Source organism: Streptomyces sp. NPDC005141, from assembly GCF_053599975.1.
This window is the reverse complement of record NZ_JBSFYW010000026.1, coordinates 1-57671: the sequence shown is the minus strand read 5'-3', so window position 1 is coordinate 57671 and position 57671 is coordinate 1. Positions and strand designations below refer to the sequence as shown.

The window sequence follows — 57671 nt, the reverse complement described above, 5'->3', positions numbered from 1 at the left end:
ACCAAGCTCGCTTGTGAACGCATGCACAAGAATTTCCGGGACTTTTCTGCTGTGCTTGGCCGTATGACGTCCAGATCCACTCCGGAGCCCGCCGCGACGCCACGGCCCGCGGACCGTCGACCGGTGCGCAGAATGACCGCACGCGGCCGCGACGAGGCGCACCGGGTCGCGTCGCCGCTGGAGCTCCTCTTCGACCTGTGTTTCGTGGTGGCCATCGCCCAGGCGGGCGCCCAGCTGGTGCACGCCGTGGCGGAGGGGCACGCGGGTGAGGGCATCCTCGACTACGCGATGATCTTCTTCGCCATCTGGTGGGCGTGGATGAACTTCAGCTGGTTCGCGTCGGCGTACGACAACGACGACGTGCTCTACCGGGTCGTCACCCTGGTGCAGATCGCGGGCGTCTTGGTGCTCGCGGCCGGGGTGTCGAAGGCCTTCGGGAGCCACGACTTCCTGGTCGTCTGGCTCGGTTACGTGATCATGCGGTTCGCGATGATCGCACAGTGGCTGCGGGTGGCGCGGTCCACCGAGGGGCCCGAGAGAACGATGGCGCTGCGGTACGCGGGCGGCGTGCTGCTGTGCCAGGTCGGCTGGCTCGGTCTGCTGTTCACGCCGGAGCCGGGCCGCCCGTGGGTGTTCCTGGTCGTGGCGATCGCCGAGCTGTGCGTCCCGATGTTCGCCGAGAAGGCCTTCACCACGTCCTGGCATCCGCACCACATCTCCGAGCGGTACGGACTGTTCACGATCATCGTGCTGGGCGAGACGATCGCCGCGGCCACCGTCGCGGTGAAGTCGGCCGTGGACGAGCACGACGCGCTGGGCGAGCTGCTGCCCATCGCAGCGGGAGGGCTGCTGATCGTGTTCTCCGCCTGGTGGATCTACTTCGTGGTGCCGATCCACGGGCATCTGCGGACCAGCGGACAGGCCTTCATGTGGGGATACGGCCACTACCTGATCTTCGCGTCGGCGGCCGCGATCGGCGCGGGTCTGGAGGTCGCGGTGGAGCAGACGGTCGGCAAGGCGCACATCTCGACGCTGTCGGCGTCCGCCGCGGTGACACTGCCGACCGCGCTGTACTTCCTCGCCGTCTGGGCGCTGCACTCCCGCTACTTCAAGATCGGCATCGCCCAGCAGCTCGTGCTGCCGACCACCGCGCTGCTCGTCATCCTGTGCACCTTCCTGGGCGACTGGGCGGTCCTCGCCTCGGGCATCGTCTCGGCACTGGCCGTGGCGGTCGGGGTGGTGCTGACGACGCGGATGGTGTCGCGGGAAGCGGCGGGGAGCGCGGCCAGGGGCGTATAGGGGGAGGGCTCAGAGAAGTGCCGCCCGCGAGCCGCGAAGCTGGCGCGAGCCGCAAGGGTGCCGCCGGTTGCAGGTCCGTGGCGGGCGTACGGCTGTCACGGTCGGTGGGCGGGGAACACTGGGCCCATGACAGTTGACGCTCTGACGGATGTCGCCGGTCTGCGGGTGGGACACGCGACGCGGACCGGCGACGGTTGGCTCACGGGCACGACGGTGGTGCTCGCCCCCGAGGGAGGTGCGATCGCCGCGGTGGATGTGCGCGGCGGCGGGCCCGGCACCAAGGAGACGGACGCGCTCGATCCGCGCAACCTCGTGCAGAAGGTCGAGGCGGTCGTACTGACCGGCGGCAGCGCGTACGGGCTGGACTCGGCGTCAGGCGTGATGGCGTGGCTGGAGGAGCGGGGACGCGGGGTGCGCGTGGGGCCCGACCCCACGCACGTCGTGCCCGTCGTGCCCGCCGCCTGTGTCTTCGATCTCGGACGGGGCGGTGACTTCCGGTCCCGGCCGGACGCTTCCACCGGACGCGCCGCGGTCGAGGCGGCCGATGCGAGTGCGCTGCTCGCGCCGGTGCGCGAGGGAGGCGTGGGCGCCGGCACCGGGGCGGTGGTCGGGCAGCTCAAGGGCGGGGTCGGGACGGCGAGCGCCGTGCTGGAGTCGGGCATCACGGTGGCCGCGCTGGTGGTGGCCAACGCGGCGGGCTCGGTGGTGGAACCGGAAACGGGGGCGCTGTACGGGGAATTGACGCGAGGGCGTACGGCGCATCCGTCCGCCCCGGTGCGTGAGGCCGCCCGGCGGAGGCTCGCGGAGGCCGCCGCGACGAACGCGCCGCCCCCGTTGAACACCACGCTCGCCGTCGTCGCCACCGACGCCGATCTGACGAGGGCGCAGGCGCAGAAGCTCGCGGGCACCGCGCACGACGGGATCGCGCGCGCCGTGCGGCCGGTGCATCTGCTGAACGACGGGGACACGGTGTTCGCGCTGGCCACGGGTGCGCTGCCGCTCGCCGCCGGGAACCCCCTCGCGCTCAACGAGATCCTCGCGGCGGGCGCGGACCTGGTGACTCGGGCGATCGTGCGCGCCGTGCGTGCCGCGGAGTCGGTGGACGGGCCGGGCGGGGTGTGGCCGTCGTACGGGGAGCTGTACCCGTAGTCCGGCGATTGTCCCGGTCCTGTCACGTGATGGTGCTCAGCTCGGGCCGGCGGGAACCCGTCGCGTCACCGCTCGCTCTCTCTCCACGTACTCGAGCGGATCACACATGACGAGACCTGGGAGCAGCCCGTGACAACGCCGGACAGGACAGCGCGTGCACTGGGGGCCTGTGCCGCCCTGATGGTCGGCGCCCTCACCCTCACCGCCTGCGGAGGCGCCGCCAGCGCCGACAGTACGAGCGGCAAGGACGGCAAGAACGCGAGCAGGACGTCCACGGCGAAGATCGCCATCTCGGCGAAGGACGGCTCGACGAGCGCGTCCATCAACGCGACCGGGGTGAAGGTCAGCGACGGCAGGCTGACCGGCGTGAAGATGACGGTGGCCGGGAGCGGGACGGCCGTGCCCGGGGCGATATCCGCGAACGGCCACTCCTGGAAGCCGGAGGAGCAGCTGGAGCGCGGGACGAAGTACCGGATCTCCGCCATGGCGAAGGATGCGGACGGTCGGACCGCGGCGGCCAATTCGATCTTCACCACGGTCTCTTCGAGCAACAGCTTCATCGGTACGTACACGCCGGACAACGGCTCCACCGTCGGCGTCGGTATGCCGGTGTCGTTCACCTTCGACAAGGCGATCGGCGACAAGAAGGCCGTCCAGTCGCACATCAGGGTCACCTCCAGCAGCGGGCAGCGGGTCGTGGGCCACTGGTTCGGGGCGCAGCGCCTCGACTTCCGGCCCGAGGCGTACTGGAAGGCCGGCTCCAAGGTCACGATGAGGATCGCCCTGGACGGTGTCGAGGGCGCGAACGGCGTGTACGGCGTGCAGAAGAAGACGGTCACGTTCACCGTCGGCCGCTCCCAGGTCTCCACGGTCGACGTCAGCACGCAGACCATGACGGTCGTGCGCGACGGCAAGCCCCTCAAGAGCGTCCCGATCTCGGCGGGCACCCCTGAGCACACCACGTACAACGGTCGGATGGTGATCTCGGAGAAGTTCGTCCAGACCCGGATGAACGGCTCCACGGTCGGATTCGGTGGCGAGTACGACATCCCCGACGTGCCGCACGCGATGCGTCTGACATCTTCGGGAACGTTCATCCACGGCAACTACTGGTACAACCGCGGGAATCCGCCGTTCGGCCGGCAGGGCACCAGCCACGGCTGCGTGGGTCTCGCCGACGCGCAGGGCGCGCAGGGAGACACGACCGCCAAGTGGTTCTACGACAACTCGCTCGTCGGGGACGTCGTGACCGTCAAGCACTCGCCCGACAAGACCGTCTCTCCGGACAACGGGCTCAACGGCTGGAACATGCCGTGGAGCGCGTGGACCGCGGGAAGTGCCGTCTGACGAGGGACTTTTGACGCCCGGGCGGGCCGCGTGGGAACTTGCCGCGCGGCCCGCCCGTTTTCCGTCCGTACGTTTTCTCGGTTCGCGGACATGATGTCCGACCGAGGGGCTACGGTATGCACCCACAAGGTGACATGCAGCAACGCCGGGAGAAACCTTGAGCGTTCCGTACGAGACAGCAGCGTACGAACCACCCGAGTCGCCCGAGTCTCCGGAGGAGCATCTCGCGCGACTCCTGGGCCGCGCCCTGAACTCGTTCGAGCTGCCCGACGAGACGATACGGCGACTCGACTGCGCGCTGGCGCACGACAGCTCGCTGCACTCCGCGCACCACAGCGCGGGGCTGCACCGGGAGACGTACCGGCACACGTGGCTGCTCGCCGACGGCTCCGCCGTCACACTGTGGGAGCTCGTGCACAACACGGCGCCGGGCCGCGAAGCGCAGCACGAGGTCTACGTCGACGAGGAGGAGTTGCGCGCCGCCACGGCCCGGCTCCCCCTGCCGCCGGACGCGCCGGACTTCGAACTGCCCGTGTTCGTGCAGTTGTCGTCGATCCCCGAGCCGCGTCACACCTACGTGCCCGACGACTCCGCCGATCACGCGCGCCGGCTCCTGCGGCGCGCGGAGAATCCGGACCGGCCGGGCGCCGACCTCACGACGCTCCTGCTCCGGGAGGCGTTCGCGCACCAGATCACCCAGGCCTTCGGGCGTCCTTGCCGGGCCGGCCAGGCGGGTCTGTGCTTCTCACTCTACGAACACGCCTTCCTGCTGCGCGACGGGCAGGAGATCTCCCTGTGGGAGGTCGAGCACACGGCGACGCCGGACCGGCGGCACATGTGCGAGGTGTACGCGACGGAGGACGCGGCGCGCGAAGCGATGGAACGGCGCGCGGCACGACTGGGCTGACGTCCGGCCGGGCGCGGAGCGATGGGGCCGAGGTCCGGCCCCGGCCGCGGCTCGACCGCGTTGCGCCCCCACCCGGGGCGGTCGCCTGCAGGACCCCGCGCGGCGCGTCCGGGCCGGCAGTCGGCACCGGCGCCCGCCGGACGCGCCGGCCTCCCGACGACGAGGCCGTGCCACATCCATGGAGCCGTGCAACACCCGTAGAGCCGTGCCGATCCCGTGAAGCCGAAGGGGCCCCGGCACCTGAGGTGCCGGGGCCCCTTCGAGCTCGGACTTCCACGTCGCACGGGTGGTGGCGGTCCTGGAGAGGACTCAGCCGACGAGTTCGGGCTTCCGGTCCTTGGTGACCGTCTCGTCCTCGGCCCCCTCCACATGCTGTGCCGGCCGCTTCGGCAGCGCGAACATCACCAGGAAGATGACGGTCATCACCGCGGCGACCCAACCCAGCGCGTGCTCGAAGGCGTTCACGAAGGCCGGGCCCACCTGGGCACGGGTCAGGTGGTCGCCGATCTCGCCGAAGAAGACGACCGAGACCAGGCCGAGGCCGAGCGCGTTGCCCATCTGCTGCACGGTGTTGATCAGGCCCGACGCCGAGCCCGCGTGCTCACGCGGGACCTCCGAGAGCACCGCGTCCGTCAGCGGGGCGACGATGAAGCCCATGCCCGCGCCCATGACCACCAGCGGAAGGGCCATCTGCCAGGAGGCGATGGACATGCCGTACCGGTCGGACTCCCAGATGTAGAGCAGGACTCCGAGCGCCATGATCAGGGCACCCGCCTGGAGCACCTTGCGCCCGAAGCGCGGGACCAGCAACTGCACCGACATGCCCGCCGCCGCCGAGACGGCGATCGAGAACGGCACTCCGGTGAGCCCCGCCCGCAGCGCGCTCCAGCCCAGCCCGATCTGCATGTACAGCGTCCAGACCAGGAAGAAGATGCCGAGCGCGATACCGAAGACCGTCTGCACGGCGATGCCCGCCGCGAAGCTCTTCACCTTGAACAGGGACAGCTCGACCAGCGGCGAACCGTCCCGCGCCGCCTTCCGCTTCTCGTACGCCACCAGCGCCGCGAAGACGACGAGGGAGCCGGCCATCGACGCGTACCCCCACAGCGGCCAGTCCAGCTCACGGCCACGGGTCAGCGGGTAGAGCAGCATCAGCAGGCCGAGCGTGACGAGGGCGACGCCCACGAGGTCGAGCTTGAGGGCCCGCGGGGCCTTGGACTCGGTGATGAAGCGGCGGCCCAGGATCAGCGCGACGACGCCGACCGGCAGGTTGATGAGGAAGATCGGCCGCCACTCCAGGCCGAAGAGGTTCCACTCGGTGAGCAGCGCGCCGAGGAGCGGACCCGAGACCGCGCCCAGGCCGACGATCGCGCCGAAGAGGCCGAAGACCTTGCCCCGCTCGTGCGCCGGGAAGGTGGCGTGCACGATCGACAGCACCTGCGGCACCATCATCGCGGCCATGGCGCCCTGCAGGATGCGCGAGGCGACCAGCATCTCCGGGTTCGCCGCGAAGCCGCACAGCGCCGACGCGATCGTGAAGCCGGTTATGCCGAGGAGGAAGAGCCGCTTGCGGCCGTGAATGTCGCCGAGCCGCCCACCGGTGATGAGTCCCGCGGCGAAGGCCAGCGCGTAGCCCGCGGTGATCCACTGGATCTGGCTGAAAGTGGCGCCCGCGTCCCGCTGGATCGACGGGATCGCGATGTTCACGATCGTGACGTCGACCAGGTCCATGAAGGCCGCGGTCATCACGATGGCGAGGGCGAACCAGCGCCGTCGGTCGGCCGCGGCGCCGGGTGCCGGGCTGCTGAGAGCAGTCTCAGAGGTCTCGGTGGAAGTCATGCGGTAAAGCTAAGCCCTGATTAGGTCAGATCATGTCCTAGTTGTGCGGCACCCTGGAAAACATGACGACCGACACACCGGCCAGGCTGCTCCAGCTCCTCTCCCTCCTCCAGACGCCCCGCGAATGGCCCGGCGGCGAGCTGTCCGAGCGCCTGGGGGTGTCCCGTCGCACGGTCCGCCGCGACATCGACCGGCTGCGCGAGCTGGGCTATCCGGTACAGGCGACCAAGGGCGCGGACGGCGGATACCGGCTGGTGGCGGGCAAGGCCATGCCGCCGCTCGTGCTCGACGACGAGGAGGCCGTGGCGATCGCGGTGGGCCTGCGGGCCGGCGCCGGGCACGCGGTCGCGGGCGTGGACGAGGCCTCCGTCAGGGCCCTGGCCAAGCTGGAGCAGGTGCTGCCGGCCCGGCTGCGGCACCGCGTGTCCACACTCCAGGCCGCGACCACCCCCCTGACCAGCGGAGACGGCGCGAGCATCGCGCCCGAGACGCTGACCGTGATGGCGTCCAGCGTCGCGGGACAAGAGCGGCTGCGGTTCGCGTACCGCTCGGGGGACGGGACACCGTCGCGACGGCTGACCGAGCCGTACCGGCTGGTCTCCACCGGCCTCCGCTGGTATCTCGTCGCGTACGACCTCGACCGCGAGGACTGGCGGACGTTCCGCGTCGACCGGGTGACCGAACCCTTCGCGACGGGGGCCCGGTTCGCACCCCGCGAGCTGCCGGCGGGGAACGCCGCCGAATACCTGCGGCAGTCGATGTACCGGCGTCAGGAGACGTACGCGTTCGAGGTCACCTTCGCCGCACCGGCCGACTTCGTCGCGGCGCGCGTGCCCGCGTGGATCGGATCGCCCGAGCCGATCGACGAGCACAGCTGCCGCCTGCGCGCCTCCGCCAGTGACTCGCTGGAATGGCTGGCGGCGCGGATCGCGATGGTCGACTGCGAGTTCACCGTACAAGAGCCGAGGGAACTGGCGGATCACATAAGGGAGTTGGGGGCGCGGCTGAGCCGGGCCGGGAGTGGTTCCGCGGTCTGACTGGCACGTCGCGGCCGGCGGGGCACCGGGGAGCCGGTGACGCCCCGAGGCCGGTCAGGTACGGCAGGTTATGTCACTGTGGCAGAATCTGCCGTCCGGGTCACCCCGGGGTTCAGGTTCGGGGTGGCCCGTTCCCGTCTGCCCAGAACCCCACCGCGCGCCCCGCTCTCTCCGCTGCGGACCCTCGACCCGAGCCGAGGGACAGAAGTGGAGCCGAGCTTCGGCGCCAGGGGGGGAGGCGCCGAAGCTCGGCTCTGGGAGAGTCCCGGCGCGGGGGGGGTGTGCGTCGGGACTCGGTTCCTGGGGCGGATCGTGTCCGCCTGGTCGGGACTCTGAAGCGTGGGCCCGGAAGTCTTGTTCCCAGAGCCCAGCAGGTTGAAGCGGCCTTACATGGCCATGTCTGGTCGACTTGTGGCCAACGTGGCGCGGGCGCCCGTGCGCCAACCGGGCAAGCCGGGTCTCGCGCTCTTTCGACGAGTGAACCCGAACGGCCCACCCATCTCGCTCACCCGGCTCGCCCCGTACGCGTGCCGCACCCCCGCACCCCTACGCCGCCGCGTCGAATCCGGTGTCGCGCGCCAGCTTCTTCAGCTCGAGCAGTGCGTGCTTCTCGATCTGGCGGATGCGCTCGCGCGTCAGACCGTGCTCCTTGCCGACCTCCGTCAGCGTCCGCTCCCGGCCGTCCTCGATGCCGTACCGCATCTTGATGATGGAGGCGGTGCGCTGGTCGAGGTGGCCTATCAGGCCGTCCAGCTCCTCGCTGCGCAGCAGCGTGAGCACCGACTGCTCGGGCGACACGGCCGAGGTGTCCTCCAGCAGGTCACCGAACTGGGTCTCGCCCTCGTCGTCCACCGCCATGTTCAGCGAGACCGGGTCGCGGGCCCAGTCCAGGACGTCGCCCACGCGCTCCGGCGTCGAACCGAGCTCGGCGGCGATCTCCGTGTGCTCGGGCTCGCGCCCGTTCTCACGGTTGAACTCGCGCTGCACGCGACGGATCCTGCCCAGTTCCTCGACCAGGTGGACGGGGAGGCGGATCGTGCGCGACTGGTCGGCGATGGAACGGGTGATGGCCTGTCGGATCCACCAGGTGGCGTACGTCGAGAACTTGAAGCCCTTGCGGTAGTCGAACTTCTCGACCGCGCGCACCAGGCCGGCGTTCCCCTCCTGGATCAGGTCGAGCAGGGGCAGGCCGCTGCGCGGGTAACGGCGCGCCACGGCCACGACCAGCCGGAGGTTCGAGCGGATGAATACGTCCTTCGCGCGCTCGCCGTCGGCGACCAGCGCCTCCAGCTCCTCGTGAGAGGCGTCCGCCTTGGCCTCCGCCTCGCCGTCGAGGATCTGCCGCGCGAACACACCCGCCTCGATGACCTGGGACAACTCGACTTCCTTGGCGGCGTCGAGCAGCGGTGTACGCGCGATCTCGTCGAGGTACATGCCGACCAGGTCGCGATCGGCGATTTCGCCGCCTCCGGCGCGAACACTGCGTGCCGCGTCGGCGGTCCCGCCGGTGGCGGACTTACGACGGGCGACGGCACGGGTTGCCATGCGTGCTCCCTTGCGATGGTGGGCTTGCGGGTGGACCTGGACATCGGGCTCACCCTCCCGGGTGCCCGGCATCTGATGGAAACAACGACTGGAATCAGGACAGAATTCCCAACCCGCACCTCGATTTTTCTGATCATGCAGTACCCTGTCGCACCACATGGGAGGGCGGATGTCGTCAGAACGTACAGATGTGCAGGTCAGGCCGGGGGTCGCGGCCGACCTCGGCGCCCTCACCGACATCTACAACCACTACGTGCGTGAGACGCCCGTCACCTTCGACACCGCCGCCTTCTCGCCGGAAGAGCGGCGCTCGTGGCTGCTCTCCCACCCTGAAGACGGACCGCACCGCCTGATGGTTGCCACGGACGCGGACTCACAGGCGATTCTCGGGTACGCCACATCCAGCGCCTTTCGCGTGAAACCCGCCTACGCGACCTCCGTCGAGGTCACCGTCTACGTCGCTCCGGACGCCGCGGGCCGCGGCGTCGGCACACTCCTCTACGAAGCTCTCTTCGCGGCGCTCGCCACCGAGGACCTGCACCGGGCCTACGCGGGCATCGTGCCGCCCAACGAAGCGTCCGTGCGGCTGCACGAACGCTTCGGGTTCCACCACGTCGGCACCTACCGGGAGGTCGGCCGCAAGTTCGGCCGCTACTGGGACGTCGCCTGGTACGAGAAGGAACTCACCCTCTAGGCAGTGCCGTTCGGCCGCCCCGACCAGGACCGCCGGGCTCTCAGCCGAACTGAACCGACCGCTTCGCCATTCCCAGCCAGAATCCGTCGATGACGGACCGCTGCCCGTCCAGTTCTCCGGCGGCGTCCGCCGCTCCCATGGTCACGAAGAGCGGGGCGAAATGCTCGGTGCGCGGGTGGGCGAGACGGCCCGCCGGGGACTTGCGCTCGAAGTCGAGCAGCGCGTCCACGTCACCGGCCTCCAGCGCGCGGTGCCCCCAGTCGTCGAACTCGCTCGACCAGGTGGGGACTCCCCCGCCCGTGTGCCGCAGAGCCGCGAGGTTGTGGGTGAAGAAACCGGAGCCGACGATCAGCACGCCCTCGTCGCGCAGCGGCGCCAGCCTGCGGCCGATCTCGAACAGCCGGACCGGGTCGAGCGTCGGCATGGAGATCTGCAGCACCGGGATGTCGGCCTCGGGGAACATCTCCTTCAGGGGGACGTACGCGCCGTGGTCGAGTCCGCGGTCCGGGATGTCCTGCACCGGCGTACCGGGCGCGCGCAGCAGTTTCCGTACGGACTCGGCGAGCCGCGGGGCGCCGGGGGCGGCGTACGTCACCTGGTAGTAGTGCTCGGGGAAGCCCCAGAAGTCGTACACGAGGGGGACCGTCTCGATCGCGCCGAGGGCGAGCGGGGCCTCCTCCCAGTGGGCGGAGACCATGAGGATCGCCTTGGGGCGGGGCAGGTCGGCGGACCAGGCGGCGAGCTGGCCGGGCCAGACCGGGTCGTCGGCGAGCGGCGGGGCACCATGGCTGAGATAGAGGGCGGGCATGCGCTCCGGCACGGGGCGCTCCTCGGTGGCGGCGGACATGGCGGCTCCCTCCAGAGGGTTCAATCGTACGGCGTGGTGCTTGATATTTGAAGCAGTTGCTTAAAGTCTCAAGTTCTTCACGGAGACTACGCCCGGTTTGTTTAAGTTTCAAGGAGGGGCTCGTACAGTGGAGTACATGAACACGGCACCCGCTCCCGCTGAAGAGCCGCGCTGGCTCACCGACGAGGAACAGCGCATCTGGCGCGCGTACATGCACGCCACGACCCTCCTGGAGGACCATCTCGACCGTCAGCTCCAGCGCGACGCGGGCATGCCGCACATCTACTACGGCCTGCTGGTGCAGCTGGCCGAGGCACCGCGCCGCCGGCTGCGGATGACCGAGCTGGCCATGAACGCGAAGATCACCCGTTCCCGGCTCTCGCACGCGATCGCCCGCCTGGAGAAGAGCGGCTGGGTGCGCCGCGAGGACTGCCCGTCCGACAAGCGGGGGCAGTTCGCGGTGCTGACCGACGAGGGCTACGAGGTGCTGCGGCGTACCGCGCCGGGCCACGTGGCCGCCGTACGCCAGGCCCTGTTCGACCGGCTCGGTCCGGACCAGCGCAAGGCCTTCGGCGAGGCCATGCGGATCATCGCCGAAGGACTCCAGCCGAAGGAAGCGGGCGCCGACCTGCCCTGGTTGCGCTAGGGCTCTCCCGGCCAGGACTCTCCCCGGCCGCGCAGGAACTCCCCGGGTCGCGCACCACTCCCCCGGCCGGGCCGCCGGTGGAACACATCCCCGGGGTGGTCGCCGACAGGCGCGAGCTCGTCCGCCGGGGCCGGGCCCGGACACGGGACTGCCCCGGCTCCGTCGTGTTCGGAGCCGGGGCAGTCCCTGGGAGACGTACGGGCGAGGCGTCCCCACCCCCCGCCCGTACGCGATATACGCGCCGTAGGCGAAGTACCCGGGGTACCCGAAGGGCCGTCAGTGGGCGATGACCGGCACCTTCAGCTCGTCCTCCGCGCCTTCGCCCGTGGTCGAACCGGAGACCGCGGTGGCGTCCGGACGGCCGGTGTTGATGAGGGTGAAGGCGATTCCCGCGGCGACCACGAGGATGCCGACGGCGAACCAGATCGCGTTGCTGTAGCCGTGCACCATGCCCTCCGCCTGGACCAGCTGACGCTGCGACGCGGAGGTGGCGCCGCCGATGTGGTCCTTGATGTAGACGGTGGTCGCGGAGGCGGCGATCGTGTTCAGCAGGGCCGTACCGATCGCGCCGCCGACCTGCTGCGAGGTGTTGACCATCGCGGAGGCGACACCGGCGTCACGCGGCTCGATCCCGTGCGTGGCCAGCGACATGGCAGGCATGAACGCCGTACCCATACCGAGGCCCAGCAGCAGCATCGCCGGCATCACCACGGAGACGTACGACGAACCGATCTCCAGCTGCGCCAGGAGCAGCATGCCGAGCGCGGCGACCAGGAAGCCGGGACCCATCAGCAGCCGCGGGGCGACCCGGGTCATCAGACGGGCACCGATCTGCGTGGAGCCCGTGATCATGCCCGCGATCATCGGCAGGAAGGCGAAGCCGGTCGAGATCGGCGAGTAGCCCTTCACGATCTGCAGGTAGTAGGTGAGGAAGAGGAAGGTGCCGAACATCGCGATGATCGCGAGACCGAGCGAGAGGTAGACGCCGCCGCGGTTGCGCTCGGTGATGACGCGCAGGGGCAGCAGCGGGGCCTTGACCTTGGACTCGGTGAGGACGAACCCGGCCAGCAGCAGCGCGGAGGCCACGAACAGGCCGACCGTCATGGAGTCGCCCCAGCCGTCGGACTCGGCGCGGGTGAAGCCGTAGACGAGGGAGACCAGACCGAGGGTGGACAGGACGACACCCGGGATGTCGAGCGGCGAGCGGTTGCGGCCGCCCTTCGGCTCACGGATGACGAAGTACGCACCCGCGGCCGCGACGATCGCGAACGGGATGTTGACGAAGAAGGTCCAGCGCCAGTTCATGTACTCGGTGAGGACACCGCCGAGGATGAAGCCGACGGCGCCACCGCCACCGGCGATCGCACCGTAGATGCCGAAGGCCTTGGCGCGCTCCTTGGCGTCGGTGAACATCACGGCGAGCAGCGAGAGCGCGGCGGGCGCCAGCAGCGCGCCGAACACACCCTGCAGGGCACGGGCGCCGAACATCATCGCGCCGCTCTGGGCCGCGCCACCGAGCGCGGAGGCCGCGGCGAAGCCGACCAGGCCCACGACGAACGCCCGCTTGCGGCCCCACAGGTCGGCGATCCGGCCGCCGAAGAGGAGCAGACCGCCGAAGGCGAGGGCATAGGCCGTGACGACCCACTGCCGGTTGCCGTCCGTAATACCCAGGTCCTGCTGGGCGGAGGGCAGTGCGATGTTCACGATCGTCGCGTCGAGCACCACCATCAGCTGGGCCAGCGCGATGAAGATGAGCGCCTTCCAGCGGTTGCTGTGCGCGTCGGACGCTGGGTCCGGGACTGCCTTGGTGATTCCTGTTTCAGACATGGGGGTACCCACTCCGGGACTTCGTAGCGAAAAAGTCAGTGAAAAGGGACGGCCCGTCGACAGTGACGGCCGGGTAGCGGCTCGGTACGACTCGCCCGAGTGACGAGTGCGCCGTGCGCGTTGGCGCGTTGTGCCGTGCGCGTTGGCGCGTTATGAGGACGAGTGATGAATAGGGGTCATGAGGACGAGCGCTGAATACGGGTACGAGTCACGAGTTTCGACCGGCGCCGGGTGCCGGACTCATCGGCTCCCGGTCGACCGGCCGCTTCTCGGCCGGTCCATCGGTCCGCCCATGGTCACGGCGTCCGACGTATCGGTCACGCTCGTCGCAGTTCCTCCACGGTGGCGGCCACCCCGGGCAGTTCGGAGCGGGCCGGGGCCCGCATACCGTCCAGGAACAGCTGCAGATGACGGTGCACGAAACGGTCGATGCCCTGGCACGCGGTGCCGGGCAGCGGCCTGGTGAGCTGACTGACGGCGATCATCAGATCGCCCACCTCGATGTCGGGGCGCAGCTGTCCGGCATCGCGGGCGCGGGCCATCAGCTGCTGGATCAGGTCGGTGATGCGGTCGCGTGCGGCGACCAGGTCGGGATGGTTCTGGTCGAACTTCTCGGAGAGCATCGGGCACAGGGCGCCGATCCGCTCGTCGGCGGCGAAGTGCACGAAGCCGCTCAGCGAGTCGAAGGCGTCGCCCCCCACTTCCAGCGCCCTCTCGATCCACTCCGAGGTGCGGTCCATGACCGAGCAGACGACCTCGCGGGCGAGGGCGTCGCGGTCGGGGAAGTTGCGGTACAGCGTGGCGTTGCCGACACCTGCCCGGCGGGCGATCTCGTCGAACGGCACCTCGGCGCCGAACTCGACGAACATCTCGCGGGCGGCGGCGACGATCCGCTCCCGATTGCGCAGGGCGTCGGCACGCGGCCGGGTCACTCGGCGCTGCACGGGGGTTGCGGTCTCCACGGCGTACTCCTCGAAGCGTCTCTGAACTTGAGCGCGATCCGGGGATTCACTCCCCGTTTCGCTCGGACGTATGACTAAACGGGGAAACGATCCCCGGTTATTTCCCCGATTGGAAGAGAAATATGTGACCTGCGTCACACCTCTATTGAACCCCGCCGGGATCCCTCGCGGACCCCGGCGTCCCCTTGGATCCCCGCCGGATCCCGCGGCCCCTCGAGTCTCCGCCGGAGCCCTTCCGGCCTCCCTTCCGGCCTCCCGCCGGCCTCCCGCCCGGCCTCCCTTCCGGCCTCCCGAAGCCACCGGATCCCCGCCGCGCCCTCCCCGGCGGAAGCCGTTTCAGGTCCTCCCGGAGATAAACCCGATCGGGCCCATCCAGCGCGCGCCCGGCGCGTCGGCGACTCAGGGTGATCGAAAGGGTGCAGTCGGAGACCGGAGGCTGCCGTGGAGCGAGGGGCCCCCGCATGCAGCCGTCCAGCCGCCGGATACGCCCGCGCCGTGTGGCGGCGCTCGCCACGGTGACCGTGCTGACGATGGCGGTCAGCACCGCCGCCGGCACCGGGCACCTGACGGCGGGCTCGGCCACGGCGGGCTCCAAGGCGCTGGCCCGCACCACGGCGCTCGGCCCCTGCATGATCAACGGCCCGTCGGGCATCCAGATGGGCGAAGGCATTCCGACCACGCGCGGTTACGCCCGCTCCACCGGTACCCTCCGGGCCCTGACCCTGATGGTCGACTTCTCCGACGCGCCCGGCAAGGGCAGCGCTCGCGACCGGTACGGCGAGTTCTTCCCGAAGACACAGGAATGGTTCCGCATCGCCTCCTACGGCCGCCTCGACTACCGGCCCGACGCCCCCGTCCGGCACTGGCTGCGGATGCCCAAGCCCTTCAAGGAGTACGGCATAGAACGCGGCGCGCCCTTCGACCCGGGGTACCGCGAACTGGTCCAGGACATCGTGGCCGCGGCCGATCCTGAGGTCGACTTCCGCTCGTACGACATCATGAACGTGCTGGTCACACCCAATGCCGGGCCCTCCGCGCTGGACACCGTGCTGTCGGTGACCTTCGCCGGCAACACCGAGGCGCCGGTCGCCGACGGTGTCCCGGTCGCCAACGCGTCCTTCGTCTACAGCCGCCAGGACGACGGCTCGGGCTCCTACGCCGACACGGGCTACCGCGTACTGCCGCACGAGAACGGCCACACCTTCGGCCTGCCCGACCTCTACACCCAGGACGGCGGCGGCGCGGTCGGGCACTGGGACATCATGAGCGAGGACTGGGGGGCCGACAACGACCTCCTGGGCTGGCACAAGTGGAAACTCGGCTGGCTCGACGCCTCCCAGGTCAGCTGCGCGGCGGTGCCCGGCACCACCGAGTACACGCTGACCCCGCTGGCCCGGCCCGGTGGCGCCAAGCTGGTCGTCGTACCCACCAGCACCCGGAGCGGATTCGTCCTCGAACTGCGCACCCGTGCGGGCAACGACTCCGCGGTCTGCCATCCCGGAATCCTCGTCTACAAGGTCGACGCGGACGTGGACACCGGGAACGGGCCCGTCACGGTGTACGACTCCCACCGCGACAGCGGCGGCTGCACCCGTTCCCCCAACGTCCACGCCGAACTCTCCGACGCGCCCTTCTCCCCCGGCGAGACCTTCAAGGACCCGAAGGCGGGGCTCACCGTCCAGGTCGCGGCGGCGGACGTCGCGGGGAAGTATCGGGTGTACGTGACGCGCCGGTGACCCCGGGGCGAGCTGTCGGGCGTGTTGTCAGGCCTGTTGTCGGGCGTGTTGGCGAGCTGTCAGGTGCGCCCGACGGGCGTGACGGGCGGCCGGATGGACAGGCGGCCGGGCGGGTGGATGGACAGGCGGGTCGATGGGCAGGCGGGATGGAAAGGCGGACGGCAGGGGTGCGGACGGCGGACCGGCACCCGTGCCGAGGAGCGCCCGAACTGCTTCGACGGCCGGGCAAGCATTACCGTGGCTCATCTGAGATCCAGCTACACAGTGACTCACCTGAGATCCGCCACACGGTGACTCATCCGAGATCCGCCACACGGTGACTCTTCCGAGAGCCGCAACGGAGAGCCCATGTCATCGAACGCCACGTCATCGAATGCAGGGCCGACCACGGGGTCGGGCAGCACAGGGCCGGACGCGAGGCCTGGTTCGGGCGCGAGGCCTGGCACGGGGTCGGGGCCCGGGTCGAGGTCGGGGCCTGGCACCGGGGCAGGGCCTGGTTGGGGCACGGGGCCGGGTGTGGGCACAGGGCCTGGCGCCGGGGGATCGACCACCAGGGTCGGGTCGGGGGGCGGGTCCGGGGTGTCCGTCTCCCGGAGTTCGACCGGGGCCTCGACCGGGATCTCGGCCGGGGCGGAGGTGCCCGACGAGGCGGTCACGCCGCTCATCCGCGGGATCGCCGTACTGCGCCGGCTGACCGAGGCGGACGGAGCGTCCAGTCTGAGCGGACTCGAACGGGCCACCGGGCTCGCGCGGTCCACCGTCGACCGGATCACGGCGACCCTCGCGCGCATGGGATACGTACGCCTCGACGGCCGGGACGCCCTACTCGCCCCACCTCTGATGGAACTCGGCAACGCCTATCTCGCCGCTCTCCGGCTTCCCCGCATCCTGGACGCGCACGCGGACGCGCTCGCCGACGAACTCGACGAGTCGGTGTCCCTCGCCGTCGGCGACCGGGACGGCATCCGCTTCATCCATCAGGCGACCCGGCGCCGCGCCATGTCCCTGAGCTTCCGCATCGGCGACCTGCTCCCCGCCGAACGCACCGCGCCGGGACCGCTGTTCGCCTCCGACTGGAGCGAGGAGGAGTGGACACGCTGGCGGGGGCGCCGCGCGACCGACCCGGAGGACCGCGGCTTTCCCTCCGTACCGGCACGGAGCAGACCGTACGACGGGAGGGCCGAAGCCACCGAGTTCCCGGCCGCCCAACTCCCCACCGTCGGAGATGACTTCGAGCAGCGGGCCGCCGAAGCACGCAGGACGGGCTGGGCGTTGGACGACCAGCTGATCGAGCCCGGACTGGTCGCCGTCTCGATGCCCGTACGGGAGGCGGGGCGGATCGCCTGTGTGGTGAACGTGGTGAGCCATACGAGCCGGCACAGCGCCACCGACCTGCGGGACGCGCTGCTGCCACGGCTGCGGACGGCAGTGGCCGAGATGGAACGGGCGTTGGCGCTGGAGGCGGAGCTGACGCCGGAGCGGAGGGCGTCCGATCGGAGGGCCTCGGAGCGGACGGCGCCGGAGCAGGCGGCGCCAGAGCAGGCAGCGCCGGACCAGAGCGCGCTCACCGCGGAGAGACACGAGCGGGCCGGCGCCGGGAACACCACCACACCCTCCGGGCTCGCCGACTGGACCCACGCTTCCAAGCAGGAACTGGGGCGGGAGTTCATCGAGTCGCTGGCCCGCGGACTGACCGTGATCACCGCGTTCGGTGAGGACCGCGCCGAACTCACCCTCACCGCCGTCGCCCAGGCGACCGGACTCGCCCGCGCGACCGCCCGCCGCGCCCTGATCACGCTGGAACACCTCGGATACGTCAGCACGCACGACCGCTTCTTCCGGCTCACCCCGCGCGTGCTGAGCCTCGGCTTCCCGCCGCTCTCGCGGACCTCGCTCCCCGAGATCGCGACCCCGCACATGACCGAACTCTCCCAGCGGCTGCACGACTCGGTGTCGCTCGCGGTGCTGACCGGCGACGAGATCCAGTACACCGGGCGCGTCTCGACCCGGCGCATCATGAGCGTGAACGTCACCGTCGGTACCCGGCTGCCCGCGTACGCCACCTCGCTGGGCCGCGTCATCCTGGCCGATCTCCCGGAGATCCGCACGAAGGAGAGGCTCGAGGACGCACTGCCCGAACTGCCCGAACTCCCCGAACTCCCCGAACTCCCCGGAAAACCCGGAGAACCCGGAGAACCCGGAGAACCCGGAGAACCCGGAGGAACCGGAGGAACCGGAGGAACCGGAGGAACCGGAGAACCTTCCGCAGACCTTTCCGTCGGCCCGCGAGGTGACCTTTCCGCCGCGCTGCCCGAGCAGTTGAGCCAGTTGACCCCGCGGACCATCACGGACCCGGAGCGCTTCAGAGCCGAACTGGACGGGGTCCGGAAGGCCGGATACGCCATGGTCGAGGAGGAGTTGGAGCAGGGTCTGCGGTCGATCGCCGTCCCGGTGCGCGACCGCGGGGGGCGAGTCGTGGCCGCGGTGAACGTCGCCATGCACAGCAGTCGCCGTACGGCCGAGGAGTGCGTCCGCGACGTGCTGCCCGAACTCCACGCTACGGCGACCCGTATCGAGGCGGACCTGCACATCGCGGGCCGCTTCCGGCGGGTGCAGCTGAGCTGAGGCGGATGACCGGAGGCGCCGTCCCGCTCGACTCCGCCCGCGCAACTCCCCCTCTCCCCCGCCAACTCCCTTCCTCTTCAGAGGGATTACCGCGATGGCGTGAAGATGATCTGCACGCCCCTGCCCCGTTGACAGACCCGAAAGCAGGTTCCTAGCGTCGCTGGCGGCAGGACAAACAGCGGCCGAACGACAAGGAGCGTCCGGGTGATCGCGTCGTGGTGAAGCAGGAGAGGTCCGAGCGAACCAGGCGCAACCTGATCCGAGCGGCCTCCACCGTGTTCGACCAGGCCGGATACGAAGGCGCCACGCTCTCCGTGATCAGCGAACGCGCGCAGGTCACCAAGGGCGCGCTGTTCTTCCACTTCGCGGCCAAGTCCGATCTCGCCCGGGCCGTCCAGACGGAGGCCTGCGTCACGTCGGGCGCCGCGCTCGTGGAGCTGACGCGGCGCGAGACCCCGGCCTTCGAGATCGCCACCGCCATGGCCCACACTCTCGTGGGCCTCCTCGAAACCGACCTGGTCGTCCGCGCGGGCGCACGCCTGACCCAGGAGATCAGAACCCCCGACGACCCCGCGCTCCACTGTCACCTCAACTGGCTCGGCGCGCTGCACGGGACCCTGCGCCGGGCGAGCCGCGACGGCTCGCTGCTGCCCGAGGTCGACGTGCGTGCGGCCGCCGCCCTGATGCTGTCCATGATCACCGGCACGGCGGCCCTACCTCGCGTCCCCACCAGCACCCCACCGCCCCTCCAGGCCCCACGCGCCCCGCACTCCCACGCCCACTCCCAGCGCGAAACGGGAGACCAGTGGCTGACCCGCATGCTCCACCTGACCCGACCGGCCCTCTCAAGACTTCCAGCCAGATGACCAAGGCCCGACGCTCACCCTTCGGCCATCGCCCTCGGCCAACCGGTCGTCGGGCAGTCGGGCAGTCGGTCCGGCCCCGCCCCACCTGCACAGACGGGAACTCTCCCAGCCTCCATCCCGCATCCGCTACGCTAGCTACCGGATCGCACACGATCCGCACGCCTTCGTAGCTCAGGGGATAGAGCACCGCTCTCCTAAAGCGGGTGTCGCAGGTTCGAATCCTGCCGGGGGCACACGATGAAGGGCCAGTTCAGAGGCTTGATCCTCTCGAACTGGCCCTTTCGTATGATCACGGCCGTGCCACACCCGTGCCATGAGCTCGGCCAAGCGATGGAAGTGCACGTCTGCCGTGACGCCTGCCTCGGACCATGTCTTACGTGGTCAGCTTGAGGAGTCGCTTGCAGCAGCAGATGCCTGCGGCGAGTCCGAGAAAGGCCAGGTAGTTGCGGGAGTGGCGCTCATAGCGGGGGCTGAGTCTGCGGTAGCCCGACAGCCAGGACATGGTCCGTTCGATCACCCACCGTCGGCGGCCCGGTCGTTCGCTGGACTCGATGCCTTTGCGTGCGATGCGGACGCCACCCTGCGGCCGCACCTTCGACGGCGGGATGAGCGGCTCCGCGATCTCCCACAGCCCGTCCGGAACAATCCGACTTCACGTACCCCGCCCCATGACTGACCCAACGACCGAACTCCACGTAGGACGCGGTCCACGTCGAGGTCGACAGGGCCTCCGAAGGCCCTACGGGTGCGAGTCGAGGCACCACAGGGCGAGACCGTAGCCCAGCTCGGAAGGCATCTGCGCTGGGCTACGGCGGAGCCGCCCGCGGGACTCGCCGCAGGCACGTCAGAGTCAGGCGGGCACTACCTCGCTGCCAGGGTCTGGCCGCCCGAGGCCGGCTTGACCTGGACCCAGCCGGCGGTGCTGGGCACGCCCTCCTCGTTCAGGAGGAAGAGCATGTAGTAACCGGGAGGGGCGGCATTGGCCGACGGCGGTGCCTGGAGTTCGAGGAAGCTGCCGCTGCGGCTCTTGATCCGCAGGTCGACGTGGCGCTGGCTGGTGTTGACCGAGTGGGTCGCGGTGGTCGGTGCCAGCAGGACGGCGCGGGTGACCTCGGAGGCGGTGTTGCTGCTCACCGTGATCTTCTCGTTGTATCCGACGGACGGGTTGAACACGGTGCCGAGGTGGGGACGGCTGCCCTGCTGGAGGTAGGCCGGCTCGTAGATCTCGATGCTGCCGTTCATGTCGTCGGTGATGTCGGGGTCGTTGGCGAGCTGCTGGAGCTCGTCACCGGTGACCATCACCCGGCCGTCCGGGAGAACCACGGCGTTCGAGTGGTATCCGCGCGGCAGCCGCTGGGCCGGGCCGAGCTTCCAGTTGCCGTTCTCGTCACGCAGTTCGATCTGGCGGTACTTCAGGTCCGCGTTGGGGTTGTACGGGCCGTTGCCGTAGTCGCGGATGTCGAAGGCGCCGTTGACGGTCATCAGGGTCGCGTCGGGCATGAGCAGGGTGTCGTCCTGGGTGCGGCCGAAGGCTCTCGCCTTCTCCTTGCTCCACTGGCCGCCGACCAGCTGATACGTGTTCGGGTCGTCCCGGTCTCCGCCGAGCACCAGCACCGAGTCCGGGCCCTTGAAGCCGGCCGGGAGCGGCACGGCCGAACCGTAGTTGCGCGGCATGTTGTCCGGTCGGGGTGCCAGATCCGTCCGGGTCTCGGCGGCAGGGTCGAACTTCCACTGCTGCTCGGGGTTGCGGCCCAGGCCGTAGATCTTGCCGTCCCGCAGCGAGAAGAGGTGCGGGTAGTCCCGCTTGAACGGGGCGTCGGCCTTGAACCCTTCCACCGTCCAGCCCTCCGGCTTGTCCGTCTTGGCCGTGGGCACGGGCTTGTTCAGGGCGGGGAAGCGCTCGACGATCGCGGTGGGGGTGCCCCAGCCGAGCTCCGACTGGCCGGACATGATCAGCTGCCGCCCGTCCGCGCCGGTCACCACCGACGGGTACCACCGGCCGACCACCATGTCCTGGTTCTGGTACCACTTCTCCTCCCACGGGTCGAAGACGAGGGAAAGCTTGGCGCCGGAACCCCCGTTGCCGCCGAGGTTGCCGCCGAAGACGCCGAGCATCCCGTTGGGCAGGAAGGAATGACCGGCACAGAAGAACGGCGCGGGGCGGGGCTGGTTGAGCCCGTCCGGCATGTCGATCACGGGCGGCGTGACTTTGGTGAACGAGCCCGGGCCGGTGCCCTTGGCCGGATCCCACAGGTACGCGCGGCCCGCGTTCTCCTTGCCGATGGTGTCGGTCGGGGCCGGCTCCTTCTGGGGGTTGCTCTCGATGCGCTCGAAGGAGAACAGCAGCACCTTGCCGGTGGGCAGCATGGCGATGTGCGCGGCGAAGTCCGGGGACTGGAAGTACTCCCGGAACCTACCGGCGTCCAGCGCGTCGAAGTCCGCGTTGACCTTGGTCTGGGAGGCCGCAAGTGCCTTGAGCCGCTCGGTGCGGGTGGACTGCGGGTATTCGCCGACGGCCTTGAGGGCCCTCCTTGTCATGGCGTGTTCCTCGGCGTGCTCCTTGCCGATGACCGCCGCCTCGTCCGGGTCGGCCTGCGCCCGGTCGGCCGAGTGGGCGTCACCGCCGTGCTCGTGGGCGGCGGCCGGGCCGGACGACAGCATGGTGAGGGTCAGCGCGGGGACGGCACACGCGGAGATCGCCGCGTACAGCATCCGTCTGGGCGACGGGCCGGTCAGGTTCCTGGGGGACATGGGACTCCTTGCGAGAGAGGGCAGGGCGCGCAGCGGTGGCGTCGCGGCCACTCCGTGTCACCGGTCCAATGGCGAGAACATGACGAGAACACATGACGTAGGCGCACGACGCAGGCATATGACTACTTACAGTGTTCGCGTGCCGGGCGGCCGCTGTCGCGCGATGCCGGGCAGGCGGGTGATCCTTTGACCGCCAAGCGGGCCAGAACCCTTGCGGGGCAGGGGTTCTGCACTACGGCACAGGATCGCGATGCGGTCGGCCCGGAGGTGTCTCATCCTCACGTCGATCACGTAGCGTAGTTTTGTGATCACTGTAATGATCTCATGGCATATGCGACTGTCACGGAGGAAACATGATGGAAGGCATCAAGCTGTGTCAGAGTGACGACATCCAGGGCGATGTGATCGCGGGCTTCAAGAAGGACCGCATGACGCTGCTCTTCCTCAAGTTCGAGGACCCCGCGCGGGCACGCACCTGGGTGAAGCGACTCGCCTCCCAGATCTCCACCACCAGACAGGTGGCCACCTTCAACGCGGCGTTCCGCAAGGCCAGACAGGCCACCGGCGGCGACGACCCGCAGACGTTGAAGGCCACCTGGACGAACGCCAGCTTCACCTACGAGGGCCTGAAGGTCCTCAACGGCGGCAAGGATCCACTGCCCTCGGTACCGAAGGGCGGCACTCTGGAGGCGTTCAAGGAGGGGTCCCACAAGCGCTCACTGGGCGACACCGGCGACAGCTCACCCGAGAACTGGCTGTTCGGGGATGGTAAGGGACAGATCGTGCACGCCGTGATCACCGTCGCCTCCGACACCGTCGAGGGGCTGCAGGACGCGTTGACCGCCCAGCGCGAGGCAGCCGCGCAGGCCAAGATCGTGATCGTCTTCCAGCAGAACGGCGCTACGCTGCCGGGAACTCGCCGTGGAAAGGAACACTTCGGCTTCAAGGACGGGGTCAGCGAGCCGGGGATCATCGGCTTCGACGAGCCCGACCCGAAGCGGCCTGAGTACGTCAAGGACCACCCGGGCACCCGGCTGATCCCGCCCGGTGAGTTCGTCATCGGGCACGACCGGGTCGGCGGGATTCCGTACGACGAGATGCCCGAGTGGGCCAAGAACGGCAGCTTCCAGGTGGTGCGCCGACTTGGTCAGGACGTCCCGGGCTGGTGGGCCCAGGTCACCGCGCAACTGAAGGTCCTGAGGAAGGCCAAGGTGGTGCCGGACGAGGCGACCACCGAATGGCTGGCCGCCCGCTTGGTGGGCCGCTGGCGCTCGGGCGCGCCCGTCGCCAAGTGCCCGCACGCCGACATGCCGGACAACGCCCTCGCGAGCCAGGACAACGACTTCGGCTACCGCAACGACCCTGAGGGGTTCACCACCCCGCTCTTCTCCCACCTGCGCAAGACCAACCCCCGGGACGGCCTGCAGGAGAAGCCCGGCACGGACCCGTTCCCCGAGAACCCGGTCATGGACCGACGCCGGATCATCCGCCGCGGCGCCCCCTACGGCGCGCCCTTCGACCCGGCCTCGGACGGCCCCGGCGGCCCCGACCACCCGCGCGGACTGCTCTTCGTCTGCTATCAGTCCGACCTCGTCGAGCAGTTCGAGTTCATCCAGAAGATGTGGATCGACAACGTCGACTTCCCGCCGAACCGCCCTGCGAAGCCCGGCCCCGACCCGGGGGTCGGCCCCACGGGCAAGGTCGCCTTCGAGAGTCCCAACGCGACGACCGAGCTGGGCTTCCATCAGTTCGTCACCACCGAGGGCTCTGTCTACGCCTTCGCCCCCTCGCTCACCACACTGCGCCTGCTGGGCGACGGCCGCCTCACCGACAAGTTCCCGGACACGGTCCGGCCGACCGACGCCTTCCTGCCGATCCCCGATCGCCAACGGGACCAGGGCAAGAGCTGGTACTGGGCTTACGGGACCGGCGGCGACGGGCCGGTCTGTCGCACCATCTCCATCGCCGACGGCGACGAGCACAAGGACGTCGTCGAGCGCCCCGACCGGCCCCTGTCCACATGGTCGTGCTACGACGGCGTGTCGAAGGTGGACGCGATCCTGCCGGTGCCGGACGAGCAGCGCGTGGGCGGCCGGAGCCGGTACTGGCTGTTCCACACCGTGGAAGGCCGCCAGGTATACCGGCTGATCTCGGTCGCGGACGGAGCGGAGTCCGGGCTCGCCCCCGAGACGGCAGCCGCCGTCGACCGGTCCGACCGACCGATCTCGGCCTGGGCCTCGTTCAACGGAATCGCGCAGGTGGACGCCTTCCTGCCGGTGCCCGACATGCAGCGCCAGAACGGGAAGAGCCACTACTGGCTCTTCCACTCCTCCCTGGGGGAGCAGGTCTACCGGCTGATCTCGATCGCCGACGGCTCCGCACACAACGACGTCATCGAACGCGGCGACCGTTCGCTCAGCCTGTGGCAGTCACTGGCCGGTATCTCCAGAGTGGACGAGTTCCTCGCCGTACCGGACATGCAACGCATCAACGGGCTGAGCCTGTTCTGGGTATTCCACCAGCAGAAATTCCGGATCATCTCCATCGCCGACGGCCGCGGGCACAGCGACCAGGTCGCGGTCGAGGACCGCCCGATCACCCTGTGGGAGTCCCTGACCGCCTGAGGCACGCCGCGCCGTCGCACCCACTGAACGAGAAACCCCAGCTCAGACGGTGTCTGAGCTGGGATTCAGTGGAGCCGCCCTCGGGTAGCGTGCCCGTAAGAGCGGACGACCACGGTCGGAAGCGGTGTTTCCAAGTACGCGCAACGCCGCGGACACGACGAGCTCCATGCACGTCAGCAGCCACATAGCCATGCAAGCGCCGTTGCCTCTCAAACTGATGGCCTGACAGCTCAGTACGGCCGCGGAATCTCGTGCTCGCCCAACGCAGCCTCGTACCGCGCCAGCAGGGCATCCAGGTTCGCCGGAAAGTGCCGCCCAGCATCGCCGCCGGGAGGCGACAGGTCTGTACAGCAGCGAAGTACAGCAGCCCCAGCAACCGTCTCCGTCCGGTGGTGTCCTGGTGTCCTTTCAGAGCCTGGTAGCGGCCGGAATGACCGTCGCTGACCAGTCTCGCCGGAGCTACGGATCAGAAGGCGTCTGACATCAACGGCTGAGATCAACGAAGTGAGGCCTCTCCGCCGCGCTTTGCTGCGGAGAGGCCCCATCGGTCCTCGCGGTCAGTGGCGCTGCTTGCTGTTCTTCACCGGCCGGCGGAGCGCATCCCTGACCCGCCACCACAGCTTGCGGGCACTCGGGGTTTCGGTTGAGTAGCTGTTGCCGACCCAGGTGTTGTCCGCGCTGCGGCCCAAGGGGGTGCCCTCGGGCGAGTAACGCGGCGGAGGGGCTTCGGCCATGCGCTCTCCTACGGATTCGGAGATCTGGTCCCGCATCCCTTGCGCAGTTCGTTGTCGGAGCGGGTCTTCGGGCCCCAGCCGATACCGCTGGCGTAGCCCTGCATTACAGGGTAGTAGGTGTAAGTGCCGCCGCCGCCGTTGCAGTCCGTCGACCACCCGTAGTCGATGAAGCTGTTCGCCGTGAGACCCGTCCCGTGCCAGTTGTTGTAGCCGCGCGGCCCACTCCACGAGCTGCGCCACATCTGGGTCTGGAGCTTCTGCGAGCCGAAGGAGCCGCTGCAGGCTTGCGAGGTCTTGCAGGTCAGCGGCCGATCGAGCCTCTCATGACCGCAGCTTCCCGAACTGAGGGCTCGCTCACTGCCGTAACGGGGCCAGGACCTGTCCTGTCGATCACCTGACAGTTCGTTGAGATCTGGCTTTGACTGACCTCAAAGCAAAATGGATCTTGGTCCGATGTTGATCGTGGCAGAGTGCTCGCATGTCCAGCCCCATCGCGTACCCGGTCTTCCGAACCACCGACCCGGTACTGGCCCTGCGCGTGGCGCGTCAGCTTGTGGCAGTGGGTGACCAGCAGTACGCGGAGGTGTCAGTGGACGTCGGGCTGTGCACCGTCCCGGAAGTGTTGCGGATGGGCGAGGCGCTGCCGGACGCCTGGTTCCGGAAAGAGGATGTCGAGGACTGGGTGCGGGATCCTTCCGATCCGACGGGCTTGCACGTCGGTGTCCACGCGCCCGAGCTCTCCAGTGATCCGGACTTCCTTGCCTCCCACCTGCCGCTTTGGGCATCGATGGAATACCGGGCCGTTGGCAGCATCGAGGAAGAGTTCGCCGCCTTGGTTGGACCGAACATCGGCGAGATCTGGTGGTCGAGTTTGATCTGGCCCGAGGTACCGGACCGTGGCATCCCCCGCGAAGCCAACAACGCCCGGGTTTCGCTGCTGTTCAACTGCCGAACCCAAAGCCTCGACGAACGCTCCGACGACCACACTGTGCTCGTCCACGTGCACCGCGGGAATCTCGATGGGTCCGAGGAACGACATGCCTCCTGGCTGGCAGAGCAGATCGGCCAGTCTGTCATCGGCCCACCACAGGAGTAACCCCCGACGAGTCCGGCCGCTCCGGGTCGACCACGTGACTGTCCCGTCTCCTCGTCGTTCGGGGATGACATGGGGCGGGGGCGATCTGACGGATGCGGAGTGGGAACGGCCGCGGCCGTTCCTGCCGGTCAGCGATCCGGCAAGCTCTCCAGCGCATGCAGCCGTACAGACGTGCAGACGTGCACAGTCTCAGTGATCCACGCCGACTCACGCATCACGTGGACGATCCGCCCAGTCCTCTTCGTGCCATTCGTCCGTCAGGGCATAGAACTCCCAATCTGTGCATCGACTTTGAGCCCTGTGTATCAACCCCGCCCTCGCTGTCCCACAGGTCCCGGAACTCAGGCGCGTTGTCCAGGATGTTGCCAGGGTCCCATTGCGAGTACTCGACGGGCAGCGGCCCCAGAATGCCGAGATCTCCGAGGCCACCCGCGCCGTAGACGGACATGAACGCCTTGTAGTCGCTGGGCAGACAGACCCCGAGAGCCTCCTCGGCTGCATGCCAGTCCACTTGCTCATCCGCCCCATGCTCAGAGGGCACGAGACCCAGTAGCGGCCCCAACAAACTCTCGGCAGACACGGACGCTTCTTCGATCACCTCGGGCTGGGCTGGCCCGGAGTCTCCCCAGAAAGCTGACAGGGTTCACACAACGACCGTGGGGAGAGGCGACTCATGAGCCACTAAGCTGCCGCGACGTCGCCGTGCGACACGGCAATTGACCGAAGACGAACGGGGGAAGGGACATGGCAAGCGGGGGATGGGGGCCGGGCCCAGGATCGGGACAACCCGGCGGCAACGGACCGGGCGGCCAGGGCTGGGGTCCTCCCGGGCCTCCGGCCAACAACCCTTACGGGCCACCGCCTGCGGGCGATCCCTACGGTCCGCCCGCGCCGCACCCGTATCCACCTCAGAACCCGTATCCCTACGGCCGGCCGGCCCCGGTGCCCGCTCGCCCGCAGCGACGCCGCAGCCGCCTGTGGTACTTCTCCGTCCCGTTCCTCGCCGGCCTCGTCCTCCGCTCGGCGCACCGCGTCGCCACCCGCCTCTTCGTGCAGGAGGGCGACGGCCGGATCGAGGACCGCACCGTCGACCGCGTCCAGGTGGCACGCACGGTGCTCGGCGTCGTCGCCGCCCTCACGTTGATCCTGGTCTACGGCGTGGATGCCGACCGCTGGGAGAACGCGGCGACCGAAGGCGTCGCCAACCTGATCATCACCCCGGTTCTGCTGCTCTGCACCGGCCCGCTGGTCATCCTCGGCTTCATCCTCTACGCACCCTCACACCTTCGCCCGTATCTGCGCTCCCGGCTCCATGCACCGCTCAAGGCTGTCGGCTGGTACCTGCTGACGGTGCTCGTCATCGCCGGTGTCCTGTACACAACGGCCCAGGTCGCCGTCGGGGATCGGAAGGACTGGTTGGTCTATGTGATGCTCCTTTTGTCGCTGGCCGTGATGGTGTGGGGTTTCCCCTTCTTCTTCCTGGCGTCGCTGTACTCCGCCCGCAGCGCCTTCAACACCGCCCACGTCCACCCGATGCTGCCGCCCGTACTCACCGGAATGCTGGTGTGGGTGCTCGTGGTCTTCAACCTGATCGACAGCGGCATGCCGGAGGGCCCGCCGGTCTTCCAGTTCTGCTCCCTGCTGGGCGGGCCGCTGTCGGTGACCGCCGTCTCGCTGTGGGAACTGCGGCGAATGCGGACCCGGTTCGGGATCACCGTCCGCGGCGGAGCGGGGCCGGCCCCCTCCGGCATCCGATGAAGGCGGTGCGTTCAGGGCCTCACGTCCGTGCTTGGCCAGAGGCAGTCCGCGGTTGCCCGAGGACGGGCGTGCCAGGTACGTGCCAGATCCTGCGGAGAACCACGGGGAACAGCGGGGACTGACCGCAGGTGCGACCAGGGCTCCAACGTCACTCCGGCGCAGGTCAGTGCAGCACCTTCGCCGGAGGACCCGAGCTTCCCGAGCTGAGATACCAAGCGCACCGGCGCAGACGAAGCCCGTAGGGTGCCGCCCATGGTGATTGCGACTGTCCGCGAGTGGAACGACGAGGAAGGGTGGGGCGTGCTCGACTCCCCCGAGACTCCCGGCGGCTGCTTCGGCCACTTCTCCGAGATTCAGCTGACCGGCTTCCGCACGCTGTCGCCCGGACAGCGGGTGGACCTCACATGGGAAGCCCCTGGCTTCAAGCAAGACGGGTACGACTACCGCGCCGTGAGCATCGTGCCTCGGCCCGCCTGACATCAACGTCTGACATCAAAGGCGGCACACGACCACGGTCCCCAGCGGTCCGCTGCGCCACCGCACCCTTTACCGCAGTATGCAGTAACGCTCCATAGATCGAACCCCTAAGCGAGCGTCGCAGGTTCGAATCCTGCCGGGGGCACAGACAGAAGGGCCGGCTCGGGAGGTTTTTCCTCCCGAGCCGGCCCTTTGCCGATTCCGGCTCCGTGGCACTCACGTGCCACAGGGCCCTGAGCCTGCGTCATGGCACTCCCCCGCCGTGCCCAGCATGTGGAGGTGGACGACATACAGGTTCTCTCCGTCCTGACGGGTCACCGCCGTCTCCGGCCGTCTCTTTGTACAGTGCATAGCGAGGGGGCGCTGTGAGCGACGAAGGCTGGGACGACGACGCCGAGTATCAACGGGCCATAGGCCGGGCGTGGTTCATGGTGGCGGTCGCCTCGTGCTGCTCGTTGGTGGTTGTCGCGTTCGTTGCGCTCGCCGTCCTCGGTGCGGGCGTGTTCGTGGCTCTCGTGAACGTGCTCAGCAAGTAGGCCCGCTGCGCACAGCGGTGCGAGGCGAGGGGCAGCGCCCAGAGGGCGCGGTTGTACCCGGGAGGCGGCACAGGGCGCAGAGGCGGTAGGCCACGCAGGCGCGGCAGGTCGGCGATCGGCGAGTCTCAACGCGCACGTACGAACCCTCGAACCCTCGAACAAGGCTCGGAGGAAAAGGAGTTGGGGAACTTGGACGAAGAGCGGCGGCGTCCAGATGGGGCGGATCTCGTGGTCGCCGGGTGTGGATGGCTGCTCATCGTGGGCGTCGTCGCCTCGCCGGGCCTCCTGCTGAACGACGGGCCGTTGACGGCGTACATGGCCGTCGTGGGCGGCGTGGCGGGGCTTCTGTGGGTGCGCAAGAGGCTGGCCGGAGAGCGCGACCGGCACATCCGACCATGAGCGGCAGAGCCGGGGAGTCGTTCCGGAGAGGCCCCGCCGGGCCTCGGCAGACCCCGCCGCCGGGCCTCGGCAGACCCCGGCGGGCCTCGGCAGACCCGCCTCAGGAGGCTCGTGGAAGGAAATCCGGGTCCCGTTCCGTGCCGGCTCGGTTCTGGTGGACCTGGGCTCAGTGCTCGTGGACACGGGGTCCGTTCGGTGCGGGCACCTCCGGGCGTCCGCGATCGGGCGACGCCCCGCGGCGGAGCAGCGAGGGAGCCAGTGTCAGCGTCACGCCGATCGAGGCGGCGGCCATGACGGTCATCGCCGTTCCGGGCGAGGTGAGTTGGGCGATCCCGCCTGCCAGCGCCGCGCTCACGCCCTGCATCGTGAGCATGCCCGCCGTGTGGAGCCCGAGGGCATGGCCGCTGAGTTCGTCGGGGATCAGGGCCACCAGCCGTTCCTGCTGGATCAGGCTCGACCCGAAGCCGATCGAGGCGACGGCGACGAGGACGGCGGCAACCGCCACGCCCGGACGCAGGACGAAGAAGAGGTACGGCGTCGCGAGGAGCAGCAGGAAGGGGATGCCCAGGCGGGCGCGTACCCGGGGCGGCAGGAAGCGGCCGGTCGTCACGTCCCCGACGAACATGCCGAATGCCGCGAAGGCGAACAGCGCGCCGGCCCGGCTCGGCGCATACGACACGTACAGCGATTCGCAGCCGACGACCAGGCCGTTGGGCACCCAGAGCAGGAGATAGAGGGTGCGGCGTTCCGGCGAGGAGAAGAGGCGGGCGTTCGTGCGCCAGGTCCGGGCGATGGACGGCCGGCCGGTGGCGCGGGGTGCGCGGGGTGTCAGGCCCAGCCGGGCGGTCAGGGCCGCCGCCAGGTACAGGCCGGCGGCGAGGAGGAGTGTGACCCGCGGGGACAGCAGGGCCACCAGGACGCCGCCCGTCGCGAACCCCACGACCTGAGCCACTCCGCTCATCATGTTGAACACCGAACGCCCCAGCAGATAGCCCTCCTTGGCGAGGATCTCGTTGAGCAGGCCCCACTGGACTCCGCCGCCGCAGGACTGGATCAGACCGAGGAGCAGAAGCAGGGCGAAGATCGTCCACACCGGGAGACCGGGGATCGCCATGGCCGCCGTGCCGAGCCCGAAGAGGGCCGCGATACCCGCCACCGTCGCCCGCGGCGGCAGTCGGTCGGCGGCCGAGAGCAGGGTGGTCGCGCCGACCACCTGCGCGAGTGAGGGGCCGAACATGCTGAGCGCGGTGAGCAGCGGCGACTGCGTCGCCCGGTAGACCAGGGTGGCGAGGGCCAGACCGCTCACCGTCGAGGCGGCGGTCCTGAAGCAGGAGGACAGGAAGAGCGGGGTGAACTCCCGCGTGCGGAAGAGCTCGGAGTAGCTGCGCATGCGCGGAGTCTCCGGGGCCCGGCGGGCGGTCGATATTGTTTCGCGTGATGGCGAAACGTCTGGCTGGGAAGAGGTGCGGGGATGGGCTGGTGGCAGGTGAACGCCGACACGCTCGCGGGGAGCCGTTTCGTGCTGTCGCCGCTGGCGGAGACGTTCGCCTGCCTGAAGATGCTGCACGCGGGGGCCGCCACGCACCCCGGTGAGCGCGCCTGGCTGGGTGTCCATCTGCCCGCGTACCGGAAGCGGCTGGCCGCCGACCCCGTCACCGCGCTGCTCGTCCGCTGCGGGCTCGGGCGGGCGTGGATCGCCGACTTCCTGACCCCTACCCCGTACGGCGACGAGACCTTCGAGTCGGAGGTCGCCCGGGTGCGGGAGGCCTCGCCCCGGGAGGCCCGCGCCCATCTCGCCCGCTCGGTGGGCGGTCCGCTGCCCGCCGGTCTCGCGGACCGCGACGATCTGCCCGGGCGGGCCGCCGCGCTGCTCACCGCCCTCTGGGAGGAGTCCGTACGTCCCGACTGGGAACGGCGGCGGCGGGTCCTGGAGGCCGATGTGGTGGCGCGGACCGCGCAGTTGAGCCAGGGCGGCTGGGCGGCGGCGCTGGACGGACTGCGGCCGGGAACGCGCTGGCTCGGTGGCAACCGGCTGCAGGTGAACCTCCACGAGTACCCGCCGCGCGAGATCTCCGGCGCCCAGCTGGTCTTCGTGCCCGTCACGCCGAAGGCCGGCTGGGTGTCCTGGGAGGAGTGCCGCCGCTACGCCGTGGTCTACCCGTGCACGGGGGCGCTCGCCGACGTACGGGCCGAGGCGGTGCCGGAGAGTCTCGGGGCGCTACTCGGGACCGCCCGCGCCGGGGTTCTCGTCCTCCTCGACTCCCCCCTGTCCACCAGTCAGCTGGTGGCCGTGACCGGGCAGGGGCTGGGGTCGGTCGGGCGGCATCTGCAGGTGCTGCTGGACGCGCGGCTGGTGGAGCGGCGGCGGGCGGGACGGTCGGTGCTGTACTCGCGGACGGCCGCCGGTGAGGTGCTTGTCACAGCCCAGCGCGACGGGCGGACCGGTGGGACCGGTGGACCCGTCACCTACCGGAGTTAGCATCCGCTTATGACTACTGACAACTCTGTGCTCGACGTGGAGATCGGGGCCCTCCAGGGGGGCTCCGCCGATCTGTCCCAGTTCGCGGGCAAGGCCGTCCTCATCGTGAACGTGGCCTCCAAGTGCGGCCTGACCCCGCAGTACGCCGGTCTTGAGCAGCTGCACGCGCGCTACGCCGACCAGGGCTTCACCGTCCTCGGGGTGCCCTGCAACCAGTTCCTCGGGCAGGAGCCCGGCAGCTCCGAGGAGATCGCCGAGTTCTGCTCCGCGACGTACGGCGTGACCTTCCCCATGACCGAGAAGGTCGAGGTGAACGGCGACGCGCGGCACGGACTGTACGAGCGTCTGGTGGGCACCGCCGATGCCGAGGGGCACACCGGCGACATCCGCTGGAACTTCGAGAAGTTCCTGATCGGGCGGGACGGCACGGTCGTCGGCCGCTTCTCTCCGCAGACCGAGCCGGAGTCGGCGGAGCTCGTCTCCGCCGTCGAGAAGGCGATCGGCTGAGCCCTGCCGTTGACCTTGCCCCTGGGGCAAGGGGGAGCGTCCTTGTCACCGGGCGGAAGGCGCCCGGTGACGGAGGATGACAGGGTGGACAAGGACCTGCTCACCATCGGCGCGTTCGCCTCGCGGGCGCGGCTCTCGGCGAAGGCGCTGCGGCTGTACGACCGGCTGGGGCTGCTGCCCCCGGCGCATGTCGACGAGGTCAGCGGCTACCGCTACTACCGCGCCGAGCAGACCGAACGGGCCCGGCTCGTCGCGCTGCTGCGCCAGCTGGACATGCCGCTGGCGCGGATCGCGGACGTGGTGGAGGCGCGCGGTGCCGAGGCGGCCGGGCTGCTCGCCGCGTACTGGGACGGCGCCGAGGCACGGTTCGCCTCGCAGCGGGCCCTTGCCGACTACCTCCGTGGACGTCTTTCCGGGAGGAGTTCCGAGATGTACGAGAAGTTCGTCGTCGAGACCGCCGAGGTGCCCGAGCAGGTCGTGCTGACCGAGAAGCGGCACGTCCTGGCGCCCGAGCTGCCGGTGTGGATCCCCGGCTCGCTGGGACGGCTGGAGGAGGGCGCCCGGGAGGCCGGGGGTGTCACGGGGCCGCCCTTCGTCGTGTACTACGCCGAGGTCAGCGTGGAGAGCGACGGTCCCGCGGAGACGTGCGTGCCGGTCGCCGACGAGGCCGCGGCACGGGCCTGGGCACAGGGGCCGGGACGGGCCACCGGGGTGGAGGTCCGGGTCGAGCCGGCCCAGCGCATCGCCTATGTCCGCATCGCCAAGGCGCAGGTCGCCCACCCGCAGATCCTGGCCGCGTTCGAGGCGGTCGAGAGCTGGATCACCGAGCAGGGGCTGTCCTCCGACGGCCCGTGCCGGGAGATCTACTTCGCCGACTGGGACGCGGCGGGGCCCGAGGACGCGGTGTGCGACGTGGCGTTCCCGGTGAAGTGAGGTGACGTGAGGTGACATGAAGGTGTGGCGCGGTCGCCGCGCCGCGCCCACCTTCGTGTGGTGCAGCGCCCACCTTCGTGTGACATTGCAGGCTTTGCAGCCGGTAGCCGTGTACGAGTGGGAGTTTCGGTGGTCTCGTCCCCTCTCGGGAGTTCGCTGTGCCTTCTGTCGCTTCCTCGCTCAACGTTCCCGTCCAGGTGCCGGGAGGCGGGGCATCCACGGAAGTCGAGGAGCGCCCGCTCTCGTGGGAGGGGTACGCGTACACCGCCCGTGTCGCGCGGCACGGCGCCCCCGTCACGGAGCCGCTGCTCGTGCTGGGCGGTTCGGACCAGACGCGGTACTCGTGGGTGCGGCACGAGCGGTGGCTCGGGGTGCTCGGGACCGTCGTCACGGTGGATCTGCCCGGGTTCGGGGACGCGGACTTCCTGCCCGTCGAGCACGGGATCGACTTTCTCGCCGAGTGCGCGGCACACATGCTGCGCGAGCTCGGGCTCGGCCCGGTGAACCTGTACGCGGGGTGCTACGGAGGGGCGGTCGGGCTCCGGATGGCCCAGCAGTCTCCGGAGCTGCTGCGCCGGGTCGCCGTGCAGGGGATGTCGGATCACATTCCGGACTGGTTCACCGAGGCGCTCGTGGGATGGGTGCGGCTTCTGGAGGAGGGGCGCGTCGAGGAGACCGCCGAGGAGTTCGTGCGGTGCTTCGTGCCGCCGCCCGGCGACCGCATCGTACGCAAACACGCCGCGCTGACCCGGCTGATGTACCGGCAGTTCGCGGCGCAGACCCCGCGCGACGTCGCCGTGACGGTCGAGCGGAACCGGCGGCTGCTGGCCCACGAGTTTTACCGGCGCGCGCCCGTCCCCGCCGTGCCGTATCTCGCGTTCACCGGCGAGCACGACATGCTCACCACGCCCGACATGGTCCGCTCGGTGGCGGCGGACCTGCCGGGCGCGCGTTTCACCACGATCGCGGAGTGCGGCCATCTGGCCCATCTCCAGCGACCTCAGGACTTCTGCGACCTGCTCGTCCGGTTCTTCCGCGACCAGTGTCCGGAGGACGCGGGCCTGCCGTACTGCGGGCCGTTCGAGCAGTTCTAGTTCCTGTCACGTCACCCGGGCCCGGTGTCGGTCGCATCACGCCGTTCAGGTGCCGGTACGGCACCGGTGGCCGGGCCTCAGCGCAGCTCCTCCGGGCACGGGGTGCCCCGGGGGAGCTGGTACGGCGCCGCGAGCCGGTAGGTGCCCGGCTTCGGGGCCAGCAGCTCCGTCCACTCGTCGCCCGCCGGGGTCTCCTCCGTCGCCATCAGGCAGCCGTTGAGGTTGTCGTACGCCTTCGAGGTGCCGTCCCCGCGGTCCTTCGACGCCTTCGTCTCCTGCGGCGGCTTCAGGCTCTTGCCGTCCTCGTCGACGATGCTCAGCCACGGCGAGTACGGGATGCGGATGAGGATGCGGCCCGCCTTCTTCACCTCGATGGTCAGCTCACCCTGCTCGGCGCGGTCGACGACGGCGTTCGGCTCGGCGAGCGGAGTGGGGTCGGTGACGGTGAAGAGCTGCCAGTTGGCGTCGGCCCAGACCTGCCGGAGATAGGGCATGCCCCGCTGGACGAGCTCGCGCTCGCGCAGACCGCCGTCGCCGTCCGGTTCGCCCTTGGGCAGCACGACGTAGTGGATGGCCCAGCGCTGCAGCCACTCGTGGTAGTTCGCGGAGTTGAGCGTGTCGTCGTAGAAGAGCGGGTTGCGCTCCATGTCGGCCTGGCGGTTCCAGCCGCGGGCCAGGTTCACGTAGGGGGCGAGCGCGGACGCCTCGCGGTGCGAGCGGGCGGGGACCACCTCGACGCGGCCCTTCTCGGCGTTCACCACCTGGAGCTGGTTGACGAGCGGCGCCAGCTCGCGCCCGAAGGACGCCGCCGGGGTCGTGTGCACGATGTCGTCGATCGACTTGAAGCCGATCCACCCGTTGAAGACGACGAGGGCGAGGACGATGGCGTACCACTTGCGCGACTTCCGCACGGTGAAGGGCAGCGCGGCGATCAGGACGACGCCCGCGAAGAGCATCGCGAGGCGGGTGATGTTCGAACCGATCTGGGAGCTGATCAGCCAGACGAGGAGTACTCCGAGGCCGTACACCGCCGCCGTGGTCCGTACCGTCATCCACTCCCTGGGGACCAGGAGGTAGACCAGAACGGCGTAGGCGAACGGCAGGATGACCGAGTAGAACTCCATCGGCTGGGTGCCGGAGAACGGGAAGAGCCAGGCCGAGACCGCGACCACGATCGCCGGGGCGATGCCGAGGGCGTAAGCGCCGGGGCGGCGCTTCTGGAGGAACAGGGTCACCGCCACCAGACCCACGAACAGTCCGGCGACCGGTGAGGCGGCCGTCGCGAGCGCGGCCAGCGGCGCCGCGCACAGGGCCTTCGCCCAGCGCTTGTAGCGCCAGCGGTGGGGCCAGCAGAAGACGACGGCGACCGCGGCGAGCGCGAACATCGTGCCGAGGCCGTAGGTCACCCGGCCCGAGATGGCGTTGCAGAGCAGCGCGAAGACGCCCGCGAGCGCCGGAGCGGTCGGGTTCCGGACCGCCCGGCTGCGGATCAGGATCATGGTCAGCAGGCCGGCCGAGAGCGTGCCGGCGATCATCATCGTCGTCCGGACGCCGAGCACCGACATCAGATACGGCGAGACCATGCTGTACGAGACCGGGTGCATTCCGCCGTACCAGGCCAGGTTGTACGCCGAGTCCGGGTGCCGGCCGACGAACTCCGCCCACGCGTCCTGCGCCGCCAGGTCACCGCCGCTGTTCGCGAACGTGAAGAACCACACCACGTGGAGTACGCCGGCGAGGACGGTGGAGAGAATGACGGGATGGCGGCGGAAGAGGTTCAGCGGTGCGGCGCCGGCCGCCGCGGGAGGTTCGGTCCCGTCGGGGCTCTCGGTGTCGCTGGGGTCCTCGGTGTCACCGGGGCCTTCGGTGCGGCCTCCGCCGTCGTCACGGACCGCCTCGCGGGTACGGCCGTTCAGCGGTATTCGCGGGTCCGTTCCGTGGCCCGGATCGGCGTCGTCGGCGTGTGTCGTCTCCGCTGTCGCCACTGCAAGGTTCTCCCCGTGTCCCGTTGTCCGTTCTGGGCCGGGACCCGCGGCTCGCGAGCAGCCCCGATTGTCGCGACGCTAGCACGCACTCCGTAGGACGGCGCCCGGCTGGGGCGCCGTCCGACGGAGTGCGGTGCGGGTGCTGCTCCCCGGTGTACGTCACCGATGCGTGCGCGCGTACGCCATCCGTGTCCGGGTCCGCTCAGCCGACGCGGGTCAGCTTCGCGCCGAGGCCGGGCTCGGCGAGGTCCGACCGGAGCGCGACGGGGATCTTCACCGCCCGGCTCGAGCCGTCGCCGACCGTCAGCTCGCCGACGACCGTGCCCGCCTTGCCTGAGTGCGGGACCGCCGACCCGCCCTCGCCGATCGACAGCCGGGTCTTCAGACCGGGCCAGCCGACCGCCGTCATGTTCTTGGTGGCGACGACCGGGGTCCGGCCGCCGAGCTGGTCGTCCACGTAGCCGACGACCTGCCCCCTCTTCACCACCGTGGCGGTGGTCAGGCTCTTCTGGACCTTGTCGATGAGCTTCTGGCTGTTGACGAGCGCCAGGTGGAGGCTGTCCCAGACCTTGCCGGTGCCGGCGTTCTGGTTCATCACCGCGCCGTAGATCGTCTGCGTCTTGCCGTTCACGTTCTTGGTCGCGGCCCACACCAGGTTGCCGCCGGCCGGCGTCGAGGAGCCGGTCTTCAGGCCGATCACGCCGACCTGCTGCACCAGCAGGTCGTTGTTGTTGTAGATCGTGTTGTCCAGCCCCGGGATATCCGCCTTGGCCATCCCGACGACGCTGCGGAACACGTCGTTCTGCATGACCTTCTTGGCCAGCTTGATCTGGTCGACGGCCGTGCTGACCGTCGTCTTCTGCAGACCGCTCGGGTCCGTGTACGTCGAGTTCGTCATGCCGAGGTCCTTGGCAGCGGCGTTCATCTTGTCGACGAAGCCCTTGCTGTCGGAGTCCCAGCGGGCCAGCAGCCGCGCCACATTGTTGCCGGAGGGGATCATCAGCATCTGGAGCATCTGGCGCTCGGTGAACTGCTGGCCCTTCGACATCGCCGCCGTCGACTCGTCCGGCAGCTTCGACTCGTCCTCGGCCTGCTGGTCGACGGTGATCTTCTCGCCGTCCTCGTTCCCCTTCAGCGGGTGCTCCTGGAGGATCACGTACGCCGTCATGATCTTGGCGACGCTCGCGACGGGGGCGGGGGTCTGCTTGCCGTCGGTCCCGAGGCTGCCCACACCCTCGACCTCGATCGCGGACTGGCCCTGACCGGGCCAGGGCAGATCGAGGGTGCCGCCGTCGAAGGTGTACGTCTCGTCGGCGGTCAGCGTGAGACCGGGGGCCGGCAACGGACGGAAGGCCTGTGCGACTGCGAAGATCACCGCGAGCAGCAGGACCAGCGGCGTCCAGATCTTGACCCGCCGCACGAGTGTCCGGACCGGGGTCTGCGGCGGCGGCGGAGTGTTCGTCAGCTCGGCCAGCAGGTCGAGCGGGGGCTTCGGCGGAAGCGGCTGCTGGGTGGTGCGTTCGGGACCGACCCGCGGCATGGCCGTGGTGGCCGCCGCCGGCCTGTCGGTGCTCCCCGGAGCGGTTGCGGGCTTCGGCCGCGGCGGGGCGGCGGGCTCGTCGGACCGCTTGAGGGGGACGAACCTGCTGGTGCGCTCGGGGTCACCACCGGGCTTGGCGCCGGGCCTGGCGACCCGCTCGTCGGCCTTGGAGGCAACCTTGTCGTCGGCCTTGGCGGGCTTGTCGGCGGGCTTGTCGGCGGGCTTGTCGGCGGGCTTGTCTGTCGGCCCGGTCGCGGGCTTCCCGTCGGTCGGCCTTCGGGTGGCGCCGCCCAGCTTGAGCATGGTGGTGGGCTGGTCCACGGCCGGAGGCCGCGGAGCCTTGAAGATGGCGGTGGACTGATCGACGGGGGGCTGATCGACGGGGGGCTTGGGAGCGGAGTCCGCGTCCGTGTCCGAGGTCTCGTCGGTCTTGGCGTCCGGAGTCTCGTCGGTCTTCGCGTCCGAGGTCTCGTCGGTGGAGTCGGAGTCGCTGCCGGGACGGCCCTGGGGCGTGTCCTTGGGCCGGTCGTCGGCCGGGGCCTCGGGCGCGTCCTCGGGCGCGTCCTCGGGCGCGGGTGCGGCTGCCCGCGCGGAGGCGGCTGCGGGCCGGTCCTCGGGCTCGTCGTCCGGCGCGGCCTGGGGCTCGTCCTGGGGTTCGTCCTGGGGTCCGGGCCGGATCTCGTCCTCGGCCTCGGCGGCGGCTTCGGGCGCGGCCTCGGCGGCGGCTCGGGACGCGAGAGCGGCGTCCAGCGCGGATGTCGGGCCGGGCTTGTCCTCGGGCTCGTCCTCGGGCTCGTCCACCGCGGGGGTCTCGCCGGAGGCGGCTTCCGGCTCCTGGTCGGCCTCGCGCTCCTCGTCGGTGTCGAGGTCGGCGGCGGGTGCGGCGGCGGTCTCCGCATCCCGCTCGGACCCCACGCCGGACGCGTCGGACGCGTCCTCGGCCCTTCCGGGCTCCTCTCCGGCGTCGTCGGCACCGTCGCCGGTGGCGTCGGCCGTCGGGTCGGCGCCGTCTGTGCCGGCGTCGGTCGTGGCGCCGTCACCGCCCTCGGGTCCGGCGTCCGCGGCGGATTCGTCCGCGCCCGCCGGAGCGGGCTCGTCCGGTCCGGCGACCCACGCGGCCACCGCCTCGCGCAGCCGGGTGTCGCCCTCGGCGCTCTTGCCCCCGGCGGCGTCGGTGTCGGCCTCGGACTCCGAGGTCCGCCCGGACTCAGCCGTGCGGGAGGCGTCCGCCGACAGCGCCTTCGTGGAGAACACCGCCGTCGCCTGATCCACCCGTACCGTGGCGGCCCGTTCACGGGCCATCGCCATCCGGGGGTCGGCCGAAGCCGAGCTCTGGGCCGACGCCACCGCGCCCGACCGCGCCGGACCCGGAACCGACGCCGGGGTCACCGGCGTCGCTTCTGCCGACGACGCCGACGACTCGTGCTTCTTCGACCTGTCGGGGGACTCGCCCGCCACCGATGCCTCCTCCATGCGGCGCACGCCCTCCGCGCGCCGAACCGAACCGTCAAACCCTTGAACCGCCGCCCGGACACCGCTGTCCGAACCATGTACCAGTGTCCTGTGTGGGGGCCTGACCCCTGTGGTAGACGAGAACGACATACCTGCCGGTTCCCATATATTCCGGTCACGCGCTCTCGACAGACCAATGTGAGAGGGGTCACCCTGTCATTCATCCACGCGGGGAGGCATGGATGGGCAAGAGCCGCAGAACAATTCCGGAGGAGCTTCTGCTGCTGGCGTTGGACCCGACCACGGGTACCACCGCGCAGCCGCAGTCGCTCGACCTCGGTCTGGCCGGAGCACAGCTAGTGGAGCTGGCGCTGGCCGGACGGATAGCCCCAGACGGGGATCGTATCGCCGTGGTGGTGCCACGGCCGACCGGAGATCCAACACTGGACTGTGCGTTGGAACTGCTTCGCCGACGCGGAGCACCCGTACGCGCGGTCAACTGGATTGGCGGACCCCGCCTGGGGCTTCGCCAGACCTACCTCTCGCATCTGGAGAGGTGCGGCATGGTCCATGCCGTGGCCGGCCAGATGTGCGGGGTGCTTCCGACGACTCGCTACCAAGCGACGGACACGGATATCAGCCGGGAGATCAGAACCCGGCTGGACAACGCGATCCGCACCGGCGTCCCGCCGGACCCGCGGACCGCGGCGCTCGCCGCGCTGGCCCATGCGGTCGGTCTCGGCAAGCACCTGTATCCGGGGAACGAGGGACGTTCGTCCCGATCCCGGTTGCGGGACCTGATCAGGCACGACCCCATGGGCGGCCTCGTGGCGCACGCCGTGATGGACGTTCAGAACGGTGTGGCCGCACAGCCACGCCGCAGCCCGGCACCGGCAGGCCGTCCGGCCACCGCCGGAGTCAGGTCCGCGCCGGAGACCGCACGCGGTGTTCCGATGCAACCGCGCCATGGTTCGATGGCGCGCGCCGTGGCCCACTGAGCCGCAGTCCCACGGCAGCCCGCACCACCACCGCACCACCGCGGTGCCAGCAGTACCCGCACCGCCAGCACCGCCAGCACCGCCAGCACCGCCGTAAGCATGAGCGCCGCACCGCAGTCCCCATGATCCGGTTCGGGAGCCGCTGGCTCGCGCGGGGTGGTGGGACCGTACGTCCGGACGACGACACGGCCCCAACCGCCCCGCGCGGCCGCATCCGAAGACGGCCGCATCCGAGGAGAGCGCTTCTCCAAGGGGACCCTGTCCGCCTCTGCGGGACCTCATCGGCGATCTCCCACGGGAGTTCGCGGGCCCGCGGAGACCGCGCAGGGCCGCGTATACACGCCGAATCCGCGAACGTGCGCCCACCCAGCGCATATACGCCGTTTCCCAGCGGTAGAAAGCACCTTGGTGGCAATCTGCTCAACAGCAGATACGCAAAGTACAGGCTCGTAGCCGGAGGTGCACGTCCCGTGGCGTCAAGTGTCAATCCCACCGTCCGGCGGCGTCGGCTGGGTCAGGAGCTGCGCCGGCTCCGCGAACTCAAGGGCATGACGGCCGAAGAGGTCGCCGAGCGCCTGCTGGTCTCGCAGTCGAAGATCAGCCGCCTGGAGAACGGCAGGCGCAGCATCAGCCAGCGCGATGTCCGCGATCTGTGCGGGGTCTACGAGGTCGAGGACCACCGGATCGTCGACTCACTGATGCAGATGGCCAAGGACTCGCGCCAGCAGGGCTGGTGGCACTCCTTCGGCGACATCCCGTACAGCGTCTACATCGGTCTGGAGACCGACGCCGCGAGCCTGCGCGTGTACGACCCGCAGGTCGTCCCGGGCCTGCTGCAGACCCGGCCGTACGCCGAGGCGCTGATCGCGGGGGCGCTGCCGGAGACCGCGGCTGCCGACATCGACAAGCGCGTCCAGGTGCGGCTGAAGCGGCAGGAACGAATCTCCGCCCCGGACAACCCGCTGCGCCTGTGGACCGTTCTCGACGAGGCCGCGCTGCGCCGTGCCGTCGGCAACCGCTCGCTCATGCGCGAACAGCTGGAGTACCTCGTCGAGCAGTCTCAACTGCCGCACGTCACCGTGCAGGTGATCCCCTTCGACATGGGCGCGCACCCGGGCCTGAACGGCCAGTACGCGATCCTGGAGTTCCCCGACGCGGCCGACTCCAGCGTCGTCTACATCGAGGGCGTGACCAGCGACCTGTACCTGGAGAAGGCGAACGACGTCCAGAAGTACAGCGTGATGTACGAGCACCTGCGGGCGCAGGCCCTGAACGTGGAGCAGTCACGTCAGTTCATCGCGGACCTCGCGAAGGACTACGCGCGCTGAGGGGCCCGGGGGCGGCCTCGTGAGGGCGCCCCCGCCGATGAGGTGCCGGACAATACACCTTGGTCACCTCCGCGCGGAAGACCCCACTGGAATATGCCATCCAGTCGAGTGAATAGTCGCTTCGTCAGCCGATGTTGGCGAGTAGCGTCGATCACGCCACCAAGCAACAACGTTGGCGCAAACCGAACTGCGGGTCACCTGACGGATCCGCAGCCCGGTGACAGCGCGGCGATGGCGTCGATGGCGGCAACTCATCGAAGAACGACTGCTTTCTGGAGCGATCATGGCAATTCAGCAGGGCGCCACCGACACGTGGACCAAGTCTTCCTACTCCACCGGCAACGGCGCCTGCGTCGAGGTCAAGTCCCCCGTTCACTCGGCGATGGCCGTACGGGACTCCAAGGTCCCCGCCGGGCCCACGCTGGCCTTTCCCGCGGACGCGTGGAACACCTTCGTGGCCGAGGTGAGCCGAGGGTCTTCCGACCTCGTCTGATCCGTCCGGCGCCACATGGCCCCGTACAACTTCATACGTTCCACAGACAGAGCCCTCTCGACCGGCCCGCCGTCCTGGCCGAGGGGGCTCGGCTTATCGGCCGGTCGCCTCGTCCGGTCCCCGGCGCAGCCGGTCCACGTACGTGTCCGTTCCCGGCACCGTGGGGATGAAGGGGGCCACCAACTCCACCCGCCCGAGCCCCGATTCGGCCACCGCCTCGTCCAGGCCCGTGAAGGACGCCTCCCAGCACTCCCGCGGGTCCGCCTCCAGGAACCACAGCAGGGTCAGCCGGGTATCCACGCCCTCGACCTGCTTGACGTAGGTCATCCGGTCGCCGGGGAGCGGGGTCGGCCGGAACAGGGTGACCAGGGCGGCGGGCGAGCCGGCCAGCCGCCGGGGGAGATGGCGGGAACGCAGCCACTCCAGCAACTCGGCCCGCCTGTCGGCGGATTCGGCGTCGACGACCTCGACCACGAGCCCCGCGTAGGGGTGGTCGAGGGCGTGGAAGTCCCGGGGGCCGGCGGCGCCGTCGCGGTAGACGGTGGCCTCGTGGTCCTGGAAAGCCGTGAAGACGTGCGTACGGTCCTGGTAGACGCGGCCGTCGCGGTTCAGCCGCTTGTTGATGCCGACGGTCCACTTCATGTGGTCGTCGTAGCGGCCGTCGGTGACCCAGTAGGTGGAGATGTAGCAGCCCGCGGTGACCGGCTGGGCGACCGCCGACTTCTCGGGGTAGCGAAGCAGTTGGAGGTCGCGGGTGGCAACCCAGCGGCGTCCGGCGTACATCCAGGGCATGGCCATCGCGCCGGCGTAGTAGTGGTCGTCCTCGTACCAGCGGTTGTAGGCGTACTCGTGGCCCGGGTGCGGTTCGACCATGGTGATCAGGGCGTGGCCCGGGTGAACGCCGTACGGGCCGAGGGCGGCCAGCTCCGCGTAGGTCTCACTGCGGGTCTCCTCAGTCATTGACGGTCCCCTTCCTCGGTGGAGCGTGCGCGGGACTTCCTTCCTCCGCCGGACGCCCATACTCTGACGCTCCGTCAGGAAAATCGCCAGAGTCCCGGAGGTATGCGATGTCACTGCTCACCGGCAGGACCGTCGTGGTGTCGGGTGTCGGAGCGGGACTCGGCCATCAGGTGGCGGCTGCCGTGGTGCGCGACGGGGGCAACGCGGTGCTCGGGGCGCGCACGGAGGCGAATCTCGCCAAGTCGGCGGCCGAACTCGACCCGGACGGCGCACACACGGCGTTCCGCGCGACGGACATCACCGACGAGGGGCAGTGCGAGGCACTGGCGGCGCTCGCGGCGGAACGCTTCGGACGGCTCGACGCGGTGGTCCATGTCGCCGCCTGGGACAGCTACTTCGGCGGCCTGGAGGACGCCGACTTCGCGACCTGGCAGTCGGTCATCGATGTGAACCTGCTCGGCACGCTGCGGATGACCCGGGCCTGCCTGCCCGCCCTGAAGGAGCGCGGCGGCTCGGTCGTCATCATCGGCACCCAGTCGTCGGTCGCCGCGCCGAGCCAGGTGCGGCAGGCGGCGTACGCGGCCTCGAAGGGCGCGCTGACGAGCGCGATGTACTCCCTGGCACGGGAGCTCGGTCCGCACCGGATCCGGGTCAACACCGTGCTGCCCGGCTGGATGTGGGGTCCGCCCGTCGAGGCGTACGTGCAGTTCACGGCGTACACCGAGAAGGTGCCCGAGGCCGACGTGCTGAAGCGGCTCACCGAACGGATGGCCCTGCCCGAGCTCGCCACGGACGGGGACGTGGCGGACGCCGCCGTGTTCCTGGCGTCCGACCGGTCGCGGGCGATCACGGGACAGTCGCTGCTCGTGAACGCGGGCGAACTCATGCGGTAGGCGGTGCGGTCGGCGCGGCCCCTCTCCCAGGCGCACGGGACCCGCATCCCGTACGGCTGCCGGTTTGTCGTTGCTGCTGTGGTGCTGCTGTGGGTGTTGCTGCGCTCTGGCGAAGTGCCCGCTCATCGTGGGTTCCACGTCATGAGCGCGACAACAGCCCTACGGGTAAAGTAGAGGCAAAATCGTTCTGCTTTCTGATCTGCGTTCATATCTGTGACCGTGAGAGGTCTTGACCGGCTGGTCGAACCAGCGGTTCAATCCCCGAAGTCCCCGCTCCCGCACGGGGGCGCCGCCCTCCCCCGAACTCTCGGCTTCGCTCGAGCAGGGGGCCCATGCGTACTGGCGAAGTGCCGTCCGGTATCTGCAGGTTCACAAGGCGGACCCCTGGAGGGGGCACATGAACGGTCTCGACTGGGCCGTCCTGGTCGCGTATTTCGGTGTCATGACCGCGATCGGTGTCTGGTCCCACAAGCGTGTGGACGATGTCAGCGACTTCTTCACCGCGGGCGGCAAGATGCCGTGGTGGCTGTCCGGCATCTCGCACCACATGTCGGGCTACAGCGCGGTGATGTTCACCGGTTACGCCGGCATCGCGTACACCTACGGCATCACCTCGTACGTGACCTGGGCACTGCCCATCGCCATCGGCGTCACCATCGGCGCCAAGGCCTTCGCGCCCCGGCTCAACCGGTTGCGCTCACGACTGCACGTCGCCTCACCGCTCGAATACCTCAAGGACCGCTACAACGTGCCGACGCAGCAGGCGCTGGCCTGGTCCGGCATCCTGCTGAAGATCGTGGACGTCGGCGCGAAGTGGGCGGCCATCGCCACCCTGCTCAGCGTCTTCACCGGCGTCACGCTCACGCAGGGCATCATCATCACCGGCGGCATCACGGCGGTGTACTGCACGATCGGCGGGCTGTGGGCGGACGCGCTGACCGAACTCGGCCAGTTCATCATCCAGTTGCTGGCCGGTCTGGCGATGCTGATCATCGCGCTGAACAAGATCTCCGACCAGGGCGGTCTTTCCAAGGCGCTGGACTCGCCGAAGCTGCACGGTCACGCGGACGGGTTCGCGGGCCCGTACATGACGGTGTTCTTCATCGCGTACCTGTTCATCAAGCTGTTCGAGTACAACGGCGGCATGTGGAACCAGGCCCAGCGCTACATGGCGACGGGCAGCGCGAAGCAGGCCACCCGGTCCGCCTTCCTCTCCGCCGGTCTGTGGTTCGTGTGGCCGGTCATCCTGTTCATCCCGATGTGGCTGTCGCCCCTCCTCGTCACGGCGCAGAAGCCGGACGGCTCGGACGCGTACGGCCTGATGACCGAGCAGCTGCTGCCGCACGGTCTGCTGGGCCTGGTCGTGGTCGGGTTCTTCTCGCACACGATGGCCATGTGCTCCTCGGACGCGAACGCCATCGCGGCCGTGTTCACGCGTGACGTGATGCCGGTGTTCTCCAAGGCCGCGCGCGCCTGGGACACCCGTGCGGGGCTCATCGCCGGCCGTGTCACCACCGTCGCCTTCCTCGGCTTCTCCATGGCGGTGGCGACCCAGGTCAACTCCCCCACGTTCAAGGACATCATCACCGTCGTCATCAAGTGGGTGGCGGGACTCATGGGACCGATCGCGATCCCGTTCATCCTGGGTCTGCTGCGGCCGTTCCGTAAGTCCGGCCCGACGGCGGCGCTGACCAGCTGGGCCTGCGGTCTGCTCGCCTTCTTCTTCGTCAACTACAACCTGGACTTCTCCCAGCGCACGGACGTCAAGCTGGAGTACCAGGTCTCCGTGCCCATGGCCATCTCCCTCGTCCTGTACATCCTCATCGGCTTCCTGAGGCCCGAGGACACCCCGGAGCGGGACGCCCTCATCGAGATCATCAACACGGACGACGACGGCTCGACCGCCGCTGCGGTCCCGGCCCCGGCGGGGGCGTCGGACGGGGTGGTGGGCACCCCGGTGAAGGACTAGAACGCCGAGCCGAGCGGACAGGTACGGGAACTCCGGGGCGTACGGGGCGTGCGCCGCGGGAGGGCTCAGGCGCGCGGGTAGCGGGCGAGCCAGCCCGGGGACGAGCCGGCGGGCCCGTGCAGCGCGGGCCCCTGGGTCATCTCCATCGCGAAGTCGTCCGCGAGGACCAGCACCGAGGGACGGCCCTCCAGTTCGGCCAGCCAGGCCGGCGGGAGGGCCGTCTCGCCGTGCAGGGCGCCCAGCAGACCGCCGGTGAGGGAGCCGGTCACCGCGGAGGGCCCGCCGTGGTTCACCGCGAGGCACAGCCCGTGCCGGACGTCCTCGCCGACGAGCACGCAGTACACCGCGACGGCGAGCGCCCCCTCGGCGGTGCCGCCCCCGGCGAGCTCCTCGACCCGGGCCGCTGACGGCATCCCCTGCCGTACGGCCCCCAGCGCGTGCTGGAGCGCGTCGGCGACCGGCTGGTGCCCGGGGCGGGTCGCGAGCAGCGCGAGGGCCTGCTGCACGGCCGCGTCGAGGTTCTCGCCGCGGGCGAGCGCGTGCACGATCACGGCGTACGCGCCCGCTGTGAGGTAGGCCGTGGGGTGACCGTGCGTCTGCGCGGCGCACTCGACGGCGAGCTGCATCACGAGCTGCGGTTCCCAGCCGACGAGCAGCCCGAAGGGCGCGGAGCGGGCGGCGGCCTCGGGGCCCGGCTCGCCGGGGTTCTTGGGCGCGTCCAGCGTGCCCATGATCTCGTCGGCGAGGCCGAGGATATTGGCTCTGGCCGGGTCGCGGCGCGCGTAGAGCCACTCCTCGCGGGCCAGCCAGCCGTCGTCCTTGCGGCGCTCGTCGGGCCCCCAGTCGCTCTGGGTGGCCGCCCAGCGGCGGTAGGCGCGGTGCACGTCGGACGGCGGATGCCAGGCGCCGGTGTCGCGGCGCACCTGGGCGCGGATCAGCCCGTCGACGCTGAACAGGGCGAGCTGGGTGAGATGCGTGACGGCGCCGCGCCGGCCGTACGCGGAAACCAGGTCGAGGAGGCCCTCCGCGCCGTACGCCTCCCGGATCCCCTCCAGGGAGAGCGCGTCGAGCGGCGCGCCCAGGGCGTCGCCGAGTGCCGAGCCCAGCAGCGTTCCGCGGACCCGGCTACGGAAGTCCTGCTGCTCACCACGGCCCCAGACGGCACCGGCTGTCGCACCCACCGAGACCTCCTGAGGCACCGTCCGTACGTCCGACAGCTAAGCACTGTAATCGAACGGGAACGGTCGGTTGACGCCGCGGATCCATAAAGGGCTTGGGGTCCTGGTGTCCCCAAGTGGTCAGGTATGGGCGATGTCCGGGAGAAATCGCAGGCTTCGGACACCGCCCGCGTCAGTCCGCGTAGCGCGCCCGGATCCCGTCGCGGGCCGCTGTGACCGTCGTGAGGCGCGGGGCGAGGCGGGAGGGATCGGAGTCGGGGCCGAGGAGGAGTTGGCCGAGGATGTCCGCGAGGTCCGCGAGGTCGTCCCAGTCGGGGTCCGTGGCCAGGAACTCGGCCAGTCCCCGGTCGGCGTCGGCCCAGTCCGCGAGGGCCCACCCGACGATGCACCGGCCCGACAGCCGTGTGAGCTCGTCCGCTGCTTCCGTGTCCAGGAGCCGTGCCAGCTCACGCCACAGGGGTTCCGCGGCCCCCGGGCCCAGGGACCGGGTCTCGGTCATCGCCAGTTGGAACGTGCCCGGCACCGCGTCCTCGGCGCGCATACGCTCGGCGAGGCGTCGGGCGGACGTCCACCGACCGGTGTGCCGGAGGACCTCGAGGCGCATGCAGTCGCGGTCGAGGTCCAGGGGTTCGTCCTCGGTCGGCGCCGGGTCGGCCTCGGCCATCCGGGCCGTCGCCTCGTCCCACCGGCCGCAGTGGATCAGCGTCTCCACGATCTTGTAGCGTGCCGCGTCCCCGCCCAGGGTGACCAGGCGTTCCCAGTCGGCGAGGGCCCGCTCGGTCCGCCCGGTCGCCAGGAAGAGGTGGGCTCGCTGGTCGTAGGCGTAGGCGTAGTCCGGGTCGGCCGTCAGGGCCCGGTCCAGCCAGGTCAGCGCCTCCGCGTGGTCCTTCAGGTCGCGGTAGGTCGCTCCCAGGCAGCCGAGCGCCGAAGCGTTGTCGGGTTCCCGGTCCAGTACGTGCCGGAAGACGGCGATCGCCTCCTGGTGCCGGTCTTCGATCCGGTGGGCGTTGCCCAGCTCGATCTCGATCCAGTCGGCGTCCGGACTCGCCGCGAGCGCGCGCCGCAGGTCCTCGTGCGCGCCGGGCATGTCGTCCAGCCGCCGCCTCACCCGGGCCCGCATCACCAGGGCCCAGGAGTAGTCCGGCACCAGCGCGACGGCACGGTCGAGGTCGGCCAGCGCCCGCGCGCTGTCGCCCAGCTCGTGGCGGGACACTCCGCGGCCCGCCAGGGCCGAGGCGTAGTCCGCTTTGAGGTCGATGGCCCGGCCGAGTTCGGCGACGGCCTCCTCGAAGCGGCCCGCGAGCCGGTAGGCGTCGCCCCGTTCCGACGCGACCCAGGCGGAGTCCGGCTCGAGGCGGGCCGCCCGGTCCAGATCGGCGAACGCCTTGTCCCACTCGTCCGTGTCCCGGCGCAGCCGGGCCCTTCGGACGAGCGTCCAGAGGTGGTTCTCGTCGATGCTCAGCGCACGGTCGAAGTCGGTGCCCGCCGCCTCGAACTGGTCGAGAGCGTGCCGGCACACCGCCCGGGAGGCCAGTGAGTCGACGTCCGTCGGATCGAGGGCGGCGGCCCGGTCGAAGTCGGCCACCGCTTCCTCGAAGCGGCCCGCCAGGCGGTACGTCTCCGCCCGCTCCGCGATGATCCACCCCGTGCCCGGCCGCAGCTCTTCCGCGCGGTCGAAAGCGGCCAGCGCCGCGGGGAAGTCACCCAGCAACTGGTGGGTGAAGCCACGGCCGTAGTGCACCCGCGCCTCGTCCGGATCGATCTCGACCGCCCGGTCGTACTCGGCCAGGGCCCGCTCGTACTCCCCGCCGTTCCGCAGTTCCCTGGCCCGCACCCCGTGCGCCAGGGCCCGGCCGGGGCCGTGCAGCGCGGGGCGGGCCAGCAGCAGATCCATCGCCCCGGCCACCCCGGCCTCGTCGTCGGCGAGGGCCTCGGTCAGTCTCCGGCCGAGTTCGCGCAGGGCCGGGTCGCCCGCCGCTTCTCCGGCCTCCTGGAGCATCCTGGCCCAGTCACGCCCGGCCACCTGATCGGCGCGGCACGCCTCGACCACGTTGCGCAGCGCGTCACCCAGCGCGGTGAGCGGCCGGGCACACAGCCGGTGGTACGTCTCCTCCAGCAGCAGCCGACGCCACGGCTCGTCCTTCCACACCTCGTCGGGAGCGAACAGGCCGATCCCCGCCTCGCCACGCCAGCGGCCGAAGACCTCCGCGAGCCTCTCGTGGCGCTCGGTCCAGCCGCGCGGGGAATGGCGCCGCTGCAACCGGAGCATCGGCTCGCGGACCAGGCCGTGGTACCGGACCCGGTCACCGCGGCCGTCCACGAACGGCAGCCCGCGCAGCCAGCCGAACAGTGCGTCGGCGTCCTCGTCGGCGCACTCCACGGCCGCCCGGAACACATCCAGGTCGAGACTTCGGGGAAGGGCGCACGCGAGGGCCACCGCCCGGCGGACCGGGTCCGGTTCCCACTTCAGGAAACGTTCTACGGCGGTGGCCGAGGGGTCGCCGATGTCCTCGGGGTCCGCGGGGCGCTGCTCGGCCAGCGTCGAGACCAGCAGGGGCAGTCCGCCCGTGAGGCGCAGTACCTCCTCGACCACGGGCTCCGCCACGACCCCCTTGTCCGCGAGGAGGCCCCGCGTCTCGGTCTCCGTGAAGGGGCCGAGCGGCAGGTCGGTGACGAAGTCGGTGAAGCCGCCCCAGCGGGAGGTGTCGAAGGGGCGCTGCCCTGCGGTCACCACGACGACCGTGGCGGGCAGCAGACCGTGCTCCCGGGTTGTCATCACCGTGTGGAGCCATGCGTCGAGGAACGGTCCCGTCCGTTCGTAGGTGTCGAAGAACAGGACGATCCACGGTACGGCCGACGCCGCCTCGGAGAGCTCTCCGATGAGGACCGGGGTGAGCACGGCGTGCGGCGACAGGACCAGCCGGACGTCCTCCTGATTGCGGAGGCGTGCGCTGAGTCCCGCCCGCAACCGGTCGGCACCCTGGGCCAGTTGAGCGGGGTCCAGGACTCCGGCGAGGGCGCCGACCCCGGGCACCATCCCCAGTCCCACCAGTCCGGCCCGCGCCACCGTCAGGCTGCCCGCCGAAGGGCCGGGCCGCTCGGGCTCCGGCGGGGCGAGGACGGCGGCCTCCGCCTCGTGCCGCCGCTCGTGGTACGCCGCCAGCAGGCGGTCCAGTTCCTTGAACCGGTGCCCCTGCGCGGCGAACCGACGGCTCATCGCGGCCATGGCCTCGGGCAGGCTGCCGACGCTCTCGTCGACGTAGGCCGTCAGCGCGCCGTACTCACGCGCCAGTTGTTCCATCTCGCGGACCAGGAACGTCTTGCCGACGCCGGCGTTGCCGTGCACGTGGAACAGGAACCGGTGCCGCTCGTCCTCGGGAGGCAGCTCGAAGTTGGCGCGGAACGTGGCTCGTTCGGCCCCGCGCCCGACGAATCCGTGTCGCCGCCGCCCTTCGATCAGCTCCTGCATCGACGGCCGCGCCCGCACCATCGGCCCGCCTCCTCCCCCAGGACACGCACCCCGTGCGCCCCGGCCCGTCCGGTCCGCCCTCCAGTCTGACGCAACTCGCCCTGGAACGAGCGGTGGTGACACGGGCGGCGTGCGGCGGGAACGGGGTTCCGGCGGCGCGCCCGCGCCACCCGAGGTCAGAGCCTCGGGGCTTCCTCTCAGTCCAGTACCGGGAGCAGCTCCGGGAGGTGACCGTCGGAGGCCGCCGCGGCCCTCTGGCGTTCCTCGGGGACCTCGCCGTACACGGTGGTGCGCGGCCTCGCCGGGCGGCCCGCGGCCTCGGCGACCGCGATCAGGTCCTTGACCGACTTGTAGGAGCCGTAACTGGAGCCCGCCATGCGGGAGATGGTCTCCTCCATGAGGGTGCCGCCCAGGTCGTTTGCGCCGGAGCGGAGCATTTCAGCCGCACCCTCGGTGCCCAGTTTGACCCAGCTCGTCTGGATGTTGGGGATGTACGGGTGCAGCAGGAGGCGGGCCATCGCCATGACCGCGCGGTTGTCGCGGGTCGTCGGGCCGGCCCGGGCGATGCCGGCCAGGTAGACGGGGGCGTTGGTGTGGATGAAGGGGAGGGTCACGAACTCCGTGAAGCCGCCGGTCTGCTGCTGGATGCGGGAGAGTGTGCGGAAGTGGCCGAGCCAGTGCCGGGGCTGGTCGACATGGCCGTACATCATGGTGGAGGACGAGCGGATGCCCAGTTCGTGGGCCGTGGTGACCACCTCGATCCAGGTCGCCGCCGGCAGCTTGCCCTTCGTCAGGACCCAGCGGACCTCGTCGTCCAGGATCTCCGCGGCCGTGCCGGGGATGGTGTCCAGGCCCGCTTCCTTGGCCGCCGTCAGCCACTCGCGGATCGACAGGCCGGTGCGGGTCGCGCCGTTCACCACCTCCATCGGGGAGAAGGCGTGGACGTGCATGCCGGGGACGCGTTCCTTCACCGCCTTCGCGATGTCGAAGTAGGCGGTGCCGGGCAGGTCCGGGTGGATGCCGCCCTGCATGCACACCTCGACCGCGCCGAGGTCCCAGGCCTGGGCGGCGCGGTCCGCGACCTGGTCCAGGGAGAGCGTGTAGGCGTCGGCGTCGGTGCGGCGCTGAGCGAAGGCGCAGAAACGGCAGCCGGTGTAACAGACGTTGGTGAAGTTGATGTTGCGAGTGACGATGTACGTGACGTCGTCGCCGACCGCCGCCTTGCGCACGTCGTCGGCGATCCCGCACAGGGCGTCCAGCGCCGGTCCGTCGGCGTGCAGCAGCGCGAGTGCCTCGCCGTCGGTCAGCTTCGTCGGGTCGTCGGCCGCCGTCGCCAGTGCCGCGCGTACGTCCGTGTCGATGCGCTCCGGCACCATGCCGGGCGCCGCCGCCTCGCGCAGGGCCTCCCAGTCGCCGTACACCGCGTCGAAGTCGTCGCGGCGGTCGGCGGTGCGGCCCTCGGTGTCGATGGTGTGGTGCAGGTCCGTGCGCCCCGAGGAGGTGAAGACCTCCTCGGGCTCCTGCCAGGGGTGGCCCTCGACCACCGCGTCCGGCACCGCGAGGCCGGTCTCCGGGTCCGCCAGCGCCCGTACGTGCGGCAGCAGACGAGGGTCCAGCCAGGGCTCGCCGCGCTGCACGAACTCCGGGTAGACACAGAGGCGTTCGCGGAGCTCGAAGCCCGCCTCGGCCGACTGCTCGCGCAGCAGCTCGATCTGCGGCCAGGGGCGCTCGGGGTTGACGTGGTCGATGGTCAGGGGCGAGACCCCGCCCCAGTCGTCGATGCCTGCCCCGATGAGCCGCCCGTACTCGCTGTCGACCAGGTTGGGCGGGGCCTGGAGACAGGCGGCCGGGCCCATGATGTGCCGGGCCACGGCGACGGTGGCGACCAGCTCGTCCAGCTCCGCGTCCGGCATCCCGCGCATCGCGGTGTCCGGCTTGGCGCGGAAGTTCTGGATGATCAGTTCCTGGATGCCGTGGTAGGCCCGGGAGACGCGGCGCAGCGCGAACAGGGAGTCGGCGCGCTCCTCGTACGTCTCGCCGATGCCGATGAGCAGCCCGCTGGTGAAGGGGACGGAGGAGCGGCCCGCGTCCTCCAGGACCCGCAGCCGGACGGCGGGCTCCTTGTCCGGGGAGCCGTGGTGCGGGCCGCCGGGCTCGGACCACAGCCGGGTCGCGGTCGTCTCCAGCATCATGCCCATCGACGGAGCGACCGGCTTCAGCCGCTGGAAGTCGGTCCACGACATCACACCCGGATTGAGGTGCGGCAGCAGGCCCGTCTCCTCCAGGATGCGGATCGAGATGGCCCGTACGTACGCGATGGTGTCGTCGTAGCCGTGCGCGTCAAGCCATTCGCGGGCCTCGGGCCAGCGGTCCTCCGGCTTGTCGCCGAGGGTGATCAGAGCTTCCTTGCAGCCGAGTTCGGCGCCCCGGCGGGCGATGTCCAGGACCTCGTCCGGGGACATGAACATCCCGTGACCGGCCCGGCGCAGCTTTCCGGGGACGGTGACGAAGGTGCAGTAGTGGCACTTGTCCCGGCAAAGCCGGGTCAGCGGGATGAAGACGCTCTTGGAATAGGTGATGACACCGGTGCGGCCGGCCGCTTCCAGGCCCGCGTCCCGCACCCGCGCCGCGGAGGCGGTCAGGTCGTCGAGGTCCGCGCCGCGGGCCTGGAGCAGCACCGCGGCCTCGGTCACGTCGAGCGCGACGCCGTCCCTGGCGCGTTTGAGCGCACGCCGCATGGAGTTCGCCGTCGGCCCGGATCCGGGAGTCGCGCCCGTCGCGGAGGTCGTCATCCTTCGAGCATACGATCGCGTTGATCAGGCGTTACAGGGCATGGCCGATTCCGCTCGCGCTTCGGCTCGTCACGGAATGGTCCCGGTGCCACTCACCTTCCCGTGTCCCGGCGTTCACGGCCGGATACCAGGCTTGCCGGTGCCACCGCCCTCCCCCACCATGTCATGTCACTGTCACACCTGATCCCGGGAGCAGCCGCATGCGCCAGGACGACCACGGAAACGGAATGCCACGACGTGCCCTGTTCGTGACGGGAGCCGCCGCGGCCCTTACGTTGGGAAGCGTGACCTTCGCGAGCGGTGCCGACGCGGCCGACGGTTCCGGGACACCCGTCGGCGGTTCCGAGACCCGGACGGTGCGCGGCACCCTTCCCACGGGCTCGCCCGACTTCGTCTACCTCCCGGTCGAAGTCCCGCGCGGCGTAAGGGAGATCAAGGTCTCCTACACCTACGGGAAGCCGGCCGTCCCGGCCGGCACCCCGGGCAACGCCCTGGACATCGGCATCTTCGACGAGCACGGCACGGAGCTAGGCGGCCGGGGCTTCCGGGGCTGGTCGGGCGGCGCGCGCACGGAGTTCTTCATCCGCTCCGACGACGCGACCCCCGGCTACATCCCCGGCCCGGTGCGCCCCGGCACCTGGCACATCGCGCTCGGCCCGTACACGGTGGCGCCCCAGGGACTGCCGTACGAGGTCATCATCACGCTGACGTACGGGGAGCCGGCCGCGGCCCCGGAGCCGGTGTACCCGCCCTCGCGTGCCAGAGGCCGCGGGCGCGCCTGGTACCGCGGCGACTGCCATCTGCACTCCTGGTACTCGGACGGCCGCCGGACGCCCGCCGAGATCGCGGCGCTGGCGCGGGCGGCGGGCCTGGACTTCATCAACTCCTCGGACCACAACACGCATTCCTCGCACCCGCACTGGGCGGACCAGGCGGGGGACGATCTGCTGATCATGCTCGGCGAGGAGGTCACCACGCGCAACGGGCACGTGCTGGCGCTCGGCACGGACCCGGGCACCTTCGTCGACTGGCGCTACCGGGCCCGCGACAACCGTTTCGGCCGGTTCGCGCGCCGTGTCCGCGGTGCCGGCGGGCTCGTGGTGCCCGCCCATCCGCACGCCACCTGCGTCGGCTGCGGCTGGAAGTTCGGCTTCGGGGAGGCGGACGCGGTCGAGGTGTGGAACGGCCCGTACACCCCCGACGACGAGATCGCCCTCGCCGACTGGGACAGCATGCTGGTCGCGTCCGTACGCCGGGGCCACGACTGGCTCCCGGCGATGGGCAACAGCGACGCGCACCGCGACCCCGACCCGGTCGGCACCCCGCAGACGGTCGTCCTGGCCGACGACCTGACCCGCGAGGCCGTCCAGGAGGGCATCCGCGCGGGCCGCTCCTACGTCGCCGAGTCGAAGCTGGTCTCCCTCGACTTCACGGTGTCCGGTGCGAAGGGCGAACACGCCGGGATCGGGGAGCGGTTGAGGGTCGATCCGGACACCCCGGTGACCGTCCGCCTGGAGGCCACCGGCGCCCCGCGCTGCACCGTCCGCTTCGTCACCGACCAGGGCGTGCTGTTCACCAGCGCCCCGCTGCCGGTCGCGGGCTCCGGCACGGTCGAGTGGCGTACGACGGCGGCGTACGCGGCGTACGTGCGCGCCGAGCTGCGGCACGAGGTGGCGATCGGCCCGCTGCCGGGGGCACTGGCCGCGTTCACCAACCCGATCTTCCTGGGAGACGCCCGGCCGGCCGAGTGAGCGAGCGGTTCACCCGGGGGGCGCGGCCGACGGGATGGCGGCGGTCGCCTCGCCCGGACACCTTCGACCGATGACGGCAGCCGTCTCCTGCGGGCGCCTTCGACCGGACCGTTGCCGTCCCGTGCGGGCGCGGCGGACGGGTGGTTGCCGTCCCGCGAGGGCCGGTCGGACGGGCCGTCAGACCAGCCCGCCGGACCGGCCCGGGGCGGCTTCGGGGGCGTCCGGTGTCGTGCCCGGGGCGTCCGGTGCCGTGCCGGAGGGGTCCGTCGCCGTGTCGGGGGCGTTGGAGAGGCGGTCGAGCCACTCGGTGAACATGCCCGCCTCGGCGGGGGTGAGGGCGGGGCTCGGGTTCTGCCGGAGCAGCGCGCCGAGGCGGGTCGCCGCGGCCGGGACGCCCGTGGCTGCTGCGGCGTCCGCTCCCGTCCCGGACGCGGTCACCTCCGGGGTGAAGACGACGGCGTGCACGGCCTCACGGACCCGGCGGGAGACCGTCCGGTCGGTGAAGGTCGCCGGGCGGGAGACCAGCATCAGGCAGACGCCCACGTTCGCGGACATGATCATCTGCGCGGCGAGTTCGGGGGCGAGCCGCACCTTGCCCTGTTCGGCGGCGCGCCGCAGGTCGGCGGTGAGGATCCGGTGGGACTCCAGAGCCGCGGCCGGCGGGGTGCGCATCGCCGGGGAGTTCATCAGGCGGTAGAGATTCGGGTTCCGCAGGGCGAATTCGGTGTGGCTGTCCCAGCCGTCGCGCAGGTCCTGGACCGGATCCGTACCGGGGTGGCGTTCCCGCTTGGTCGCCAGATACCGCTCCCACCCGTGGTCGACGACCGCCGACAGCAGGCCTTCCTTGTCCCCGAAGTGCCGGTAGAGGGCCGGGGCGCCGACCCCGGCGGCCTCGCACACGGCCCGGGTCGAGACATCCCCGTCCGGGGACCGCGCGACCAGCTCGGCCGCCACTGCGAGGATGCGCGCTTTGGTACTCACGGGGGCGACGCTAGCCGAGGCCGCACCCGAGGCCGCACCCGGTCCGGAAGCCGCACCCGCCCCCGGGACCGCGCCCGGACCGAAGGTCGCGCCCGGACCGGAAGCCGCACCCGGACCGAAGGTCGCGCCCGGGCTGGAGGCCCCGCCCGTCATGCCGCCGTCCCGTGCGGGGTGAGGACGTCGGCCAGGCCGATCCGGGTCAGGAACTCGGTGCGGACGCGGTCCGCGACGGCGCTGACCTCCGCCGACCCGTCGTCCGCCGGGTCGACGTGGACCCGGAACGGCCGCTGCCCGTGCGGGGTGCCCACGACCTCGACGATCGCGTCGGCGACCAGGGAGACATCGGCGTCCGCCGGTGCGAGCGCCGCGAGCCGGGCACCGACCTGGTCCATCAGCGCGCCGTACCGCTCCTCGTACGCCGGGAGCACGGTCCGCTCGGCGGGGTGGCCGCCGGAGGCGAAGTGGTTCGTGCCGGAGGTGAAGGCGCCCGGCACGACGATGGTCGTCTCGATGTCGAAGCGGGCCAGCTCGGCGGCGTACGACACGGCGAGCGCGTCCATGGCGGCCTTGGCGGCGAAGTACGGGGCGAGATAGGGCGGGGTCCCGCCCCTGCTGGAACTGGACCCGACCCAGAGCACCAGGCCGTGCCCGCGGGCGCGCAGGTGGGGCAGGGCGGCCCGGTTGACGCGCTGGGTGCCGAGCACGTTCGTGTCGTAGACGGCCGCCAGTTCCTCGGGGGTGAAGGCCTCGGTGGGACCGGTCACCATGTGGCCCGCGTTGTGGACGACCACGTCGAGCAGGCCGGCCTCCGCGAGGACCGTGGCGACGGCGGCGTCGGCCGACTCCTGGGAGAGGACGTCCAGTTCGACCGTCCGCAGGTCCACCCCGTGCTCTGCGGCGTACGCGCGGGCCTCGGCGGCCCGGGGCGCGTTGCGGCCCGCGGTGTCGCGCATCGCCGCGTAGACGGTGTGCCCGGCGCGGGCGAGCGCTCGGGCGGAGAGGGCGCCGAAGCCGGAACCGGCGCCGGTGATGAGAACGGTGCTGCCCGGCGCGGCTGTGCCGGGGTCGGTGGTGTCGCTCATGGCGGAGCTCCTGAGGTTGTCGGGACGGCGGGCGGGGCGGCCGGGGTCAGACGATGCCGCCGTTGGCGCGCAGGACCTGACCGTTG

At 70.5% G+C, this 57671-nt stretch carries 43 protein-coding genes, 1 tRNA gene and 1 pseudogene; 27 read left to right on the top strand and 18 right to left on the bottom strand.

Annotated features, from left to right (window positions below; translation table 11 throughout):
- The first annotated feature begins 63 nt into the window (after positions 1–63).
- From ACWD68_RS21445 to ACWD68_RS21430, 4 genes are all read left to right on the top strand, one after another.
- Entirely contained in the window at positions 64–1299 is a 1236-nt protein-coding gene (locus ACWD68_RS21445) for a low temperature requirement protein A (protein ID WP_451808014.1), read from the top strand.
- Between the two features lie 126 nt (positions 1300–1425).
- The gene (locus ACWD68_RS21440) at positions 1426–2448 is read left to right on the top strand and encodes a P1 family peptidase (protein ID WP_451808013.1); all 1023 of its coding nucleotides are present in this window, start codon (positions 1426–1428) and stop codon (positions 2446–2448) included.
- A 129-nt stretch (positions 2449–2577) separates the two neighbouring features.
- Positions 2578–3795 carry a L,D-transpeptidase gene (locus ACWD68_RS21435; protein ID WP_451808012.1) on the top strand — a complete coding sequence of 406 codons (1218 nt, stop codon included), beginning with the start codon at positions 2578–2580 and terminating at the stop codon, positions 3793–3795.
- 157 nt (positions 3796–3952) lie between these two features.
- A complete protein-coding gene (locus ACWD68_RS21430; protein WP_451808011.1) occupies positions 3953–4702 on the top strand; it encodes a DUF6227 family protein in 750 nt (249 codons plus the stop codon).
- Between the two features lie 309 nt (positions 4703–5011).
- On the opposite strand, the gene ACWD68_RS21425 is transcribed toward ACWD68_RS21430, so the two are convergent.
- Complete coding sequence (locus tag ACWD68_RS21425; protein WP_451808010.1) at positions 5012–6541, bottom strand: MFS transporter; 1530 nt, start codon at positions 6539–6541, stop codon at positions 5012–5014.
- A gap of 62 nt (positions 6542–6603) precedes the next feature.
- On the opposite strand from ACWD68_RS21425, the gene ACWD68_RS21420 reads away from it, so the two are divergent.
- Positions 6604–7578 carry a helix-turn-helix transcriptional regulator gene (locus ACWD68_RS21420; protein ID WP_451808009.1) on the top strand — a complete coding sequence of 325 codons (975 nt, stop codon included), beginning with the start codon at positions 6604–6606 and terminating at the stop codon, positions 7576–7578.
- Between the two features lie 546 nt (positions 7579–8124).
- On the opposite strand, the gene ACWD68_RS21415 is transcribed toward ACWD68_RS21420, so the two are convergent.
- On the bottom strand, positions 8125–9123 hold the full coding sequence (locus tag ACWD68_RS21415) for a sigma-70 family RNA polymerase sigma factor (protein WP_451808008.1): 999 nt from the start codon (positions 9121–9123) through the stop codon (positions 8125–8127).
- A gap of 169 nt (positions 9124–9292) precedes the next feature.
- Here ACWD68_RS21415 and ACWD68_RS21410 point away from each other — a divergent pair, with 169 nt between their 5' ends.
- On the top strand, positions 9293–9817 hold the full coding sequence (locus tag ACWD68_RS21410; protein ID WP_451808007.1) for an N-acetyltransferase family protein: 525 nt from the start codon (positions 9293–9295) through the stop codon (positions 9815–9817).
- A 40-nt stretch (positions 9818–9857) separates the two neighbouring features.
- Here the strand turns inward: ACWD68_RS21410 and ACWD68_RS21405 are convergent, their stop codons facing one another.
- Positions 9858–10664: a dioxygenase family protein gene (locus ACWD68_RS21405; RefSeq protein WP_451808006.1), complete on the bottom strand. Its 807-nt coding sequence runs from the start codon at positions 10662–10664 to the stop codon at positions 9858–9860.
- 136 nt (positions 10665–10800) lie between these two features.
- Between ACWD68_RS21405 and ACWD68_RS21400 the strand changes: the two genes are divergently transcribed.
- Complete coding sequence (locus tag ACWD68_RS21400; protein ID WP_451808005.1) at positions 10801–11310, top strand: MarR family winged helix-turn-helix transcriptional regulator; 510 nt, start codon at positions 10801–10803, stop codon at positions 11308–11310.
- A 276-nt stretch (positions 11311–11586) separates the two neighbouring features.
- Here ACWD68_RS21400 and ACWD68_RS21395 read toward each other — a convergent pair whose 3' ends face one another.
- Positions 11587–13137 carry an MFS transporter gene (locus tag ACWD68_RS21395; protein ID WP_451808004.1) on the bottom strand — a complete coding sequence of 517 codons (1551 nt, stop codon included), beginning with the start codon at positions 13135–13137 and terminating at the stop codon, positions 11587–11589.
- A gap of 317 nt (positions 13138–13454) precedes the next feature.
- Positions 13455–14099, bottom strand: coding sequence for a TetR/AcrR family transcriptional regulator (locus ACWD68_RS21390; RefSeq protein WP_451808003.1), 645 nt, complete (start codon positions 14097–14099; stop codon positions 13455–13457).
- Between the two features lie 461 nt (positions 14100–14560).
- On the opposite strand from ACWD68_RS21390, the gene ACWD68_RS21385 reads away from it, so the two are divergent.
- The 4 genes from ACWD68_RS21385 to ACWD68_RS21370 all read left to right on the top strand — a co-directional run bounded on the left by ACWD68_RS21385 (position 14561) and on the right by ACWD68_RS21370 (position 19559).
- The gene (locus ACWD68_RS21385) at positions 14561–15835 is read left to right on the top strand and encodes a M6 family metalloprotease domain-containing protein (protein ID WP_451808002.1); all 1275 of its coding nucleotides are present in this window, start codon (positions 14561–14563) and stop codon (positions 15833–15835) included.
- Positions 15836–16414: 579 nt separating this feature from the next.
- Positions 16415–18460: an IclR family transcriptional regulator domain-containing protein gene (locus ACWD68_RS21380; RefSeq protein ID WP_451808001.1), complete on the top strand. Its 2046-nt coding sequence runs from the start codon at positions 16415–16417 to the stop codon at positions 18458–18460.
- A gap of 215 nt (positions 18461–18675) precedes the next feature.
- On the top strand, positions 18676–19326 hold the full coding sequence (locus ACWD68_RS21375; RefSeq protein WP_451808000.1) for a ScbR family autoregulator-binding transcription factor: 651 nt from the start codon (positions 18676–18678) through the stop codon (positions 19324–19326).
- A 160-nt stretch (positions 19327–19486) separates the two neighbouring features.
- Positions 19487–19559, top strand: a tRNA-Arg gene (locus ACWD68_RS21370).
- Positions 19560–19699: 140 nt separating this feature from the next.
- Here the strand turns inward: ACWD68_RS21370 and ACWD68_RS21365 are convergent.
- Both ACWD68_RS21365 and ACWD68_RS21360 read right to left on the bottom strand, forming a co-directional pair.
- A pseudogene (locus tag ACWD68_RS21365) lies at positions 19700–19897 on the bottom strand (transposase); the annotation flags it as partial.
- 290 nt (positions 19898–20187) lie between these two features.
- Positions 20188–22077 carry a galactose oxidase-like domain-containing protein gene (locus ACWD68_RS21360; protein WP_451807999.1) on the bottom strand — a complete coding sequence of 630 codons (1890 nt, stop codon included), beginning with the start codon at positions 22075–22077 and terminating at the stop codon, positions 20188–20190.
- A 353-nt stretch (positions 22078–22430) separates the two neighbouring features.
- Here ACWD68_RS21360 and ACWD68_RS21355 point away from each other — a divergent pair, with 353 nt between their 5' ends.
- The gene (locus ACWD68_RS21355; protein ID WP_451807998.1) at positions 22431–24701 is read left to right on the top strand and encodes a Dyp-type peroxidase; all 2271 of its coding nucleotides are present in this window, start codon (positions 22431–22433) and stop codon (positions 24699–24701) included.
- A gap of 557 nt (positions 24702–25258) precedes the next feature.
- Here ACWD68_RS21355 and ACWD68_RS21350 read toward each other — a convergent pair.
- Positions 25259–25435, bottom strand: coding sequence for a hypothetical protein (locus tag ACWD68_RS21350; protein ID WP_451807997.1), 177 nt, complete (start codon positions 25433–25435; stop codon positions 25259–25261).
- 8 nt (positions 25436–25443) lie between these two features.
- Positions 25444–25677, bottom strand: coding sequence for a hypothetical protein (locus tag ACWD68_RS21345; protein ID WP_451807996.1), 234 nt, complete (start codon positions 25675–25677; stop codon positions 25444–25446).
- 236 nt (positions 25678–25913) lie between these two features.
- Between ACWD68_RS21345 and ACWD68_RS21340 the strand changes: the two genes are divergently transcribed.
- From ACWD68_RS21340 to ACWD68_RS21320, 5 genes are all read left to right on the top strand, one after another.
- The gene (locus ACWD68_RS21340) at positions 25914–26531 is read left to right on the top strand and encodes a hypothetical protein (RefSeq protein WP_451807995.1); all 618 of its coding nucleotides are present in this window, start codon (positions 25914–25916) and stop codon (positions 26529–26531) included.
- A gap of 942 nt (positions 26532–27473) precedes the next feature.
- Positions 27474–28289 (top strand): hypothetical protein, encoded by an 816-nt coding sequence (locus ACWD68_RS21335; protein ID WP_451807994.1) that lies wholly within the window; start codon positions 27474–27476, stop codon positions 28287–28289.
- A 252-nt stretch (positions 28290–28541) separates the two neighbouring features.
- Positions 28542–28766 (top strand): cold-shock protein, encoded by a 225-nt coding sequence (locus tag ACWD68_RS21330; protein ID WP_451807993.1) that lies wholly within the window; start codon positions 28542–28544, stop codon positions 28764–28766.
- A 365-nt stretch (positions 28767–29131) separates the two neighbouring features.
- On the top strand, positions 29132–29302 hold the full coding sequence (locus tag ACWD68_RS21325) for a hypothetical protein (RefSeq protein ID WP_451807992.1): 171 nt from the start codon (positions 29132–29134) through the stop codon (positions 29300–29302).
- 189 nt (positions 29303–29491) lie between these two features.
- On the top strand, positions 29492–29701 hold the full coding sequence (locus ACWD68_RS21320; RefSeq protein WP_451807991.1) for a hypothetical protein: 210 nt from the start codon (positions 29492–29494) through the stop codon (positions 29699–29701).
- 166 nt (positions 29702–29867) lie between these two features.
- Here ACWD68_RS21320 and ACWD68_RS21315 read toward each other — a convergent pair whose 3' ends face one another.
- Complete coding sequence (locus ACWD68_RS21315) at positions 29868–31091, bottom strand: MFS transporter (RefSeq protein ID WP_451807990.1); 1224 nt, start codon at positions 31089–31091, stop codon at positions 29868–29870.
- 81 nt (positions 31092–31172) lie between these two features.
- Here ACWD68_RS21315 and ACWD68_RS21310 point away from each other — a divergent pair, with 81 nt between their 5' ends.
- From ACWD68_RS21310 to ACWD68_RS21295, 4 genes are all read left to right on the top strand, one after another.
- Positions 31173–32180 (top strand): ArsR/SmtB family transcription factor, encoded by a 1008-nt coding sequence (locus tag ACWD68_RS21310; protein ID WP_451807989.1) that lies wholly within the window; start codon positions 31173–31175, stop codon positions 32178–32180.
- A 9-nt stretch (positions 32181–32189) separates the two neighbouring features.
- A complete protein-coding gene (locus ACWD68_RS21305) occupies positions 32190–32687 on the top strand; it encodes a glutathione peroxidase (protein WP_451807988.1) in 498 nt (165 codons plus the stop codon).
- 66 nt (positions 32688–32753) lie between these two features.
- Positions 32754–33620: a MerR family transcriptional regulator gene (locus ACWD68_RS21300; RefSeq protein ID WP_451807987.1), complete on the top strand. Its 867-nt coding sequence runs from the start codon at positions 32754–32756 to the stop codon at positions 33618–33620.
- A 158-nt stretch (positions 33621–33778) separates the two neighbouring features.
- Positions 33779–34714, top strand: coding sequence for an alpha/beta fold hydrolase (locus ACWD68_RS21295; protein WP_451807986.1), 936 nt, complete (start codon positions 33779–33781; stop codon positions 34712–34714).
- A gap of 77 nt (positions 34715–34791) precedes the next feature.
- On the opposite strand, the gene ACWD68_RS21290 is transcribed toward ACWD68_RS21295, so the two are convergent.
- Both ACWD68_RS21290 and ACWD68_RS21285 read right to left on the bottom strand, forming a co-directional pair.
- Positions 34792–36699, bottom strand: a complete 1908-nt coding sequence (locus tag ACWD68_RS21290) for an MFS transporter (RefSeq protein ID WP_451807985.1) — start codon at positions 36697–36699, stop codon at positions 34792–34794.
- 202 nt (positions 36700–36901) lie between these two features.
- On the bottom strand, positions 36902–39712 hold the full coding sequence (locus ACWD68_RS21285) for a D-alanyl-D-alanine carboxypeptidase (protein ID WP_451807984.1): 2811 nt from the start codon (positions 39710–39712) through the stop codon (positions 36902–36904).
- Between the two features lie 221 nt (positions 39713–39933).
- On the opposite strand from ACWD68_RS21285, the gene ACWD68_RS21280 reads away from it, so the two are divergent.
- The 3 genes from ACWD68_RS21280 (at position 39934) to ACWD68_RS21270 (ending at position 42510) form a co-directional block, all read left to right on the top strand.
- Complete coding sequence (locus tag ACWD68_RS21280; RefSeq protein WP_355847347.1) at positions 39934–40689, top strand: GOLPH3/VPS74 family protein; 756 nt, start codon at positions 39934–39936, stop codon at positions 40687–40689.
- Between the two features lie 470 nt (positions 40690–41159).
- A complete protein-coding gene (locus tag ACWD68_RS21275; RefSeq protein ID WP_351541387.1) occupies positions 41160–42017 on the top strand; it encodes a helix-turn-helix domain-containing protein in 858 nt (285 codons plus the stop codon).
- 283 nt (positions 42018–42300) lie between these two features.
- On the top strand, positions 42301–42510 hold the full coding sequence (locus ACWD68_RS21270) for a DUF397 domain-containing protein (RefSeq protein WP_266759783.1): 210 nt from the start codon (positions 42301–42303) through the stop codon (positions 42508–42510).
- Between the two features lie 93 nt (positions 42511–42603).
- Here the strand turns inward: ACWD68_RS21270 and ACWD68_RS21265 are convergent, their stop codons facing one another.
- Entirely contained in the window at positions 42604–43470 is an 867-nt protein-coding gene (locus ACWD68_RS21265) for a hypothetical protein (protein ID WP_451807983.1), read from the bottom strand.
- Positions 43471–43577: 107 nt separating this feature from the next.
- On the opposite strand from ACWD68_RS21265, the gene ACWD68_RS21260 reads away from it, so the two are divergent.
- Both ACWD68_RS21260 and ACWD68_RS21255 read left to right on the top strand, forming a co-directional pair.
- Positions 43578–44363: an SDR family oxidoreductase gene (locus tag ACWD68_RS21260; protein WP_451807982.1), complete on the top strand. Its 786-nt coding sequence runs from the start codon at positions 43578–43580 to the stop codon at positions 44361–44363.
- Positions 44364–44760: 397 nt separating this feature from the next.
- Positions 44761–46332: a sodium:solute symporter family protein gene (locus ACWD68_RS21255; protein ID WP_451807981.1), complete on the top strand. Its 1572-nt coding sequence runs from the start codon at positions 44761–44763 to the stop codon at positions 46330–46332.
- 65 nt (positions 46333–46397) lie between these two features.
- Here the strand turns inward: ACWD68_RS21255 and ACWD68_RS21250 are convergent, their stop codons facing one another.
- The 3 genes from ACWD68_RS21250 to ACWD68_RS21240 form a co-directional block, all read right to left on the bottom strand.
- On the bottom strand, positions 46398–47513 hold the full coding sequence (locus tag ACWD68_RS21250; protein ID WP_451807980.1) for an ADP-ribosylglycohydrolase family protein: 1116 nt from the start codon (positions 47511–47513) through the stop codon (positions 46398–46400).
- 169 nt (positions 47514–47682) lie between these two features.
- Complete coding sequence (locus ACWD68_RS21245; protein WP_451807979.1) at positions 47683–51000, bottom strand: tetratricopeptide repeat protein; 3318 nt, start codon at positions 50998–51000, stop codon at positions 47683–47685.
- A 176-nt stretch (positions 51001–51176) separates the two neighbouring features.
- Positions 51177–53771 carry a bifunctional FO biosynthesis protein CofGH gene (locus ACWD68_RS21240; RefSeq protein ID WP_451807978.1) on the bottom strand — a complete coding sequence of 865 codons (2595 nt, stop codon included), beginning with the start codon at positions 53769–53771 and terminating at the stop codon, positions 51177–51179.
- A gap of 200 nt (positions 53772–53971) precedes the next feature.
- On the opposite strand from ACWD68_RS21240, the gene ACWD68_RS21235 reads away from it, so the two are divergent.
- Entirely contained in the window at positions 53972–55522 is a 1551-nt protein-coding gene (locus ACWD68_RS21235; protein WP_451807977.1) for a CehA/McbA family metallohydrolase, read from the top strand.
- Between the two features lie 177 nt (positions 55523–55699).
- On the opposite strand, the gene ACWD68_RS21230 is transcribed toward ACWD68_RS21235, so the two are convergent.
- Both ACWD68_RS21230 and ACWD68_RS21225 read right to left on the bottom strand, forming a co-directional pair.
- Positions 55700–56503: a TetR/AcrR family transcriptional regulator gene (locus ACWD68_RS21230; protein WP_451807976.1), complete on the bottom strand. Its 804-nt coding sequence runs from the start codon at positions 56501–56503 to the stop codon at positions 55700–55702.
- 149 nt (positions 56504–56652) lie between these two features.
- Positions 56653–57585, bottom strand: a complete 933-nt coding sequence (locus ACWD68_RS21225; RefSeq protein ID WP_451807975.1) for an SDR family NAD(P)-dependent oxidoreductase — start codon at positions 57583–57585, stop codon at positions 56653–56655.
- Between the last annotated feature and the right edge of the window lie 86 nt (positions 57586–57671).

Excerpts from the sequence above, each read along its gene's own strand:
- ACWD68_RS21445 (WP_451808014.1), top strand. The coding sequence starts at position 64 with ATGACGTCCAGATCCACTCCGGAGCCCGCCGCGACGCCACGGCCCGCG.
- ACWD68_RS21440 (WP_451808013.1), top strand. The coding sequence starts at position 1,426 with ATGACAGTTGACGCTCTGACGGATGTCGCCGGTCTGCGGGTGGGACAC.
- ACWD68_RS21425 (WP_451808010.1), bottom strand. The coding sequence starts at position 6,541 with ATGACTTCCACCGAGACCTCTGAGACTGCTCTCAGCAGCCCGGCACCC.
- ACWD68_RS21420 (WP_451808009.1), top strand. The coding sequence starts at position 6,604 with ATGACGACCGACACACCGGCCAGGCTGCTCCAGCTCCTCTCCCTCCTC.
- ACWD68_RS21415 (WP_451808008.1), bottom strand. The coding sequence starts at position 9,123 with ATGGCAACCCGTGCCGTCGCCCGTCGTAAGTCCGCCACCGGCGGGACC.
- ACWD68_RS21410 (WP_451808007.1), top strand. The coding sequence starts at position 9,293 with ATGTCGTCAGAACGTACAGATGTGCAGGTCAGGCCGGGGGTCGCGGCC.
- ACWD68_RS21405 (WP_451808006.1), bottom strand. The coding sequence starts at position 10,664 with ATGTCCGCCGCCACCGAGGAGCGCCCCGTGCCGGAGCGCATGCCCGCC.
- ACWD68_RS21400 (WP_451808005.1), top strand. The coding sequence starts at position 10,801 with ATGAACACGGCACCCGCTCCCGCTGAAGAGCCGCGCTGGCTCACCGAC.
- ACWD68_RS21395 (WP_451808004.1), bottom strand. The coding sequence starts at position 13,137 with ATGTCTGAAACAGGAATCACCAAGGCAGTCCCGGACCCAGCGTCCGAC.
- ACWD68_RS21385 (WP_451808002.1), top strand. The coding sequence starts at position 14,561 with ATGCAGCCGTCCAGCCGCCGGATACGCCCGCGCCGTGTGGCGGCGCTC.
- ACWD68_RS21360 (WP_451807999.1), bottom strand. The coding sequence starts at position 22,077 with ATGTCCCCCAGGAACCTGACCGGCCCGTCGCCCAGACGGATGCTGTAC.
- ACWD68_RS21355 (WP_451807998.1), top strand. The coding sequence starts at position 22,431 with ATGATGGAAGGCATCAAGCTGTGTCAGAGTGACGACATCCAGGGCGAT.
- ACWD68_RS21350 (WP_451807997.1), bottom strand. The coding sequence starts at position 25,435 with ATGGCCGAAGCCCCTCCGCCGCGTTACTCGCCCGAGGGCACCCCCTTG.
- ACWD68_RS21345 (WP_451807996.1), bottom strand. The coding sequence starts at position 25,677 with ATGTGGCGCAGCTCGTGGAGTGGGCCGCGCGGCTACAACAACTGGCAC.
- ACWD68_RS21340 (WP_451807995.1), top strand. The coding sequence starts at position 25,914 with ATGTCCAGCCCCATCGCGTACCCGGTCTTCCGAACCACCGACCCGGTA.
- ACWD68_RS21330 (WP_451807993.1), top strand. The coding sequence starts at position 28,542 with ATGGTGATTGCGACTGTCCGCGAGTGGAACGACGAGGAAGGGTGGGGC.
- ACWD68_RS21315 (WP_451807990.1), bottom strand. The coding sequence starts at position 31,091 with ATGCGCAGCTACTCCGAGCTCTTCCGCACGCGGGAGTTCACCCCGCTC.
- ACWD68_RS21310 (WP_451807989.1), top strand. The coding sequence starts at position 31,173 with ATGGGCTGGTGGCAGGTGAACGCCGACACGCTCGCGGGGAGCCGTTTC.
- ACWD68_RS21305 (WP_451807988.1), top strand. The coding sequence starts at position 32,190 with ATGACTACTGACAACTCTGTGCTCGACGTGGAGATCGGGGCCCTCCAG.
- ACWD68_RS21285 (WP_451807984.1), bottom strand. The coding sequence starts at position 39,712 with ATGGAGGAGGCATCGGTGGCGGGCGAGTCCCCCGACAGGTCGAAGAAG.
- ACWD68_RS21280 (WP_355847347.1), top strand. The coding sequence starts at position 39,934 with ATGGGCAAGAGCCGCAGAACAATTCCGGAGGAGCTTCTGCTGCTGGCG.
- ACWD68_RS21270 (WP_266759783.1), top strand. The coding sequence starts at position 42,301 with ATGGCAATTCAGCAGGGCGCCACCGACACGTGGACCAAGTCTTCCTAC.
- ACWD68_RS21265 (WP_451807983.1), bottom strand. The coding sequence starts at position 43,470 with ATGACTGAGGAGACCCGCAGTGAGACCTACGCGGAGCTGGCCGCCCTC.
- ACWD68_RS21260 (WP_451807982.1), top strand. The coding sequence starts at position 43,578 with ATGTCACTGCTCACCGGCAGGACCGTCGTGGTGTCGGGTGTCGGAGCG.
- ACWD68_RS21255 (WP_451807981.1), top strand. The coding sequence starts at position 44,761 with ATGAACGGTCTCGACTGGGCCGTCCTGGTCGCGTATTTCGGTGTCATG.
- ACWD68_RS21245 (WP_451807979.1), bottom strand. The coding sequence starts at position 51,000 with ATGGTGCGGGCGCGGCCGTCGATGCAGGAGCTGATCGAAGGGCGGCGG.
- ACWD68_RS21240 (WP_451807978.1), bottom strand. The coding sequence starts at position 53,771 with ATGACGACCTCCGCGACGGGCGCGACTCCCGGATCCGGGCCGACGGCG.
- ACWD68_RS21235 (WP_451807977.1), top strand. The coding sequence starts at position 53,972 with ATGCGCCAGGACGACCACGGAAACGGAATGCCACGACGTGCCCTGTTC.
- ACWD68_RS21225 (WP_451807975.1), bottom strand. The coding sequence starts at position 57,585 with ATGAGCGACACCACCGACCCCGGCACAGCCGCGCCGGGCAGCACCGTT.